At 72.6% G+C, this 57671-nt stretch carries 27 protein-coding genes and 1 pseudogene (2 of these 28 cut by a window edge); 17 read left to right on the top strand and 11 right to left on the bottom strand.

Annotated elements, in window-relative coordinates:
* Window positions 1–754 carry the 3' portion of an IS110 family transposase gene (locus ACFQ79_RS05160; RefSeq protein ID WP_383579462.1) on the top strand. It extends 281 nt beyond the left edge of the window, so the window shows 754 of its 1035 coding nt (coding positions 282–1035); the start codon falls outside the window, past its left edge; the stop codon is at window positions 752–754.
* A 147-nt stretch (window positions 755–901) separates the two neighbouring features.
* On the opposite strand, the pseudogene ACFQ79_RS05155 reads toward ACFQ79_RS05160, so the two are convergent.
* The 4 genes and pseudogenes from ACFQ79_RS05155 to ACFQ79_RS05140 form a co-directional block, all read right to left on the bottom strand.
* Window positions 902–1620 (bottom strand): annotated as a pseudogene (locus ACFQ79_RS05155) (IS3 family transposase); the annotation flags it as partial.
* Window positions 1541–2329 (bottom strand): MFS transporter, encoded by a 789-nt coding sequence (locus ACFQ79_RS05150; RefSeq protein WP_383579512.1) that lies wholly within the window; start codon window positions 2327–2329, stop codon window positions 1541–1543. The pseudogene ACFQ79_RS05155 and the gene ACFQ79_RS05150, both read right to left, overlap by 80 nt.
* A gap of 296 nt (window positions 2330–2625) precedes the next feature.
* The gene (locus tag ACFQ79_RS05145) at window positions 2626–3033 is read right to left on the bottom strand and encodes a VOC family protein (protein WP_383579461.1); all 408 of its coding nucleotides are present in this window, start codon (window positions 3031–3033) and stop codon (window positions 2626–2628) included.
* Window positions 3034–3257: 224 nt separating this feature from the next.
* Window positions 3258–3836: a fasciclin domain-containing protein gene (locus ACFQ79_RS05140; protein WP_383579460.1), complete on the bottom strand. Its 579-nt coding sequence runs from the start codon at window positions 3834–3836 to the stop codon at window positions 3258–3260.
* Window positions 3837–4223: 387 nt separating this feature from the next.
* On the opposite strand from ACFQ79_RS05140, the gene ACFQ79_RS05135 reads away from it, so the two are divergent.
* From ACFQ79_RS05135 to ACFQ79_RS05065, 15 genes are all read left to right on the top strand, one after another.
* Complete coding sequence (locus ACFQ79_RS05135; protein ID WP_383579459.1) at window positions 4224–5285, top strand: MerR family transcriptional regulator; 1062 nt, start codon at window positions 4224–4226, stop codon at window positions 5283–5285.
* Between the two features lie 224 nt (window positions 5286–5509).
* Entirely contained in the window at window positions 5510–6091 is a 582-nt protein-coding gene (locus ACFQ79_RS05130) for a DUF4383 domain-containing protein (RefSeq protein ID WP_383579458.1), read from the top strand.
* Window positions 6092–6163: 72 nt separating this feature from the next.
* Window positions 6164–7081, top strand: a complete 918-nt coding sequence (locus ACFQ79_RS05125) for an SDR family oxidoreductase (protein ID WP_383579457.1) — start codon at window positions 6164–6166, stop codon at window positions 7079–7081.
* 382 nt (window positions 7082–7463) lie between these two features.
* Window positions 7464–9980, top strand: a complete 2517-nt coding sequence (locus ACFQ79_RS05120; protein WP_383579456.1) for a discoidin domain-containing protein — start codon at window positions 7464–7466, stop codon at window positions 9978–9980.
* A 484-nt stretch (window positions 9981–10464) separates the two neighbouring features.
* Window positions 10465–11709: an NAD(P)/FAD-dependent oxidoreductase gene (locus ACFQ79_RS05115; RefSeq protein ID WP_383579455.1), complete on the top strand. Its 1245-nt coding sequence runs from the start codon at window positions 10465–10467 to the stop codon at window positions 11707–11709.
* A gap of 586 nt (window positions 11710–12295) precedes the next feature.
* Window positions 12296–13606 (top strand): SRPBCC family protein, encoded by a 1311-nt coding sequence (locus ACFQ79_RS05110; protein WP_383579454.1) that lies wholly within the window; start codon window positions 12296–12298, stop codon window positions 13604–13606.
* Window positions 13603–23289, top strand: a complete 9687-nt coding sequence (locus ACFQ79_RS05105; protein WP_383579453.1) for an amino acid adenylation domain-containing protein — start codon at window positions 13603–13605, stop codon at window positions 23287–23289. The genes ACFQ79_RS05110 and ACFQ79_RS05105 overlap by 4 nt, the downstream gene beginning before the upstream one ends.
* Entirely contained in the window at window positions 23286–32966 is a 9681-nt protein-coding gene (locus ACFQ79_RS05100) for an SDR family NAD(P)-dependent oxidoreductase (protein WP_383579452.1), read from the top strand. Before ACFQ79_RS05105 ends, ACFQ79_RS05100 begins: the two co-directional genes overlap by 4 nt.
* A 26-nt stretch (window positions 32967–32992) precedes the next feature.
* Window positions 32993–39529, top strand: a complete 6537-nt coding sequence (locus ACFQ79_RS05095) for a beta-ketoacyl synthase N-terminal-like domain-containing protein (RefSeq protein WP_383579451.1) — start codon at window positions 32993–32995, stop codon at window positions 39527–39529.
* Window positions 39522–40643: a DNA alkylation repair protein gene (locus ACFQ79_RS05090; protein WP_383579450.1), complete on the top strand. Its 1122-nt coding sequence runs from the start codon at window positions 39522–39524 to the stop codon at window positions 40641–40643. Before ACFQ79_RS05095 ends, ACFQ79_RS05090 begins: the two co-directional genes overlap by 8 nt.
* Window positions 40640–44752: a bifunctional SDR family oxidoreductase/pyridoxal phosphate-dependent aminotransferase family protein gene (locus tag ACFQ79_RS05085; RefSeq protein ID WP_383579449.1), complete on the top strand. Its 4113-nt coding sequence runs from the start codon at window positions 40640–40642 to the stop codon at window positions 44750–44752. The genes ACFQ79_RS05090 and ACFQ79_RS05085 overlap by 4 nt, the downstream gene beginning before the upstream one ends.
* A 255-nt stretch (window positions 44753–45007) precedes the next feature.
* Window positions 45008–45310 carry a hypothetical protein gene (locus tag ACFQ79_RS05080; protein WP_383579448.1) on the top strand — a complete coding sequence of 101 codons (303 nt, stop codon included), beginning with the start codon at window positions 45008–45010 and terminating at the stop codon, window positions 45308–45310.
* A complete protein-coding gene (locus ACFQ79_RS05075) occupies window positions 45307–46476 on the top strand; it encodes a class II histone deacetylase (protein ID WP_383579447.1) in 1170 nt (389 codons plus the stop codon). Before ACFQ79_RS05080 ends, ACFQ79_RS05075 begins: the two co-directional genes overlap by 4 nt.
* Complete coding sequence (locus tag ACFQ79_RS05070) at window positions 46473–47303, top strand: thioesterase II family protein (protein WP_383579446.1); 831 nt, start codon at window positions 46473–46475, stop codon at window positions 47301–47303. The genes ACFQ79_RS05075 and ACFQ79_RS05070 overlap by 4 nt, the downstream gene beginning before the upstream one ends.
* A 23-nt stretch (window positions 47304–47326) precedes the next feature.
* Window positions 47327–48892 (top strand): MFS transporter, encoded by a 1566-nt coding sequence (locus tag ACFQ79_RS05065; protein WP_383579445.1) that lies wholly within the window; start codon window positions 47327–47329, stop codon window positions 48890–48892.
* 70 nt (window positions 48893–48962) lie between these two features.
* Here the strand turns inward: ACFQ79_RS05065 and ACFQ79_RS05060 are convergent, their stop codons facing one another.
* Window positions 48963–49403, bottom strand: a complete 441-nt coding sequence (locus ACFQ79_RS05060) for a VOC family protein (RefSeq protein ID WP_383579444.1) — start codon at window positions 49401–49403, stop codon at window positions 48963–48965.
* A gap of 169 nt (window positions 49404–49572) precedes the next feature.
* On the opposite strand from ACFQ79_RS05060, the gene ACFQ79_RS05055 reads away from it, so the two are divergent.
* A complete protein-coding gene (locus ACFQ79_RS05055) occupies window positions 49573–49950 on the top strand; it encodes a VOC family protein (RefSeq protein WP_383579443.1) in 378 nt (125 codons plus the stop codon).
* A gap of 7 nt (window positions 49951–49957) precedes the next feature.
* On the opposite strand, the gene ACFQ79_RS05050 is transcribed toward ACFQ79_RS05055, so the two are convergent.
* From ACFQ79_RS05050 to ACFQ79_RS05025, 6 genes are all read right to left on the bottom strand, one after another.
* Complete coding sequence (locus ACFQ79_RS05050) at window positions 49958–50548, bottom strand: TetR/AcrR family transcriptional regulator (protein WP_383579442.1); 591 nt, start codon at window positions 50546–50548, stop codon at window positions 49958–49960.
* Window positions 50549–50674: 126 nt separating this feature from the next.
* The gene (locus ACFQ79_RS05045; protein ID WP_383579441.1) at window positions 50675–52012 is read right to left on the bottom strand and encodes a sulfatase; all 1338 of its coding nucleotides are present in this window, start codon (window positions 52010–52012) and stop codon (window positions 50675–50677) included.
* Between the two features lie 838 nt (window positions 52013–52850).
* Window positions 52851–53798 (bottom strand): helix-turn-helix transcriptional regulator, encoded by a 948-nt coding sequence (locus ACFQ79_RS05040; RefSeq protein WP_383579440.1) that lies wholly within the window; start codon window positions 53796–53798, stop codon window positions 52851–52853.
* A gap of 152 nt (window positions 53799–53950) precedes the next feature.
* On the bottom strand, window positions 53951–56575 hold the full coding sequence (locus ACFQ79_RS05035) for a S8 family serine peptidase (protein ID WP_383579439.1): 2625 nt from the start codon (window positions 56573–56575) through the stop codon (window positions 53951–53953).
* Window positions 56576–56919: 344 nt separating this feature from the next.
* A complete protein-coding gene (locus ACFQ79_RS05030; RefSeq protein WP_383579438.1) occupies window positions 56920–57318 on the bottom strand; it encodes a hypothetical protein in 399 nt (132 codons plus the stop codon).
* Between the two features lie 152 nt (window positions 57319–57470).
* Window positions 57471–57671 carry the 3' portion of a hypothetical protein gene (locus ACFQ79_RS05025; protein WP_383579437.1) on the bottom strand. It continues 318 nt past the right edge of the window, so the window shows 201 of its 519 coding nt (coding positions 319–519); its start codon lies beyond the right edge, outside the window; the stop codon is at window positions 57471–57473.

Genomic DNA, 57671 nt, shown 5'->3' with positions numbered 1-57671 from the left:
CCGCAAGACCGATGCCAAGGACGCCCTGCACGTCGCCCAGGTCGCCCTCTTCCGCCATGACCTGCGACCCGTGGTCCAGGAAGACCAGACCACGATCCTGCGGCTGCTCACCGAGCGGCGCGACGACCTGGTCCACGAGCGCACCCGCGTCCTCAACCGGCTCCACGCCGTCCTGCGCGATCTCCTGCCCGGCGGAGCACCCACCGGCCTGTCGGCCGATAAGGCTGCCGCCCTGATGAAGGGCATCCGGCCGGTCACGGCCACCGACAACTGCCGCCGTGACATAGCCCGTGACCTGCTGGCCGACCTGCGCAGACTGGACCGGCAGGTCAAGGACAACGAAGCCGAAATGCGCGAGGCCGTCGCCGCCACCCGCACCACGCTGACCACGCTGCCGGGCCTAGGGACCGTGCTGGCCGCGAAGGTCATCGGCCACATCGGGGACGTCAGCCGGTTCCCCACCGAGCACCACTTCGCCAGCTACACCGGCAGTGCACCCCTTGACGCCTCCAGCGGCAACAACGTCCGCCACCGGCTCAACACCGGCGGCAACCGCGCGCTGAACTCGGTCCTGCACACCATCGCCGTCTGCCAGATCCGCGACGGCGGGCGCGGGCAGGACTACTACCTCCGCAAGATCAGCGAGGGAAAGACGCCTTCGGAAGCCCGCAGGGCCCTCAAGCGACGCCTGTCCAACGTGGTCTACCGGATCATGAAACGAGACCAACGAACCCACCTCGCCCAAGCCGCTTGACACACAGAGGCGCTATGAAGTCACAGAAGCCCGACCGGCCACGCGCCAGGCGGCACCGCCCGGCGAGCCGACGGTTCGCCGCAAGGACAGCCGAAGCGACGGCCGGGTGACGAGTCAGACTCGCGGGCGGTGCCACAGCAATCATCACTGTCGGGTGTTGTAGCGGTGGAGCCACCGGAATGCGTCGAGGCGGGCTTCGCGCTCGCTGGGCCAGGCTTTTCTGCCTTGGAGTGTTTCGCGTTTGAAAGTGGCGTTGAAGGACTCGGCGAGTGCGTTGTCCGCGCTGGACCCGACCGTGCCCATGCTCTGGACCACCCCTGCTGACCTGCAGGCTTGTGTGAATGCCCGGCTCACGTATTGCGCGCCGCGGCCGGTGTGCATGATCGCTCCGGCGAGGCTGCCACGGGTCCGCTGGGCGGCGGCCAGGGCGTCGGTGACGAGCTCGGTTCGCATGTGCTCCGCGAGTGCCTAGCCGGCCAGACGCCGTGAGGCGAGGTCGATGACGGTGGCCAGATGCAAGAACGTCCCTCCTTCCAAAGGGAGATACGTGATGTCACCCGACGTACTTGCTGTTCACCGTGTCGGCCGTGAAGTCCCGTTTGATCAGGTCGGGGGTCTTCGCGGCCGCTGCGTCCGGGATCGTGGTGCGGTTGTCTGCGACGCAGCCGCACTCCTTGCGGACTGATGCTTCGCATCACGCGGGCGGTCCGCTTGTGGCTGACACGCTCGCCGTCCGCGCGGAGCTCGGCGGTGATCCTGGGAACGCCGCAGGTGCCATCCGACTCCTCATGCACGGCCCGTATCCGGGCTGCGAGGCGGGCGTCGGCCGCCTGGCGGGCGGCCCGGTCGGGGGCTGTCGCGCGCCAGCAGGGGTTCGGTGGTACGCCGCTCCAGGCGGCCGAACGCGGCCAGGAGGGCCGCGCCGCCCACCAGACAGGCCAGGGTGCCGGCCGAGCCCCAGCCCCAGTTCTCACCCTGGTCGATCCCGATCATGACCGCGCTCACCCCGGCCGCGAGTACCAGGACTCCTGGGATGTCCAGGCCCCGGCCGGCGTCCTCGTCCCGGGTCTCGGTGACGCAGCGCAGGGTGAGGACGGCGGCGGCGAGGCAGAAGGGGACGTTGAGCAAGAACACCGCGCGCCAGCTGACGTGTTCGGCGAAGGCGCCTCCGACGAAGGGACCCAAGGCGGTGCCGATGGCGCTGAAGGCGAGGACGGTGGCCACGGCACGGCCTTGGCGGGCATCGCGGAAGTAGGCGGTGACCACCGCGACGGCCACGGGGAAGATCAGGGCTGCCGTGCCTCCCTGGACGACACGGCCGATGGTGAGCCAAGCGGTGTTCTGGGCGGCGGCGCACACGACGGACACGACGCCGAAGCCCAGTAGCCCCGTGACGAGAACGCGCCGCCGACCGAACAGGTCCGCGGCGCGTCCCCCTGTGATCATGAGGGCGCCGAGCGCCAGCATGTAGCCGCTGACCAGCCATTGGAGGTCAGTGGTGGGCGTGGCGAAGTCGTCGGCGATGACGGGGAGCATGAGGTTCAGTGCGAACCAGTCCATCTGGACGAGGAGCATGGAGATGGCGGCGGCCGCGATCACGGCGCGGTCACGTGAGGAGAAGAGCCCCCGGTCCGGATGCGTCCGTGCGGACGCGGTCATGCGACCACCCGCCTTAGGTCTCTCCGCCCCATCGTCTCATCGCCGGGTACCGGGCGCGCGACCGGTCGTGGCGGAGTGCGGTGGGGCCGGTAGCGGGACGCCGAGTGGTCCGCTCGGCATCCCGGGGCCGGAGTCGGTCTGATCCACGGCATCGGCAGACGGGCGCGGCCTTCAGTGAGCGGACGCGGTCACGCGGTCTCCACGGAAGGCCGTCAGTCGGATCCGTCGCCCCCTGGCCTGTGGGTGCCGAAGCTCCACTCCCGCCCCTCGGGGTCGAGTACCCGGGCTCGTCGGCTTCCCCAGGCGGTGTCCTCGGGAGCGATGACGGATGTTCCGCCGGACCGTACTGCCCGGTCGTGGAGTTCGTCCACGGAAGGGGTCGCGAGATAGAGTCCGCTTCCGGTGGAGACACCCGCCAAGGGCGGCACGGCGTACGGTTCATCGGCACTGGCCAGCATGATGACGGCTTGTCCGAAGCGGAGTTCGGCATGGATGACACGTCCCGCGTCGTCGTCCTGCCGAACCGTGGTGACGAAGCCGACCGACTCGAGCCAGTCGATGGCGGCGGCGGCGTCCGTGTAGCTGAGGTAGGCGTGAAGGCTGGTTTCGTCGGACCGCACAGGGACCCCTCGTCTCGTCCTCGTCGTCTCGTCCTCGCTGACCCGCGGGGTGTTCGCGGGCTTGTGCCCTCGGGACACCTCGCGTTCTTCCGCGACTCCATGGACGGAGCCGTTCCGGGGATGCCCCGGTGCGACCGCGGGCGCGGAATCCGCGGTCGCAGCAGGGGCGAGAACCCTCCATGCCGGACCCGCCCGTGGGCTGGGTCGCGGCCTGGCGTTCTCCCTCACTTCGGCATCAGCACGGTGTCGATGATGTGCACGGTCGCGTTCGAGGTCCGCACGTCACCGCAGACGATGGCCGCGGTGTCGTTCACCTTGTACGCGTCGCCGGAACCTGTGGTGGTCAGCGTGCCGCCCTCCAAGGTCTTGAAGGACCCGTCCGCCAGGTCGGCCTTGTCCACCGGTTCGTCCACCACGTGATACGTGAGGATCTCGGTGAGTGCGGCCTTGTCCGCGAGTACCTTGTCGAGGTCTGCCTTCGGGATCTTCGCGAAGGCCTCGTTGGTCGGTGCGAAGACCGTGATGTCCTTCGCGTTGTTCAGGGTGTCGACGAGGCCGGCCTGCTTCACCGCGGTGACCAGTGTCGACAGGGCGGGATTGCTTGCGGCCGCAGTCGCGACCGGGTCTCGTGCCATGTCCTCGAACGATCCGGGACCTTCCTTCGGGACCGACGCGCAGCCTGGGCCGAACCGGCCGTCGCCTTCGTCAGCCCAGGCCTGGGGCGTCAGCGCCCCGAGCGAGACCGCGAGGGCGGCGGCAGCAAGTGCGGCGGACGCTTGGTGCCGGATGAGCAGCACGTTCATGGAACTCTCCTCCCACTGGGCGGCCGCCGAGCGGGCCACACCGTGGATCGGTTGTCCTCTCACCTGACTCTTCGCCTCGGACCCTGCCGACGGATGGGGTGAACGGTGATTTTCCCAAGAACAGGATGACTGGACTCCGGCTCGGGCCATCCGTCCGCACCTCCGTGCATCCGACTGCGCCGCCTTCTCGGAAGCATCGATGTCGCCTCCGTCAGGTGCTGCGTGGCCTTTGACCGGATGATGCGCCGTCTGCCGGGCGGAAGCGGGTACGGCCGACGGCCACGGAGCGGACGTGACCGGGTCGGACGCGCTCTCGCGCGCCTTCCCGGGCCGGCATGACGACCCCGCTCATCATTCCTGCTGTTCCGAGTCGAGACGGTGAATGGAATGTCCGGTACGACCCAGCGGATCACCACGGGTGCCGTGGCACGTCTCCTCGGAGTCTCGCCGGCGACGGTGCGTTCCTGGGATCATCGCTACGGAATCGGACCTGCCCAGCGTGCGGACGGACGTCATCGGCGGTGGAGCCAGGCGGACGTGGCCATGCTCCAGGAGATGTGCCGCCTGACGGCCACGGGCGTCCCTCCCGCCGAGGCGGCGCACGCCGCACTGCTCGTGCGCTCCGAGGCGGCCGCGGTCTCCGCTCGGGAGCCCGCGGAGTTCCTGGACCTTCAGACGTCGGATCCGACGGCATCGGGGATGCACCTGGCGGAGTCCGAGACCCGCCGCGGGAGGGCGGGGAGCGGGATGCCGCTGGATGCCGTCGGACAGGAGCGTCGAGGCCTGGCCCGGGCTGCGATGCGCCTGGACGCCCTGGCCATGGAGGTTTCGCTGCAGCGGATCCTGGCCGAGCACGGGCTGGTCGACGCATGGGAAGGAGCCATCGCTCCTACGCTGCGGGCCCTGGGTCGTAAGTGGGCCTCCTCCGACGATCGCTTCGTGGAGGTGGAGCACCTGTTCTCCTGGCAGGTGTCCGCCGCGCTGCGGCGGGCGGCCGTGAGGAGAGTGGCCACGAGCGGCTCGGCTTCCCCCGTCGTACTGGCCTGTGTTCCCGGGGAGCGCCACACGCTGCCCCTGGAGGCGCTTGCCGCCGGCTTGACCGAGAGGGGACAGCTCGTCCGGATGCTCGGTGCGGCTGTTCCATCGGATGCACTCGACGCCGCGGTGAGGCGGATCGGCCCGGCGGCTGTCGTTCTCTGGTCGCAGACCGGCTGCGCCGCGGACGCGTCGCTCGCCGGTCGGGTCGCCGACACGGCGTTCGGCGTCCGGGGTGCCCGGACGGCTCCTCATGTCCTTCTGGCAGGGCCCGGCTGGCTCGGCAAGACGGTCTCCCCGGCGGTGTCGTCGAGTCCGTCCGGGCTGAGGGATGCCCTCGACGTGGTGTGCCGGCTGGCGGATGAACAACCTCACCAGGCGGTGGGCCGATGGCCTCCCGCACGACCGGTGTGAAGGCGGGCCGAGTCCTCGCATTCCACCGCGCCCCGCCTCCGAGTCAGAGGGCGGTCCACCGACGAGGGCGATGCCGTGCGTACCTCGCCCCCGGCACCTCCAGCGGCCTCAGAGGCCGAACGAGACGAGCTCCTGGCCGCGCCTCGTGCATCCGGATCCCGCTGCGGCCGGAAGAACTCGTGAGGCGTGTAGCAAGCCACCCGCGACGACTCTGGAGGAAGGCCGTGAAACTCCAGGACGAACTTCCGATGGATCACCACCTGGCCACGGTGTACAGAGCGGGCGCCGCTCTGTGCGGCTGCATCCTGCTCGTCTTCGGTGGGCTGGGCTTCGCGAGCGCCCTGAGCTCGTTCGACACCTCGGGCGACCGCATCGCGGGCATGACGAGCAACACCTCGCTCAGCGTGATCTCGGTCGTGGCGGGTCTCAGCCTTCTGGCAGGCGCGGTGGTGGGCGGCAACTTCGCCTCGACCTTGAACATGCTGGTGGGCGGCCTCTTCCTGCTCAGCGGCTTCTACCACCTGTTCGTACTCGACCGCGCGGCGAACTTCCTCGACTTCGGCATGACCAACGTGGTCTTCAGCTTCGTGATGGGCCTGCTCATCATCACGTTCGGCATGTACGGACGGGTGTCCAGCAAGCTGTCACACGACAACCCGTACTGGCGCACGCGCCATCCACGGGAGGCGGCCGAAGAAGCACGCGTCCGAGACGGTGACCCGCGGGACTCGACGCCTCCGGCCACGGCCTCCCTGCCGGCGCACGATGAGGCACGCGCTCGGCGCGGCGGCCCCGACCGCGGCTGACGGTCGACGACCGGGGGGCTTCCCCCTCACCGAAGTACTGCGACTTCACGCCTGTTCACAAGGGAGGTTGTCATGAAGGGCTCCTGGAACCTGGAGGGACGCGTCGCCGTGGTGACGGGGGCGGCCCGCGGCCTCGGCGCCGGCCTGGCCCGTCAGCTCTCCGATCGCGGGATGTCCGTCGCCCTTCTGGGAAGAGAGGCGTCGGCCCTGGAATCAGTGGCCGAAACGCTCCGAACGCCGGCCCACGTCGTCGAGGTCGATGTGACCGACGATCCCGCGATGGGCTTCGCCGCCGAGAACGTGCGGCGGCACCTGGGTGCTCCATCGGTCGTCATCGCCAACGCCGGGGTCGCCGAAGGAGGACCCTTCGAGACATCCGACCCGCAGACCTGGCGCCGCGTCGTGGAAGTCAACCTCGTCGGAAGCGCGGTCACCGCGCGTTCCTTCCTGTCCGGCCTGCGCGCCACCCGCGGCTACTTCCTGCAGATCGCCTCGACGGCGGCCTTCGGGGCGGCCCCGATGATGAGTGCCTACTGCGCGTCCAAGGCAGGCGCAGAGGCCTTCGCTCGGTCGCTTCGCGCCGAAGTGGCACACGTGGGCGTGGGCGTCGGCGTCGCCTACCTCCACTGGACCGATACCGACATGATCCGCGACGTCGAACACCACGCGGTGCTCCGGGAACTGCGTGGTCACATGCCCGCACCTGCCCGCCGCGTCTATCCGGTCGCCCAGGTGTCCGCCCGGATCGCCCGCGGGGTGGAACGGCGTTCCGCAGCCGTCTACGCCCCGCCATGGCTCCGACTCGCCCAGTTGGGACGCCCCGTCTTCCCCATGGCAGTCGACCTCCTCTCCCGGCGCGAGCTACCGCGCCTCATGGCGGAGCACGGTTTCGAGCAGACCGGTCTGCTCGGCACGGGGGGCCGCGTCGAGGAGGCGTCACTCGGCCGGCGCGCCGCCGCCGACACGAGGGACCGGCGTCAGGAGGGGTGAGTCTCTTCCGCTCCCGGGACGGTCCGGTCGCGCAGCAGTCGGTGGGCCGCTTGAGGCGTCGGAGAAGCACGTCGGGGTCGCGGACGTCGTGCACCGTCACCTCTCGGATGCCCGACACCCCGGGGTCACCCAGGGGACGGCCGGGGCACTGCTCGCACGCGGGGACGCCCGTCTCGCTGTTCGGGGGTCTTGCCGCGCCCGCGCCCGCGCCCACGTACGCGATCGCCTCCTCGCGTCGGTTCGGAACAGTTCGCATGGAGCAACTCCTGGTTTTCATAGTCGAGTTGTGCTGTTCTGCCCTATGTTCTGAAGGCCGCAGCGTTCACAGTTCGCCCAGGAGGCCCGATTGCAGCCCAGTCGTGTCAGAGCCCTTGTCGGAGCATTGCGCCGTTCCCCCCTCCTCATCGCCCTCGCCCTCGGATCGCTGCTCGTCGGGTTCACCCCCTGGCTTGGAGTGGCGACCGCCGGGCCGGGCGGCCGCACACCCCCGCCACGGCCGACGCCGGGTCCCTTCGAGCAGCAGCCGGCGAAGCAGTCGCCGCACCATGGCGTGGCACCGGCGAACGCCATGGAGCCGACGGCTCCCGTGCTCGACCGGACCGGATGGACCGCCGTCGCGAGCGACGAGGAGACGGCCAAGGAGAACGGCCGCGCGGCCAACGTCCTCGACAACGACGCCGCCACGCTCTGGCACAGCAGGTGGTCCGGTACAGCGGCCCCACTGCCGCACAGCATCACCGTCGACATGCACCGCACCACGGTGGTCTCGGCGCTCGTCTACCAGCCCCGTAACGTCGGGATCAACGGGCGGGTCGGCGAGTACAGCATCAGCGTGAGCACCGACGGCCGGAACTGGGGGAGTCCGGTCGCCACCGGCACCCTCGCCGACGACGGCAGCGCCAAGACCCTCGCCTTCGCCCCGCAGGGCGCCCGGTTCGTCCGACTCACCGCCGTCACCGAGGCCGGTCGGCGCGGCCCGTGGACCTCCGCTGCGGAGCTCAACCTGCTCGGCGACCCCGGTACCCCGGCCGCCACGGTCGACCTGCCCCGCACCGGATGGACCGCCGTCGCGAGCGACGAGGAGACCGCCAAGGAGAACGGCCGCGCGGCCAACGTCCTCGACAACGACGCCGCCACCCTCTGGCACAGCAGGTGGTCCGGAACCGCGGCCCCGCTGCCCCACAGCATCACCGTCGACATGCACCGCACCGCCGCCGTCTCCGCCCTGATCTACCAACCCCGCAAGGACGGCGTCAACGGGCGCGCGGGCGCGTACACCATCACCACCAGCACCGACGGCACCGCCTTCGGGACACCGGTCGCCACGGGCACCTGGCCCGACGACGACACCGTCAAGACCGCCACCTTCACCCGCAACGTGAACGCTCGCTACATACGCCTGACCGTGACCGGCGAGGCCGGGAAGCGCGGTCCCTGGACCTCGGCCGCCGAGATACGCCTGAGCGGACCGGCCAACCCCGCCGCCCACGGATCCTGGGGCCGGATCACGGGCTTTCCGCTGGTGCCGGTGGCCACCGCCGTCCTGCCCGGCGACAAGCTGCTGGCCTGGTCGGCGTACGCGCTCGACCGCTTCGGCGGCAGCAGCGGCTACACCCAGACCGCCATCCTGGACCTGAAGACGGGCAAGGTCACCCAGCGCCGCATCGACAACACCGGACACGACATGTTCTGTCCGGGCATAGCGATGCTCGCCGACGGCCGGGTGCTCGTCACCGGCGGCAGCAACGCGGACAAGGCCAGCATCTACGACCCCGCCACCGACTCCTGGTCGACGACCGCCCGCATGAACATCCCCCGCGGCTACCAGGCCATGACCCTGCTCTCCACCGGCGAGGCCTTCGTCCTCGGCGGGTCCTGGAGCGGGGCCTCGGGCGACAAGTCCGGCGAGGTCTGGTCCCCCGACACCGGCACCTGGCGCAGGCTCCCCGGCGTCCCCGCCGCGCCCGCGCTGACCGCCGACCCCGGCGGCCCCTACCGCGCGGACAACCACATGTGGCTGTACGCGACCTCGGGCGGAAGGGTGCTCCAGGCGGGCCCGAGCAAGCAGATGAACTGGATCACGACCGACGGGAACGGCAGCATCACCTCCGCCGGCAACCGGGCCGACAGCCAGGACGCCATGACCGGCAACGCCGTCGCGTACGACATCGGCAAGCTGCTCACCCTGGGCGGCTCGCCCGCGTACGAGAACACACCTGCCACCCGGCGCGCGTACACGGTGAGCGTCGACGGCGACCAGGTGCAGGCCGCGCGCACGGGCGACATGGGCCACGCCCGCGGCTTCGGCAACAGCGTCGTCCTGCCCGACGGCAAGGTCGCCGTGTTCGGCGGGCAGGCCTACCCCGTGCCGTTCAGCGACGCCACGTCCGTGCTGACCCCCGAGCTGTGGAACCCCGCGACGGGGACCTTCACCCCGCTCGCCAGCATGGCCATCCCGCGCAACTACCACAGCGTGGCGAACCTGCTGCCCGACGGGCGGATCTTCTCCGGCGGCGGCGGCCTCTGTGGAGACTGCGCCACCAACCACTCCGACGGGGCCGTGTTCACGCCGCCGTACCTGCTCAACGCGGACGGCTCGCCCAAGCCGCGTCCGGTCATCACCGGCGACGTGCCGCCCCGAGCCGCGGTCGGCAGCTCGCTCACCGTCTCCACCCAGGGGCCGGTGGCCTCCTTCGTCCTGATGCGGGCCGCGGCCGCGACCCACTCCACGGACAACGACCAGCGGCGGGTGCCGCTGGTCTCCACCGCCACGGGGACCGGCACGTACACGGTGTCCATCCCGGCCGACAGGGGCGTGGTCCTGCCGGGCACCTACATGCTCTTCGCCCTCGACGCGCAGGGAGTGCCGAGCATCGCCCGGTTCATCACCATCTCCTGACGGTACGGAACCGGCGTCGGCCGCGCCCTCATCTCCCGACCTCGGCGGTACTGACGGACAGCGGTCGGTACCGCCCTCGGGGGCGCGGCTCCCCTGGACCACGGATCGGTTCGATCGATCATGTGACCGGGCCGCCGGAGGTTTAGGACGCCGCTGACCGAAGCCTCGCCGCAATAGTTGTGCAGATTGAAACCATTGCAACGGACATCTTCTTATGGGCATAAGCGGAATGGCTTCTTCTTTACCCTTCCTTGGGGTGTTTTAGAGACTTGATTTTCGGCTCATTTGCTTCGGTCAAATCGCCCATGGTGGGCCATAATTGCGTGGAGCGTTGAATTCCGCCGACTGAATACCACCCCTCCTGCATTACCTTCCCGTGGTGCGTGCTTGACCTGGATCTACCCCTTGCATAGCCTCCGTTTCGCGCTCGCGTTCTGACCAGACCGAGCTTCGGGCCGTTAAGTCGACCAAGCAGGGGAAATCTATGTATGACGTCATCGTTGTGGGTGGCCGGTGCGCAGGATCGCCTCTCGCCATGCATCTGGCCCGCCAGGGCCACCGGGTCCTCGTAGTGGACCGGGCCTCCTTCCCCAGTGACACGGTGTCGACCCACTACATCCACCAGGCGGGCCTGCTGCGCCTCAAGGAGTGGGGTCTGCTCGACGAGATCATCGCCGCCAAGACGCCCGCGCTCCGCAAGATGCACTACTCCTACCGGGGCATCGAGCTCAACGGCTTCGCGGAGCCCGTCGACGGCGTCGACGCCGTCTACTGCCCGCGTCGCACCGTGCTGGACGAGATACTCGTCAACGCCGCCCGCCGGGCCGGCGCCGAGGTCGTCGAGGGATTCACCGTGACCGACGTGGTGGTCTCCGACGGACGCGTCACGGGCATCCGTGGCCGCGAAGGAGACGGCCCGGAACACGAGTTCAGCGCGACGATCGTCGTGGGTGCCGACGGCTTCCACTCCACCGTGGCCAAGAAGGTGGGGGCCGAGCTGTACAACGTGCGCCCCGCCGCCGGGTTCGTCTACTACTCGTACTACAGCGGCCTCGAGTCGTGGGGCCTGCACCACAAGAACGGCTTCAACGAGAAGTGGTTCGGCACCTGGCCGACCAACGGCGACGTCAACATGGTCGCCATCATCGGTGCCAAGCGCCACCTCAAGGAGTTCCGCCAGGACGTCGAGGCCAACTTCCAGGCCGTGATCGACGATGTCTCCCCGGAGATGGGCGAGCAGCTGCGCGACCAGGGCCGGCGCGTGGAGGACTTCCGCCCCATGCGCTACCCGGACAACTACTACCGCCGCGCGTACGGCCCGGGCTGGGCGCTGGTCGGTGACGCCGGCTACCACAAGGACCCCTACACCGGCTGGGGCATCACGGACTCCTTCCTGCACGGTGAGCTCCTCGCCGAGCGGATCCATCAGGGCCTTGCGGGCGAGCGCCCCATGGAGGAGGCGCTGGCCGAGTACAACAAGCTCCGCGACGAGGAGAGCGCCGGCGTCTACGACTTCACGACGACGCTGGGTGAACTCACCGAGCTGCCGCCGTTCTTCAAGGCGACGATGAGCGCGATGAGCAAGTCCCAGGAGTGGACCGACAAGATGCTGGGCCTGATCGGCGGCATCGTCCCGGACTACGAGATCTACGCGCCGGACGCCCTGGAGCGGCTCTACGACGCCGCCGGCGTGCCGGAGGCCGAGCGGATCTACGACCCCGCCGGCTGACCACGGCCCGCCGTCTGCCGCCGCGCCCTCCGGACGGCCCCCAAGGAATCCCGGATCCCGCTCCCCGGGAACCCTGGATCCCGCTCCCCGGGAATCCCGGATCCCGCTCCTTGGGGAACCTCCGATCGCGGATCGCGGATTCCGGATTCCGGATCAGCGCCTCTCCGTCGAGTGCCGGGTGCGCCTCTGCCTACACTCGCGGCGGTGGCTCACGTACCCATGCGCGCCAGCCTCGTCACTCACCGCGCATCCCTGTCCGCGACGGACACCCGTTCCGGTCGGTATCTCCCGGCCGCACGGACCCTCGGCGTTCCGTGACGGGTGACCGCTCGGGCATCGGTGTCCCCCGAAGACCACGGGGGACACCGATGCCCGGTGCGTCCTCTTGCGCCGGCGCGCCGGGCCCGCCCGGACGAGCAGTCCCGCCCGGACGATCACAGTTCTTTCCCCTTCTCCAGCAGCACCCCAGCCACCCGCCGTCCAGGCGCGCACGTGGCCCGGTGCGGCCTGTCCGAACAGGCCCCGGGCCACGGCAGCGCCGGCACGGCACCACTCCATGTGCTTCGCCTTCGAGGGAGTCCCGCAGATGACGCGCGCGTCCAGCATGTTCGACCTCATCAGTGAGCAGGATGAGGACAGGCCCTACTTCGAGACCGGCGGCATCGGCAGGTCGCACGAGTTCTACACGGGCGAGGAGCAGTTCCGCAGGGAGATGTCCCGCATCTACGGCCGGCGCTGGCTGCCGGTCGACCACGTCTCCCGCCTGAAGGAGAAGGGCGCCTACAGCACCCTCAACATCGGTTCCGGGTCCATTCTGCTCATCCACGGTGACAACGGGATCCAGGGCTACCACAACTACTGCCGGCACCGCGGCTACAAGCTCGTCGAGGAGGCCACCGGCAAGCGCCAGAGCCTCGTCTGCCTCTACCACTGCTGGGTCTACGACCGGAACGGAAAGCTCAAGAGCCTCAACGGCACCTACATGGACCACTTCTTCGACAAGGAGAAGAACGGTCTGCTGCCCGTGCGGACCGAGGTCCGCTTCGGTGTCGTCTTCGTGGCCCTCTCCGACGACGCTCCGGACCTCGACGAGTCGCTGGGCGAGTTCGGCGAGTTCGCCAAGGCCTACGACCTCACCGATCTGGAGTGCGTCGAGGCCAAGGACTACCCGGTCGCCTCGAACTGGAAGCTCGTCGCGCACAACGTCAACGAGAGCCTCCACTTCCCGACCGCCCACAAGGACCTGCACCGCATCACCGACTTCGACGACGCGGGCACCTACGGCCTCCGGGGCGACATCGTCGGCGCCTGGCAGTCGATCCGTACCGGCTACAACTCCGTCTCCGTGTCGGGGCGCAGCGCCCGCACGCCCATGCCGAACGTCCCGGAGGGCGACCTCCAGAAGATCAACTGGATCACCATCCTGCCCAACCTGCTCTTCGGGTTCACGGCCGACTACGTGATGATGCAGTGGGTCTGGCCGGAGAGTCCCGGCACCTGCTTCGTCCGCCACTTCTGGCTGTTCCACCCCAGCGAGACCGCCAAGAGCGACTTCTCGCACGAGGACGTCTTCGCGCTGTGGGACAAGGCCAACTACGAGGACTGGGAGATGTGCGAGCGGACCCACCGCGGCCTCTCCAACCCGCTGTGGACCCCGGGTCAGCTCTCCTACGACGAGGAGGTCGTCGCCCAGATCGACGCCTGGGTCGTGCGCGAAACCGCCGAGGCCCCCGAGGCCGAGAGCGCCGGGACCACCGCCGCCTCCGAAGCCGAGAGCGCCGGGACCACCGCCGCCTCCGAGGCCGAGAGCGCCGGGACCACCACCGCCTCCGAGGCCCCTGCCCCGTCCGCCGCCGTGAACGGCGAGGCCGCCGAACCCGGAAAGGCGGAGCGGTGAGCACGAAAGCCAACGCCAACTGCTACCTCATCGGCGGCACCCGCGTCCTCACCCAGTGCGCCACCCGGCTCCTCGACGCCGGTGTGACGATCGAGGGCGTCCTCAGCCACGACCCCGCCGTCGTCGCCTGGGCCGCTGCCCACGGCGTCCCCGTGCACGACCCGGCCGGCGACCTCATGGCGCTCCTGTCGGAGCGGCCGTTCGACTACCTGTTCAGCATGGTCAACTTCCGGATCCTGCCCGGAGCCGTCCTCGACCTGCCGAAGATCGCCGCGATCAACTTCCATGACGGCCCGCTGCCCCGCTACTCCGGCAGTCACGTCCCGGCCTGGGCCCTGTACGAGGGCGCCCCGCGGCACGCGGCCACCTGGCACCTGATGACCGAGGCCGTCGACGCCGGCGGCGTGCTCCTGGAGCGCTGGTTTCCGGTCCGCGACCACGCCACCGCGCTCTCCCTCACCTACGAGGCGGCCGAGACGGGCATCGAGCTGTTCGCCGACCTCGTCCCGCACGTCGCCGGGCGCACCCTTCCCGAGACCCTCGACACGAGCGGCCGCGAGCGCCGCTTCTACCGCAGGTCCGCGCGCATGGCGGGCGGCGGCGTCATCCACGCCGGCACCACCGCCGCCGAGGCCGTACGGCTCGTCAGGGCCCTGGACCACGGCTCCTTCCCCAACCCGCTCGGTGTGCCCGCCCTCGTCACCGAACAGGGCGCCGTCTACACCCGGCAGGCCCGGCTGATCCCGCGCGACGAGACCCGCACCACGACCACCGTGCTGTCCGTCACCACCACGGCCATCACCCTGGCCGCCCCCGACGCCGACCTCGTCCTCAGCGACTGGCGGGCCGTCGACGGAAGCACGCTCAGTGGCCAGGCAGCCGCCCAGCGGCTCGGCATCGCCCCGGGCGCCGCCCTCCCGGCCGTCTCGGAGGACCGCCTGGCCGACATCGCCGACGCCCAGAAGCACCTGCGCCCCCACGAGCCGTGGTGGCGCGCCCGTCTGGAGGACGTGCGGCCGGTCCCGCTGGCCGCCGACGACTTCTCCGCGGCCACCGCCCATTACGGACACTACGAGTTGGCGTACGTCCCCGCTTCACGCGAGGAGAGCGTCGACGTCTTCCGCGCCTTCCTCGCGGCCGTCGCCGAGCGCGCCGGCGACGAGGTCTTCGACTTCGCCTGGTCCCCGTCGGCCGCCCGCGTCCTCGCGGAGCGCACGCACGGGCTGACCGCCGCCCGCTTCCCCGTCCGCTACGACGGCGGGACCGCCCGCTCCCTGCGGGACAGGCTCGACGAGGCCGCCGCCCGCCACGGCTACACCGGCGACCTCGAGGTCCGCCTCGGCCTGGCCGGACGGCCGCTCGGCGCCGACGAGCCGAGCTTCACCCGCGTCATGGTGCTGGAACGCGATCCCGGTGAGGAGGCGTCAGCCGACCCCCACACCGAGATCGCCCTGCTGTGCCTGAGCGACGGCCCGCCCACGATCTTCGTGCGGGAGACCGCCATGGGCGAGGACGAGGCGCTGGACTTCGTCGAGCGCGTCGAGGACCTGGCGATGGCGACGCTGCTCCAGGGAGACGAGCCGCCGACGGAGTCCGCCGACTCCGCCGACTCCTCCGTCTCCGGCCGGTCCGCCGACTCCGCCGGGTCCGCCGCCTCCGGCTCCATCGAGTCCCCCTCCGCGAGGTCCTCCTCCGCCGAGGCCACCGCCCTCCCCGGGGAGCCCACCGAGGACTCCGCCGGGAAGTCCGGCGAGCGGACCGGCGGCCCGACCGCACTGGACCTCTTCGCCGCCGCGGTCGCGGAGCGGCCCGGAGCCGTCGCCGTCCGCGCCGGGAACCGCACGCTCGACTACGCCGCTCTCGACGGCTGGGCGGACGCCGTCGCGGCCCGCCTGCACGACGAGGGCATCGAGCCGGGCTCGGTGGTCGGCGTCCTGCTGGAGCGCGACACCGCGCTGCTCCCCGCCATGCTCGGCATCCTGCGGGCCGGCGCGTCCTTCCTGCCCCTGGACCCGGGCTACCCCGTGGACCGGCTGCGGCGGTACGTGGACGTCTCGCGCTGCGAACTCCTCCTCACCGACGCACGCACCCATGAACTGGGCGCGTCCCTGGGCTCCGCGCGGCAGGTGCCCGAGTCGGACGGAGCGGCCCAGGCCGTACCCCCGCGCGTGACCGCCGACGACCTGGCGTACACGCTCTTCACCAGCGGCTCGACCGGCGACCCCAAGGGCGTCGAGATCGGTCACGGGGCACTCGCCGACTTCCTCACCGGCATCGGCGACCGTCTGGGCGTCACCGCGGACGACACCGTCCTCGCCCACACCACGGTCGCCTTCGATATCTCCCTCCTGGAGCTGCTGCTGCCGCTCACCGTCGGCGCGACGGTCGTCCTCGCCTCCCGCGAGACCGCGGCCGACCCGTACCGGCTGGCCGAGGTGGCGAGCGGGGTCTCCGTGGCCCAGGCCACGCCGAGCCTCTGGCGCCTGCTGCTGGGGACCGGCTGGACCCCGCACCCCGGGCTGACCGTCCTCTCCGGCGGCGAGGCCCTGTCGCCCGCCACCGCCGAGCGGCTGCACGAGCACGCCCGCGCCCTGTGGAACCTGTACGGCCCGACCGAGGCGACGATCTGGGCCGCGGCCCACCGGGTCGAGTCGGTCGGCACCTTCCTGCCGCTCGGCGAACCCCTGCGGCACATGGAGCTGCACGTCCTGGACCAGGACCTGAACCCGTGCGAGCCCGGGAGCACCGGCGAGCTGTACCTCTCCGGTACCGGGCTGGCCCGCGGCTACGCCGGACGGCCGGACCTGACGCGGGAGGTCTTCGTCGACCACCCCGTCACTGGAACGCGGCTCTACCGCACCGGCGACGAGGTCCGCCTGCACGCGGCCGGCGCGGTCGAGTGGCTCGGCCGGTCCGACGCCCAGGTCAAGGTGCGGGGCCACCGCATCGAGCCCGCCGAGATCGAGCGGATGCTGGAGAGGATCGACGGCATCACGGCCGCCGTCGTCGTCGCGGCGCGGTTCGAGGGTCGCGGTGAACTGAGGCTCACCGCCTATCTGGTGGGCGACGCCATGCCGGGCAAGTCGCGGCTCGACGCCCTGGTCGGCGCCGCCCTGCCCGCCTACATGGTGCCGGACGCCTATGTGAACCTCGACGCTCTGCCGCTCACGGACAACGGCAAGGTGGCCCGCGCCAAGCTCCCGCTGCCCACGCGCGACACCATCCTGCGCTCCGGCGAAGAGCCGGAGCCCGCCGCGGCGCCGACGACGAGCCCCGAAACGGCGCCCCTGGCGGCGGCGGAACCGGAGCCGGCGGCGGCCGCGCGGCCGACCGCCGCGACGACGGCCGAGGACACCGCCGGGTCCGGCGCGACCGCCGACCCCGCCATGACGGAAGAGGAGCTGGCGCGGTCCGTCGCACGGGTCTTCGCGGCCACGCTGGACCACTCCGGCTTCGACGTCCACGCCAACTTCTTCGACCTGGGCGGCGACTCGGTGAACGTCACCGTCGCCGCCGCCCGCCTCAGCAGCGAGCTGGGCACCTCCGTCACCGCCCCCTCGATCTTCGCCTCGGGGACCCCGGTGAAGCTGGCCCGTCTCCTGGGTGCCGAGGGCGTCGTGCCCCTGCGCGACCAGGAGACGGGGACGGCGACGGCGGTCGGGACGGCACCGATGGCGGCGTACGTGACGGCCCGGCCCGCTGCCGAGCTCGCCCAGCCCGTTGCCGAGCTCGCCCAGCCCGTTGCCGTGCTCGCCCAGCCCGTTGCCGAGCCCGCCGCGTCCGCGCCGGTCACGCCCGTCGCTGCGGGCACGTCGGCCACGCTCGTGCCCGCCGCCACCCCGTCCTCGACCGTGGCCACTGCCATTGCCACCCCGTCCGCCACTCTGCCCGCCGCCACTTCGTCCGCCGCCGCGTCCGCGCGGCCGGCCGATGACGGCGCCCTCGCCGTCATCGGCATGGCGTGCCGGTTCCCCGGCGCCGGCACCCCGGACGAGTTCTGGCAGAACCTCGTCGCCGGCGTGTCCAGCATCGGTGCCGCTCCCGAGGGCAAGCGCGGTTGGGCCCACCTGTGGTCCGAGGCGGGCGCCGACGACGTGCGGATGGGCTGGGTCGAAGGCGTCGAGTACTTCGACGCCGCCCGCTTCGGGCTCACCGAACGCGAGGCGCGCCGCATGGACCCGCTCCAGCGGATGCTGCTCAGCGTCACCTCCGAGGCCCTGGAGAGCTCCGGCCGGGACCACACCTCCCTCGGAGCCTCCACCGGCGTCTTCGTCGGCGCCATCGCCAGCGACTTCCCGGAGATCGTCGCCGGGAGCATCGGCCACTCCGACCCGCACGTGGCCACCGGCACGGCCCCCTCCATGGTGGCCAACCGCCTGTCCCACGTCTTCGACTGGTCCGGCCCGAGCTTCGCCGTCGACACGGCCTGCTCGTCGTCGCTCGTCGCCCTCCACGAGGCCGCGATGCACCTGCGGGCCGGTGAGGTCGACGCAGCCGTGGTGGCCGCCGCCAACCTGGTGCTCACCCCGGCCAAGACCCGCTCCTTCACCCGCAACGGCATGCTCTCCCCACAGGGCGCCTGCCGGGCCTTCGACGACGCCGCCGACGGCTACGTGCGCGGTGAGGGCGCCGGCGCCCTGATCCTCAAGCGGCTCTCCGACGCCGAACGCGACGGGGATCCGGTCCTCGCCGTCATCCGCGGAACGGCCGTCAACCACACCGGCGGCAGCGCGGGCTTCCTCACCGCGCCCAGCAGGCCGGCCCAGGAAGCCGTACTGCGCCGGGCGCTGGCCCGCTCCGGACGCACCGCAGCCGACATCGGCTACGTCGAGGCGCACGGCACCGGAACCCAGCTCGGCGACCTCATCGAGCTGGAGGCCCTCCACGCGGTCCTCGGCGAGCCCGCCGGCCGCACCCCGGTCGCGTTGGGCTCCGTCAAGACCAACCTCGGCCACCTGGAGCCCGCCGCGGGCATCGCCGGCCTCATCAAGACGGTGCTGGCCCTCCAGGCGGCCCACATCCCGCCGTCCCTGAACTACGAGACTCCGAACAGGTCGTTCGACTTCGACGGCTCACCGCTGTACGTGGCCGACCGGCTCCTCCCGTGGGGCCCAGGCCCACGCGTCGCGGGCGTCAGCAGCTTCGGCTTCGGCGGCGCGAACGCCCACGTCGTGGTCGAAGCCGCACCGGGCGCGGAACAGGGCGACACGGACTCCGGTCCCCAGCTGCTGGTCCTCTCGGCCGGATCCGACGACGCGCTGCGCACCCTCGCACGCCGGCTCGTGCTCATGCTGCGTTCCGCCTACTGCCCCTCCCTGGAGGCACTGGCCGAGGCGAGCCGACTGCGGCCGGCCGGCGTGCACCGGCTGGCATGCGTGGCCGACAGCGCCGAGCAGCTCCAGGACAAGCTCCAGTTGTTCCTGGCCGGCGTCGAGGAGGTGCGTTCGCTCCACGTGGGAGTCGCGTCCGCGGCGGCGCGCCCGCACGACCTGCCCACCGGAACGCCCGTGAGCCGCGGCGAACTCGCCGCTGCCGCACAGGCGTTCGTCGCGGGCACCGGCCTCGCCACCGGGCCGCGCCGCCGGCCGGGGGTGCGCTTCCCGACCGCGCCGCACGCCGAGAAGTACCTGTGGCTCGAACCCACGCAGCAGCAGGCGGCCCCGCCCGCTCACGCCCGTACACGCAGCTCGTGGACGGAGCACCCGGAGGCGGCGGAGCACCTCGTCCTCGGCCGGCCCACCCTGCCGGGCGCCGGATACCCGGCCAAGGTCGCCGACTTCCTCGGCCGGGACCGCTTCGGTCTGCGCGACCTCACCTTCCGGGCGGCCGTCGAGGCCCCCGCGACCCTCACGGCCGCACGCGACGGCGACGCCCTCGCCTTCCGCGACGGCTCCGGCGCCCTGGTGTGCACCGCCACGCTGACCGAGCCCGAGCAGCCGACGCTCGCCGTCCCGCCCGCCGCGAACCGTTTCACCGAGGTCGGACTGGACGCGATGTACGCCGCGTTCACCCGCGCCGGACTGGACTACGGCACCGGCTTCCGCACCGTGGCGTCCCTGTCGGTCGCTCCAGGGGAGGCCGTGGGCGTGCTGCGCGGCCACGCCGACCGGACCGTGGACGCCCGGCTCCTGGACGGCGCCTTCCAGATCGCACTCGCCGCCTGCGGCGCGCAGGGGCTGTACGTCCCCTTCACCGTCGAGCGGCTCACCGTCCTCGGCCGGCTTCCCGCCACCGCCCGCGTGTACGCCCGGCGCGACCGGGACTCAGGGCCGGACTCCGGGCTGCTGACCGCCAGCCTGGTCGTCCTCGACGGCGACGAGACCGTGCTGGAGGCCCGGGGCATCACCTGGAAGCGGCTGTCCCCGGCGCCGTCCGGGCCGGGCGGGGCCGGTGACACCGGCCACGACCACCGCCCGGCCCCGGCCGCGCCCCCCGCTCAGGCCCCGGCGCCGGTGCGCGCCCCGGCCCCGGCCGCGGTACCCACCGCCAACGGGCACCTGCCCGGCGGCCGTCCGGGCCGCGGGCTCGAGGCGGTCCTGGCCGACTGGGTGGCCGAAGCCCTGGAGCTGGACGCCGCCGAACTGGAAACCGACCGCCCGCTCCAGGAGCAGGGCCTCGACTCGATGCTCGCCGTCTCGCTGGCCCAGGACATCCGGGCCCGGCTCGGCGTCGACATCCCGGTGACGCTCGTCCTGGAGGTCGGCACGGTCGACCGCCTCGCGGAGGAACTGCGGGACGAGTACGGCGTCACCGCCCCACCCGCCGAGGCGACCGGCCTCCCGCCCGCCGAGGCGACCGGCTTCCCGCCCGCCGACGAGACGGGCCTCCCGGCCGGCGTCGGCGCGGGCGGGCCGGAAGGCCCGGTCGGACCGGGCGAGGAGCCGGCGCGCTCACAGGCCCCGGCCCCCGTGCCGAGCGGGATCGCCACTTCGGCCCCCGCCGTGCCCGCGGCAGCGGACGCCGTGCCCGCCGCCGCGGACGCCGACACGCACGACATCGCCGTCATCGGCATCGACGGAGTGTTCCCCAACGCCGGGAACACGGAGGAGCTGTGGCGGGTCCTGGTGGAGGGCGAGGACTGCCTGACGGAGGTCCCTGCCTCCCGCTGGGACATCGACGCCCACTACGGCACGGACGGCGCCCCTGGCACGGTCTATCTGCGGCGCGCGGGCTTCGTCGAGGGCCTCACCGACTTCGACCCCGGCTTCTTCCGGCTCTCGCCCGCCGAAGCCGAGTGGATCGACCCGCAGCAGCGTCACCTCGTCCAGTCCGCCTGGCGGGCCATGGAGGACGCGGGGCTTGCGGGCAGGCCCCAGCCGGCCACCGGCGTCTTCGTCGGCGCCAGCTACCAGCACTACCGCGACACCGTCGTCGGCGACGTCGTCCAGACCCCCGCCGGCCTGGGCAACCACAACGCGATCCTGGCGAACCGGGTGAGTTTCTTCCTGGATCTGCACGGGCCGAGCATGACGATCGACACGTTGTGCTCGTCGTCGCTGGTGGCACTGCACACCGCGGTGCGGAGCATCCGCGCGGGGGAGTGCGAGCAGGCCGTCGTCGCCGGCGTGCACCTGGGCATGTCCCCCCAGTACTTCCAGCTCGGCTCCCGTCTCCGCTCGTTCTCCCCGTCCAACGCCCTGCGGCCGTTCGATGCGGGTGCGGATGGGTTCGTGCCGGGTGAGGGGGTGGTGACGGTGGTGTTGAAGCCGTTGCGTGCGGCTTTGCGTGATGGGGATCGGATCCGGGGTGTGGTGAAGGGTTCGGCGGTGAATCACGGGGGTCGTACGAGTGGGTTGACGGTGCCGAGCAGTGCGGCGCAGGAGTCGGTGATCTCTGCGGCGTTGGTGGATGCGGGTGTGTCGGTGGAGTCGATCGGTCTGGTGGAGGCGCATGGGACGGGGACGAGTCTGGGTGATCCGATCGAGGTGGAGGGTTTGACGCGTGCGTGGCGGGGGTTGACGTCTCGTTCGCAGTTCTGTGCGTTGGGTTCGTTGAAGGGGAATGTGGGTCATCTGGAGCCGGCGGCGGGTCTTGCTGGTCTGGTGAAGGTGTTGTTGTCGATGGAGCGGGGTGTGGTTCCTCCGTCGTTGCATGTGGTGCGGCCGAATGATCACATTCGTTTCGAGGGGACGCCGTTCTTTCTTGCGGATCGGGTGTCGGAGTGGCCGCGTCCGGTCGATGGGCCGCGTCGTGGTGCGGTGAGCGCGTTCGGGATGGGCGGGGTCAACGCCCACGTGATCCTGGAGGAGGCGCCTGCGGTTCCTGCTCGTGAGGTGGTGGCGCAGGAGTCGTATCTGGTGCGGGTGGACGCGGCCGACGAGACCTCCGTCCGCGCCCTCGCCGATGCCTATGCCGACCGGCTGGCCGAGGTGGACGACGACCGCCTGGGCGACTTCGCCTACACCGCCAACACGGGCCGCGCAGCGCACCGCTTCGGCACCGTCGTCTCCGGCGGCGACGCGGGTGAACTCGCGGTCGCACTGCGGGACGTCGCCTCGGGCGCGTCCCCGGTGACCCGCCGAAGCGGCCGCACGTCGGCCCCCGTGGTGTTCATGTTCACCGGCCAGGGCTCACAGTACGCAGGCATGGGCCAGGGCCTGTACAGGACCGAGCCCGCGTTCCGGGCGGCACTCGACGAGTGTGCCGACCTGCTCGCCGGCCACCTCGACGTACCGCTGACGGACCTGCTCTTCGGCACCTCGGCACACCTCCTCGACTCCACGCGGTTCGCTCAGGTGGGGATCGTGTCGGTGCAGGTGGCGTTGGTGCGGTGGTTGGAGTCGTTGGGGGTGCGTCCGGATGTGGTGGTGGGTCACAGTCTGGGTGAGTTGAGTGCGGGGTGGGCTGCGGGTGTGGTGGGTCTGGAGGATCTGCTGCGTCTGGCGGTGGTGCGTGGTGGGTTGATGGAGTCGCAGCCTGGTGTGGGTGCGATGGCGGCGGTGCATGGTGATGCGGCTGCGGTGGTGGAGGCGCTGGGGGCGTTCCCCGGGGTTGAGGTTGCTGCGTTCAATTCGCCTCGTGTGACGACGGTTTCGGGTCCGGCCGATGCGGTGGCGCGGTTCCGTGCCGAGTCGGGTCTGCGGTCGCAGCCGTTGGTGGTGAGTCATGCGTTCCACTCGGTGTTGATGGAGGGCGCGGTGGCTCCGTTCGCCGAGGTGGTGGCGGGTGTCGAATGGTCGGCTCCGCGGGCGGCGTTCGCTTCGACGGTGTCGGGTGGCTGGCATTCGCCGGAGTCGGTGAGGGACGCGGCTCTCTGGGCGCGGGGGATCCGTGAGCCGGTGAGGTTCGCGGAGGCTGTGGGGCTGGTGTCGGGTGTGGGTGCGGGTGCGGTGTGGGAGATCGGTGCGCAGCCGCAGTTGACGTCGTTGGCGCGTGCGTCGTGGTCGGGGGACGAGCCGTCGTTGTGGTTGTCGACGCTTCGTCGTGACCGGGTGGATCAGGCGGAGGTGTACGCGGCTGTGGCGGCGTATGCGGGGAGTCCGTCCGGGGCGGTGGACTGGACGGGTCTGCATGCCGGCAAGGGCCACCGCACGATGACCCTGCCCACCTACCCCTTCCACCGACAGGACCTGGTGGCGCCCCCGGCCCGCGGCGAACGCGCCGCGCCCACCGCGCCTGCCGCGCCCACCGCGGGACACCCGCTGTTCGACCGTCACTACGAGCACCGGAGCGAGGGACAGTGACGCACACCCCAGAGACGTACGAGAAGACGTTCACGGGCCAGGAGCCCCTGATCGCCCAGCACCGCTCCGCGGGGACCGGACTGCTCCCCGCGGCCGTGCAGCTGGAGATGGCCCTCGTCGGTGTCGCACGCCGCCGACCGTTCGCTCCCCTGGAACTCACCGGGGTGTCGTTCCTCCGCCCCCTCACGGTCGCCGACCAGGGCAGCGCGCCGGTCCGGCTCGACGTGACCCCCGGCCCCGACCGGACCCGCTTCGAGCTGACCACCCTCGTGGCCGGCACCCGCAAGCAGCTGTCCACCGGCGCCGGACGGTTCCTCCCGGCGGACGCGGCGCGGCCTGCCCGCACCGCGACGGACCACGAGCCCGCCGGTGCACGTGACATCGCCCCGGAGCGCCTCTACACCGGATGGGAGCGCGAGGGACTCCAGTACGGCCCCGACTTCCGCACCGTCCGCGCGCTCTCCGTCGCCGACGCCGGAACGGCTCGTGCCACCCTGCGGTCCGACGCCGAGCCGATGCCCTGGTACGCCCACCCGCTGCTGGTGGACGGCGTCTTCCAGGTCGTCAGCTGCGCCCTTCAGGACCTGACGGGTGCGGACGGCCCGTACCCCATGCTGCCGATCGGCGTCGAGCGGCTCGCCCTCTTCGCCGACCTGTCGACGGCGACGGACGGGGTCGCCGTCCACGTCCGCCGCACCGGCGAGGACGGTGCCTACGCCACCGCCGACGCCCTGCTGCTGGGACCCTCCGGCGACGTCCTCGCCGAGTTCCAGGGCGTACGGATGCGGCGTACGACCACCGTGACCCGCCCGCCCGCAGCGGCGACCGGCGCCACGGCCTCGGCACGGACGTCCGACAGCGCCGCGGAACGGCGGGACCCGCTGCCCGTCTCCCGCATCGACTGGCACCCCGAGGAGGGCGACCCCGCCCGCCGCGAACCGGCGTCCGGAACCTGGGTGGTCCTCCACCACGGCCCGGGCGACCGGCTCGGCACGGGCGCCGCCGAGGCGCTGCGCGCCGACGGCGCCCGCGTCGTGGAGGTCGCCGTCGGCCCGGCCGCGCCCGCGAACGCCGCCGCCGACCCGGCCGCGAACGCCGCCGCCGGCCCGGCCGCGAACGCCGCCGCCGACCCCGACCGGCTGACGCTGGACCGGCCCGACCAGGAGGCGTTCCGCCGGCTCTGGGAGGAGATCGGCGACCCCGTCGCGGGCGTGGTCCACCTGTGGAACGCCGACGCCCCGACCGACGACCACCGGGGCGAGGAGGAGGAGCTGCGCCTCGGCCTGTACGCCTGCCTCGCCGCCCTGCGGACCCTCGGCGAGCGGCAGCGCAAGTCCCGCTTCCTCGTCGTGACCCGCGACGGCCAGCCCGTCGCCGACGGCGACCGGCCGGTGCCGGCCCGCGCCGCCCTGTGGGGCCTCGTGCGCACCGCCGCCATCGAGTACCCGGGCCTGCGCCCGCGCATCGTCGACCTCGGCGGCGACCCCGGCACGCTGCTCCCCGCCCTCGTCGCGGAACTCGGCGACGCACGGGGGCCCGTCGAGACCGGCTACCGCGGCGACGTCAGACACGTGCCCGTCCGAGTGCGCGACCGCTCGGCGTACACCCTGCCGCGACCCGCCGGGCAGGGCCCCGTCCGGCCCGGCGGACGCTACCTCGTCCTCGGCGGCCACGGCGGCCTGGGCCTCGAGGTGGCCGAACGGTTCGCCCGCGAGGGCGCCGGCGTCGTCGCGCTGGTCTCCCGCTCCGGCGGGAACCCCGCCTCCGACGAGCGGGCCGCCGCCATCGCCGCCCACGGCTGCCTGGCCGTCTCGTACAGCGCTGACATCACCGCCCCCGGCGCCCTGACGTCCCTGGTGGAGAGGATGCGGCGGGAGCACGGCGACGTGCACGGCGTCATCCACGCTGCGGGCACCCTCAAGGACGGGCTGATCCGCAGCGCCACCGCCGAGGACGTCGCGGCCGTGATGCGGCCCAAGGCCGACGGGGTCCGCGAGCTGGCCGCCGCCGTCACCGGGAGCGACCTCGACTTCGCGGTGCTGTTCGCCTCCGTCTCCGGCACGTTCGGCAATCTCGGGCAGGGCGGCTACGCCGCAGCCAACGCCTACCTCGACGGCTACGCCCACGCGCAGGGTGCGCCGTGGCTCAGCGTCGACTGGGGCCTGTGGGGCGAGGTCGGCATGGGCACCGCCGTCGCGGACCAGCTCCGGGCGCGCGGCGTCCGGCCGCTGACCACCGAGGAGGGCCTGGACGCCCTCGTCGCCGTCCTGGGGGCGGAGCAGCCCGTCCGGCAGCTCGTCATCGCCCACCCGGACGCGGGCACCGAGATCGTCGAGCCGGAGGACCAGCAGATCCGCGCCGGCTCCGCCGTCTCCACCGCGACCGCGGGCGCCGCCTCCGCCGCCACCGGCGGGGCGGGGGGCACCGACAGCTCCGGTGGGACGACGGGGGACGCCGTGGTGCGTGTCGCCGACGCGCTGGCGGAGTTCCTCGTGGAACGGCTGGGAATCGCGTCCCTCGACCGCGAGGCGCTCCTGTCGGACTACGGCATGAGCTCGATCATGAGCGTCGAACTGTCCGAGGAGTTGTCGCGCCGCTGGGGCGTCAGCCTCCCGGCCACGCTCTTCCTGGAGTACGGGGCCTTCGACGAACTGGCGGAGGCGCTCACCGAGCGCTACGGCGCGGCGGCGGCGCTGCCTGAGCCCGCCGGGGGCGACGCGGCCGGGGCGGCCGCCGGGGCCACCGACGCCAAGGCCGCCGCTGTCGAGTCCGCCCGGCCTGTCGAGCCCGCGCGGCCTGTCGAGCCCGACCTCTCTCAGGGCGCGGCAGATACCGCGAGCCCTTCCGCTGCGACCGTCTCCGCCCCCGCCCCCGCCACCGCGCCTCAGCGCCCCCGGCGTTCGGCGGCGCGCGGACGCGACCTGGACGTCGCCGTCGTCGCCGTGTCCGGCGACCTCCCCGGCGCGCCCGGCGGCGTGGCGGACCTGTGGCCGCTGGTGCGCGCGGGAGGCCACGCCTTCACCGACGTACCCGCCGAACGCTGGGACGTCGACGCCCACTTCGAGCAGCGCGGGCCGCGTATGACCGGCACGTACTGCCGCAAGGGCGCCTTCCTCTCCGGCGTCGACCGGTTCGACCCGGCCTTCTTCGGCATCTCGGTGCGCGAGGCCGAGGAGATGGACGTCCAGCAGAAGCTGCTCCTTGAGCACGCCTGGGCGGTCAGGGACGACGCCGGCCTCGCCGGCCGCCGCGACATCGGCGTCTTCGTGGGCGCCACCTACACCCACCACCGCGACGCGCAGGGGCTGGAGACCGTGGGCCCGCACACCGCGCTCGGCTCCATGAACGCGGTGCTCGCCAACCGGATCTCGTACGCCCTCGACCTCACCGGCCCCTCGCAGACCGTCGACACCCTCTGCTCGTCCTCGCTCGTCGCGATCCAGCAGGCGGTCGCCGCGCTCCGCGCCGGCCACTGCGGCGCCGCGATCGTGGCGGCCTGCCAGGTCGGCCTGACGCCCTGGTACTACCGCAGTCTCAGCCAGCTCGGAGCCCTGTCGGAGAGCCATCCGAAACCGTTCGACGAGCACGCGGACGGCTTCCTCCCTGGCGAGGGAGCCCTCGCCGTCCTGCTGAAGCCGCTCGCGGACGCGGAGCGCGACGGCGACCTCATCTGGGGCGTCGTCCGGGGCACGGCCGTCAACCACGGCGGCCGCGGCAGCGCCCTGCCCGTGCCCCGCAGCGAGGCGCAGGCCGCCGTCGTCCGCGCGGCGCTTGACGACGCCGGGCTTGCCCCGGCCGACATCTCCCTCATCGAGACCCACGGCACCGCGACCCGGCTCGGCGACCCCATCGAGCTCGCCGCCCTCACCGAGGTGTTCGGCGGCGACCCCGACCGCGAAGGACCGTGCCACCTCGGCGCCGTCAAGGGCAACATCGGGCACCTCGAGCCCGCCGCCGGGCTCGCCGGACTCGTCAAGGCCCTGCTGTGCCTGCGGCACGGGGAGATCCCCCCGGTCGCCGGCTTCGAGAAGCCCAGCAGCCACCTCGACCTGTCCTCCGGGCCGTTCGAGATCCCGACCGAGCCCCGCCCGTGGACCTCCGCGGGGCCGCGGCGCTTCGGCGTCAGCTCCTTCGGCATGGGCGGCACCAACGCCCATGTCGTCGTCGAGGAGTACGTCGGGGACCACCGCGCCGGCGTGACCGGCGGCGGACCGGCCGCCGAGGCCGCCCACGAGGACGGCGCCACCGGCGAGCATCTGCTGGTCCTCTCCGGCCATACCCCGGAGGCCCTGCTACGGCGCATCGCGGCCACGCGGGCGGCGCTACGCGGGGAGACCGCCTCCGGCTTACGGGAACTGTGCCGTTCCAGCGCCGTCGGACGCGACCACCGGGCACACCGGATCGCCGTGCTCGGCGGCACCGCCTGGGAGATCGGCACCGGACTGGACCACGCCCTGCGACTCGCGGACTGGGCACCCGGCACCGTCGTGCGCGGCTCCGTCGTGGTGGAGACCGCCTCGGCCGGGCTCGGCGTCCACGCCCTCCGCCACGTCGGAGGCGCGAGTGTCGACTGGGCGTCCGTGTACCCGGACCCGGCGGTACGTCGCCGACCGCTGCCGCCGTACCCGTTCGGCCCGGCACCCGCAGCCACCGTCCCCGTCGTCCCTGTCGCCCCCACGGACGCGTCGGCCGGGCCTCGGGCCGCTGCCCAGGGGCAGGACGGGGCCGAGGACGTGGCCGAGGCCGTGCGCAGGCTCTCGCGTGCGCACCGCGTGCTCGGCGAGGAGACCGTGCCCGGTGCCGTGCCCCTCGCCCTGGGGCTGCGGGCGGCCGGTGAACTGCGTGCCGTCGCCTTCACCGGCCGGGGGAGCGGCCCGCACGCGCTGACCACCGACCTCGACGAGCCCGGCCGCACGGGTCCGGCTGCCTTCCGGCACGCCGGCCGCACCATCGCCCGGCTCACCACCGGCGCCGCCCAGGCGGGGCCCGCGCCCGCCGCGCGGGACCTGGACGCCCTGCGCGCGGAGCTGGGCCGCGGCCTGGAACCCGCGGGCCTCTACGCCTGGTTCTCCGCCAAGGGCATGGAACTGACCGCCCCGCTGCGGTCGATCACCGAGGTCCACTACGGACCCCGCCGGGTCCTGGCCCGCGTCGACATCCCGGCCGGCAGCCCCCTGGAGGCCGAGACGGCTGCGCTCGACGCCGCCCTCCAGGCCATGGCCGTGCTCACGCTCGCCGACCCCGAGGCGCCGACCGGCACCTTCCTGCCGGTCGCCATCGAAGGCGCAGCACGCTGGGGCGACCCCGCGCGCACCGCGTTCGTGCTGCTCGACGGTGCCGAGGCGGGCGCCGACGGCGTACGGCGCGGCGCCGTCGACCTGCTGGCGGACGACGGCCGGGTCCTGGTCCGCCTCGAAGGCATCGAGTACCGGACGGTGGCCGGGAACGGCACGGGTACCGGCAGCGCTGCCGGTACCACCGTCGGCAGCGCGGGCACGGCAGGTACCACCGCCGGCAGCGCGAGTACGGCAGGGGGCGCGGGCGGGGGCGCGGGCGCGTCCGGCCCCGTGCCCCGCTCGGCACGGCTGGCGGCGGCCGAGGCGGCCGTCGTCGAGGTGGTGCGGGCGGCCCTGCACGACCCCCGGATCACCGCGACCACGTCGCTGTCCGCCGTCGGCATCGACTCGATGCTCGCGACGGCCGTCGCCGCCGACCTGGACGAGAGGTACGGGGTGCCGCTCAGCCCGACGGACGTCCTGGACGCCGCCGACTGCCGCATCCTCGCCGCCCACGTCGCCGAACTGGCCCCTGAGCACGCCTTCGCGGCCGAACCGGCCCCGGAGAACGCCTTCGCGCAGCCCGGGGCCGAGGCGGCACCCGCCGCCGAAGCGGCGCCGCAGGCCACCGGCGAGGCCACCGGTCCGGCCACCGGCGAGGCCACCGGTCCGGCCACCGGCGAGGCCACAGGTCCGGCCACCGGCCAAGTCCCTCACCGGGCCTCCGGCCGAGCCGCCGACCCGGCCGCGCTCTACGGCGCGGACCCCGGCGAGGCGGTCTCCGCCGACGACGTGGCCGTGATCGGGCTGGCCGTGGCCCTGCCCGGCGCCACGGACCCGGAGGAACTGTGGGACCTGATGGCCGAGTCCGGCGACCGGGTCGGCCCCGCGCCCGCGCGCCGCTGGGGCCGGTACGCCGACGGGCGGGAGCCGGACGTGGGCGGGTTCCTCGACGGCGTCGAGGAGTTCGACGCACGGTTCTTCGACTTCTTCCCCAAGCAGGCCGAGGCGCTCGACCCGCAGGCCCGCTGGCTGCTCCGCACCACCTGGGAGGCGCTGGAGTCGGCAGGCCTGCCGCCGCGCGGACTGTCGCCCGCCACGGGCGTGTTCGTCGGGGCCAGCTACCAGCACTACAAGGACTACAACATCTCCCCGGAGCTGGACGCCCCCGCCGGCCTGGGCAATCACAACGCCTTCCTGGCGAACCGGGTGAGTTTCTTCCTGGATCTGCACGGGCCGAGCATGACGATCGACACGTTGTGCTCGTCGTCGCTGGTGGCGCTGCACACGGCGGTGCGGAGCATCCGCGCGGGGGAGTGCGAGCAGGCCGTCGTCGCCGGTGTCCGGGTCGCCATGTCCCCGCTGCACTACGTCGCCATGCGCAACCTGCGCGCCCTGTCGCCCTCCGGCCACTCACGGCCGTTCGATGCGGGTGCGGATGGGTTCGTGCCGGGTGAGGGGGTGGTGACGGTGGTGTTGAAGCCGTTGCGTGCGGCTTTGCGTGATGGGGATCGGATCCGGGGTGTGGTGAAGGGTTCGGCGGTGAATCACGGGGGTCGTACGAGTGGGTTGACGGTGCCGAGCAGTGCGGCGCAGGAGTCGGTGATCTCTGCGGCGTTGGTGAATGCGGGTGTGTCGGTGGAGTCGATCGGTTTGGTGGAGGCGCATGGGACGGGGACGAGTCTGGGTGATCCGATCGAGGTGGAGGGTTTGACGCGTGCGTGGCGGGGGTTGACGTCTCGTTCGCAGTTCTGTGCGTTGGGTTCGTTGAAGGGGAATGTGGGTCATCTGGAGCCGGCGGCGGGTCTTGCTGGTCTGGTGAAGGTGTTGTTGTCGATGGAGCGGGGTGTGGTTCCTCCGTCGTTGCATGTGGTGCGGCCGAATGATCACATTCGTTTCGAGGGGACGCCGTTCTTTCTTGCGGATCGGGTGTCGGAGTGGCCGCGTCCGGTCGATGGGCCGCGTCGTGGTGCGGTGAGCGCGTTCGGGATGGGCGGGGTGAACGCCCACGTGATCCTGGAAGAGGCACCCGCTGTCCCGGTCCGGGACGTACACCTCCCGGAGCCGTTCGTGGTCCGCGTCACCGGTGCGGACGAGACGGCCGTACGGAAGCTGGCCGCCGCGTACGCCGCTCGCTTCGACACGGCGCGCGACTCCGCCGAGACAGCCGACCTGTGCCACACGGCCAACACCGGCCGCTCCCCTCTGGAGTACCAGACCGCCGTGCACGGACGCTCGGCGGCGGACCTCGCGGCGGCGCTCCGCTCGGTCGCGGACGGGACGCACCCCGTCGCCCCCGTCGACATCGACCTCACCGCCGACGCGGCGGCGGCCCTGAGCGGGACGACCGCCGCCCCCGGCCACCCCGCCCACGCGGCGGAGCTGGCCACCGCCGGATACGCGCACATCGACTGGTCCGGTCTGTCCCCCGCGGAAGCCCGCGTCACGGATCTGCCCACCTACCCGTTCGCCGGATCCCCGTTCTGGCGCGGCCCCGAGGAGGCCGACCGCACCGGGCATGCCGGGACGCCGGCGGGGGACGGGCAGCCCGGCACACCGGCCGTACGCGTCCAGTGGCGCGCCCGCGACCTGCCCCAGGCCCCCTCGGCCGGACCGGCGACGGTGAGCGTGGCCGCAGCAGACCCCGCCCTCGGGCAGGCTCTGACCGGGCTCCTGCGGGACCGGGGCCTCACCGTCGTCGCGCCCGGCGTGTCGGCAGACGCCGCCGTCGTGGTCGGAACCCGAGCCACCCGGCACGCGGACCCTGCCGAACTCAGCTCCCTCTGGGGCGAGTTGGGCGACCTTATGAGAGCGCTGCCGCAGCGGGCCGGTGTCCTCTGGGCCTCGTTCGGTGGAACGGACCTGCACTCCGCCGCCCGGACCGGTCACGGCGCGCAGGGCGGAGACGCCGGTCCGGACCCGGTCCGGGCCGCGGCCGCCATGGCCGTCCGGGCCGCGGGCGCTGAAGGGCGCCGGCCCACCGCCGTCGTCCACCTGGACCCCGCCGATCCGGCCGCCGACCAGGCCGCCCACCTGGCCGCCGAGCTCGCCGCACTGCTGTCCGGCGCCCAGGAGGCCGACACCGCCGACGCGGGGACCACCGTCGCCGCCTACCGGCAGGGCGCCCGGTACGTACCGGAGACCGCGCCCGCCCGGCCCGGCCCTCCGTACTTCCTCCCGGCCGAGGGCTACTGCCTGGTCACCGGGGGACTCGGAGCCGTCGGACTGCGACTGACCGAACGCCTCATCGCGCGGGGCGCCCGGCGCGTGGCCGTCATCGGCCGGTCGGCCCTCGACGCCACCCGCGCGCAGACCCTGCGGGAACTGGCGGTCGGCGGCGCCGAGGTCGAGTACGCGCCCTGCGACGTCTCCGACCCGACGGCCCTCGCCGCCGTCGCGGACCGGCTCGGCCGGCGCTGGGGCAGGCTGGTCGGCGTCGTGCACGCCTCCGGCGGGGTCAACTCCTTCGGCGCGATGCACCGCCGCCCCTGGAGCGACGCCGAGAAGGTGCTCACGCCCAAGGTGGCCGGCTCGCTGCACGTCGTCCGCCTGGCCAAGGAGCAGCGCGCCGACTTCGCCGTCCTCGTCTCCTCGATCGCCGGCACCCAGGCCCTGGCAGGCCGCGGACTGGTCGACTACAGCCTCGCCAACGCCTTCCAACTGGCGCTCGCCGAACGGGAGGACGACGAGGTCACCGCGGTCACCGCGCACGCCTGGCCCAACTGGACGGGCATCGGGATGAAGGCCGACGACGCCTTCTCCGCCGCGCACTCGGTCGGCGCCGAGGAAGCGCTCGACGCCTTCTTCGACCACCTGCGGTCGGGCGGCGCCGTCGTCTTCCCCGGCACCGCCTCCGCCCCGGCGGGGACGGTGGGCACCGCCGCACCCGCCACCACCACCGCGTCCGCCCCGGCGGGGACGGTGGACACGACCACAGCCGCACCCGCCCCCATCACCCCGGCCGCTCCGGTGGTACCGGCCTCGCCGGTCACCCCGGCCGCCCGTGCCGAGGGCCCCGCCGGGGCCCGGCCGGAGGCGGCGCGCACGCGCCAGGACACCACCGCGATGCGTGGCCGCGTCCGGGAGGCCTTCCTCCAGGTACTGGGGGAGGACCCCGGCGACCGGCCCCTCCAGGGCCTCGGCCTGGACTCCCTGATGATCGCGGAACTGAGCACCGCCCTCGAACGGGGCGGCCGGACCGTCGACCCGTCGCTCCTGATGCGGGCCCGTACGGCCGACGACATCGCGGCCGAACTCACCGCCCTGGCCGCACCCGCCGGCATCCCGGCGCCCCCGGCCGCCGCCGTGCCCGACCGCACCGGGGCCGTCGACTCCACCCTCAGCGCGCTGCTGCGCCCCCTGCTCGACCACGACGGCGGGCGCGGGGTGGTCCAGGCATGACCGGCGAGCCGAACGAAAGGACAACTGTGAGCGAGCTCGACACCCGCATCGCCGTCATCGGCCTCGCGGCGCGGCTCCCGGGCGCCGAGGACATGGCCGACCTGACGGCCATGCTGGGCGGCGAAGGGGTCGAGGTCGGCGAGGTCCCGCCGAGCCGGTGGGCCCGCCACCTGTACCTCGGCGAGGCGCCGCACCGCGGCACCCACCACCGGGGCGCGTTCCTGGTCGACCCGTTCTCCTTCGACCACGAGGCCTTCGGCATGACCGCCGAGGACGCCGTTCTCCTCGACCCGCAGCAGCGGGTCATGCTGGAGGTCGGCGCCCGGGCCCTGGAGGACTCCGGCTACCTGGGCGCGCGCCGCAGGCTCGACGCGGGCGTGTTCATCGGCGCCCGGATGAACGCCTACGGCTTCGACCGGGGCCGCGGCACGGTCGCTCCCGGCCTTCCGGACCCCGCGGTGCCCACCCCGGCGGGCGCCGCCGGTCCCGGCCCGGCCGCCCTGTGGGGGCGGTCGCAGAACTTCATGGCGGCCTGGCTGTCCGACCGCTTCGACCTCGCGGGCCCCAGCCTCGTCGTCGACACGGCCTGCTCCTCGTCGCTCTCGGCGGTCTGGCTCGCCTGCCAGAGCCTCGCCTCCGGAAGCTGCGAACTCGCCCTCGTCGGCGCGGTGGACCTCCTGATCGACCCGCTGACCTTCGTCCTCCTCTCCCGCACCGGGGCGCTGTCACCGGACGGGCTCTGCCACACCTTCGACCGCCGGGCCAACGGCTACGTCCCCGGCGAAGGAGCCGCAGCCCTGGTGCTGAAGCCGATGGCGGCGGCGCTGCGCGACGGCGACCTGGTCCTCGGCGCGATCAGCGGGGTCGCGGTCAACAACGACGGCCGCACCATGGGCGTCACCACACCCAACCTGGAAGCCCAGATCGACCTGCTCGACAAGGTCTACCGGACCGTCGACCCGGCGACCGTGCAGTACGTCGAGGCGCACGGCACCGGCACCGCCATCGGCGACCCCATCGAGGTACGGGCGCTCACCGAGGTGTTCGGACGCCACGGCGTCCCGCGCAACTCGGTCGCGCTCGGCTCGGTCAAGCGCCGGATCGGCCACCTCCATTCGGCCTCCGGGCTCGCCGGCCTCGCGAAGATCATCGTCTCGCTGCGGGAGGGCACCGTTCCGGCCGTGGCCGTCGAGTCCCCCAACCCCCGCCTCAACCTGGACGACAGCCCCTTCCACCTGCCCGAGGCCACCCGGCCCTGGCCCGACGTGCCGGTCCGCCGGGCCGCGGTGAGCGGCTTCGGCTTCGGCGGCACCAACGCGCACGTCGTGGCCGAGGCGGTCCCCGCCCCGGCCCGCCGGACCGGGACGGCTCCGGCCGGGGCCAGCCAGCCCGCCCACGTCCTGACGCTCTCGGCCGACACCGCCTACGGCCTGCGCGAACTGTGTGCCCAGTGGGTGGAGTTCCTGCCCGCCCTCCGGGGCCGGCCCGAGGAACTTGCTGACGTGTGCGCCACCGCCCGGCTCGCCCGGCCGCACCGCGCCGCGCGGCTGGCCGTCGTCGGCGAGGACGCGGACGAGCTGACGGCCGCCCTGCGCGCCAGGCTCCTCACCCCCGGCTTCGCAGGAGCCCCAGGGGCCACCGGTGTCATCGGCGCGGGCACGTCCCGCGCGACCGCGACGCCGTCTGTGGTCCCGCCCGGCGTCCCGGTACGTCCCGAGGCCGCCGCAGCGCCGTCCGCGTGGCTCACGGCCCTCGACCGCTCCACCCCCGCCGTGCACGATGTCGTACGCCGTTTCGAGACGGCCACCGGCACCCCGCTCGCCGCGTTCTCCGGCGAACTGCTCCGCATCCTCTCCGGGATCGCCCTCGCCATCGCGCTGCGCGACCTGGGGCTGCCCGGCGGCGCCGTCGACCTCCCGCCCGGTTGGGGGGCGGTCGCCGACTTCGTACGGGGGAGCATGCCGCTGGAGCAGGCGCTCGGCGACGTTCTGCGGCGCGACGGCGACCCGGCCGGCGACGCCGGTCACCAGGGCACCGCCGGTCGCGACGTCGGCGCGCGCCTGGCCGGGGCTCACGACGAGCGGACCGCCGCAGCCGTACTGGCGGCCGTCGCGGCCGAACTGTTCGAGGCTGGACACGCCATCGACTGGGCCGCGTTCCAGAAGACCGCCGGCGCCGCGTGGAGCAAGCGCCTGCTGCCGGTCGCCCAGCCGCGCGGACGCGCCCTGAACCTCGCCGAGCCGCTCCGGTCCGCCGAACCCGGCTCGCCCGCCGTGCTGGTGGCCGACGGCGGGCCCGCCGGATACACGTACGCCCGGGTGTTCGGCCCGGGCGAGGTGCCCATCGCGCAGCACTCCGTGTACCGCACGCTGATGCTCCCGGGTGTGGCCTGGTTCGACTTCCTGCGCGAGGGAGCCGCCCTGCGCGGCGAACCGTTCCACGGAGCCCTGGACGTCCTCTTCCACCGCCCCCTCATTCCCGCGGGGGCCCGGCGCGTGGTCGGCCGGGTCGACGGGGACGGGAGGTTCCGGGTCGAGGACGGGGAGACCGGCGACGTCTTCGTCACCGGCCGTCTCGCCACCCGTGCCGAGCCGGCGCCCCGCCTCCCGGTCGGCTCCCTGCTGGCCGACTGCGCCGGCTCCGCCGTCCACGCGGGCTCCGGCCTGTACCGGTGGCTGCGGCGGATCGGCTACCACCACGGGCGCTACTACCGGAACATCTCCTGGGTGGCGAGCCTGCCGGACGGCGGCACCCTCGCCCGGATCGAGGGCCCCCGCCAGCGGGAGCTGAACCCGCCCGGCGTCCAGCTCTTCCCGGGCCTCCTGGACAGCGTGACCGTGGCGGCCATCGACCCTGCCAACCCGGTCTTCGGCACCGCGGACGCCTCCGCCTTCATCCCGCTGTCGGTGGGCCGGCTCGACGTCCTGGGCCCGCTGGACGACGCCGCGTACGTCCGTACCGAGATCGCCTTCTGGAACGACGAGGCGTGCCGCGTCACCCAGACCGTCACCGACGAGTCGGGCACGCCGCTGCTGGTCTTCGGCGACATGTCATCCAAGCGCGTCCCGGCGCTGGCGTTCCGCGAGGACACCGCGGCCGGGCCCGCCCCGGTCCCGCCCGCCGCTCCGGACCCGGCCGCCGTGCGGGCGGTCCCGGCCACCCCGGCATCCCCGGCGGCCGAGCCCGCACCCGCTGCCGCCGCACCGCGTCCGGTCGAGCCCGCCCCTGTGGCCGACGCCGTCTCCGTCCCTGTCTCCGCTTCCGCCCCCTCCGCCGTCGGTTCGCCGTCTGCGCGGGCGCTGGCCTGGTTCCTGGCACTGACGGGCACGTCCGAGGAACACGCCGACACCGAGTTCCTCTCCGCCGGTTTCGACTCCGTCGGCCTGGTGGCGCTGAGCGAGCGGATCTCCCGGGAACACGATCTGTCCCTGTACCCGACGGTCTTCTTCGAGTACGCGACGCCCCGGCAGTTCGCGGACTTCCTGACGGAGGAGGCACCGGAACTCGTCGACCGGCTCCCGAGCCCGTCGGCCTCGGATGCCCCGTCGACGACGGATGCCGTGGCTGCCCCGGCGGCTCTCGAGGTACCGCCAGCCCACGCCCTCCCGTTGGCACCTGTGGCACCTGTGGCACCTGTGGCACCTGTGGCGCCTGCGGTCCCGTCGGCCCCGGTGCCCCCGGTCGCCGAGGCGCCTCCAGTGGTCCCGCCGGCGCCTCGGTCGCCGGAGCCGCCGCAGCGGCCCGCCCCTGCGGCGCGCGTCACCGCCGTCGCCAGACCCCGCGCAGCCGACGAGGCCGCGTCCGGCGGCGACGCCCACGCGACCCGGCCGCGCGACATCGCGGTCGTGGGCGCCGCGGTCAGGCTGCCCACGGCCAGTACGCTGACGGCCTTCGCCGAGCTGCTCGTCGAGGGCCGCGACACGGTCGGCCCGCTGCCCGAAAGCCGTCGAGGCGACGCCGCCGGTCCCGTTCAGTACGCCTCGTTCCTCGACCGGGTCGACGAGTTCGACCCGGCGCCCTTCCGGATATCCGCCCGCGAGGCGCCGCTGATCGACCCGCAGGCCCGCATCGTCTACGAGACGATCTGGGAGGCCCTGGAGGACGGCGGACGCGGCGGCGCCCGCGGCCGCGAGGACCGCACCGGGCTGTGGATCGCCTACAGCCACGACCACTACCACGAGGAGCGCTTCCGCCACGGTGTGCCCGAGGGACGGGGCCTGGGCCTGGAGGCGATGATCGCCAACCGGCTCTCCTACCTGATGGACTGGCGCGGTCCCAGCACCGTCGTCAACACCCTCTGCTCGTCCTCGCTGGTCGCCCTGCACTCCGCGCTCCAGCACCTGCGCTCCGGCGACATCGACACGGCGGTCATCGGGGCCGTGCACGCCGGCATCAGCCCGGAGTACTTCCGGTCGATGGGCGACATGATGGCCCTCTCCCCGCGCCACCGCAGCCGTGCCTTCGACAGCACCGCCGACGGTTTCGTGCCCGGCGAGGGCGCCGTGGCCGTGGTGCTGCGGCGTTGCGACGACGCGCTGCGCGACGGCGACCGGATCCGGGGCGTCGTCAAGGGCGCCGCCGTGAACCACGGCGGCCGTACCACCCGCTACTCGGCGCCGAGCCCGCGCGCCCAGGCCGAGGTCATTTCGGCGGCGTTGGTGGATGCGGGTGTGTCGGTGGAGTCGATCGGTTTGGTGGAGGCGCATGGGACGGGGACGAGTCTGGGTGATCCGATCGAGGTGGAGGGTTTGACGCGTGCGTGGCGGGGGTTGACGTCTCGTTCGCAGTTCTGTGCGTTGGGTTCGTTGAAGGGGAATGTGGGTCATCTGGAGCCGGCGGCGGGTCTTGCCGGTCTGGTGAAGGTGTTGTTGTCGATGGAGCGGGGTGTGGTTCCTCCGTCGTTGCATGTGGTGCGGCCGAATGATCACATTCGTTTCGAGGGGACGCCGTTTTTCCTGGCGGATCGGGTGTCGGAGTGGCCGCGTCCGGTCGATGGGCCGCGTCGTGGTGCGGTGAGTGCGTTCGGGATGGGCGGGGTGAACGCCCACGTGATCCTGGAGGAGGCGCCCGCGGTTCCTGCTCGTGAGGTGGTGGCGCAGGAGTCGTATCTGGTGCGGGTGGACGCGGCCGACGAGACCTCCGTCCGCGCGCTGGCCGGCTCGTACGCGGACGCTCTGGCCACCGCGGACGAGAACCACGTGGGCGACTTCGCGTTCACGGCGAACACCGGACGCGCGGAAGGCAGGTTCGGCGCGGTCGTCTCGGGTGGCGACGCGGGTGAACTCGCGGTCGCGCTGCGAGACGTCGCCTCGGGCACGTCCGCGGTCACCCGCCGGGGCGGTGGGAAGCCGGCACCGGTGGTGTTCATGTTCACCGGTCAGGGCTCGCAGTACGCGGGCATGGGCCAAGGGCTCTACCGCACGGAGCCGGCGTTCCGTGCCGCACTCGACGAGTGCGCCGACCTCCTCGTCGGCCGACTGGAAGTCCCCCTGCTGGAACTGCTGTTCACCGATGCCCACAACACCCTCGGCAGCACGCGGTTCGCTCAGGTGGGGATCGTGGCGGTGCAGGTGGCGTTGGTGCGGTGGTTGGAGTCGTTGGGGGTTCGTCCGGATGTGGTGGTGGGTCACAGTCTGGGCGAGTTGAGTGCGGGGTGGGCTGCGGGTGTGGTGGGTCTGGAGGATCTGCTGCGTCTGGCGGTGGTGCGTGGCCGGTTGATGGAGTCGCAGCCTGGTGTGGGTGCGATGGCTGCGGTGCATGGTGATGCGGCTGCGGTGGTGGAGGCGCTGGTGGCGTTTCCCGGGGTTGAGGTGGCTGCGTTCAATTCGCCTCGGGTGGTGACGGTTTCGGGTCCGGCCGATGCGGTGGCGCGGTTCCGTGCCGAGTCGGGTCTGCGGTCGCAGCCGTTGGTGGTGAGTCATGCGTTCCATTCGGCGTTGATGGAGGGTGCGGTGGCTCCGTTCGCCGAGGTGGTGGCGGGTGTCGAATGGTCGGCTCCGCGGGTGGCGTTCGCTTCGACGGTGTCGGGTGGGTGGCATTCGGCGGAGTCGGTGGTGGACGCGGGGTTGTGGGCGCGGGGGATCCGTGAGCCGGTGAGGTTCGCGGAGGCTGTCGGCCTGCTGGGCGGTGTGGGTGCGGGTGTGGTGTGGGAGATCGGTGCGCAGCCGCAGTTGACGTCCTTGGCGCGTGCGTCGTGGCAGGGGGGTGAGCCGTTGTGGTTGTCGACGTTGCGGCGTGATCGTGTGGATCAGGCGGAGGTGTACGCGGCTGTGGCGGCGTATGCGGGGAGTCCGTCCGGGGCGGTGGACTGGACGGGTCTGCATGCCGGCAAGGGCCACCGAACGATGACCCTGCCCACCTACCCCTTCCACCGACAGAGGTATTGGATCGCCCCGAACCCGAACCCGAACCCGAACCCGAACCGGAAGCCGACCCCGACCCTGAACCCTCATCCGGCCCCGGCCCCGACCCCGACCCAACCCGTCCCCGTCCCCGACCCCGCCCATCCGAACGACGTGCAACACCCGCACCACACGAACGAGAGGTACCAGCACCATGGCTAGCGAGTACGGACTGAAGCGTCACTTCAACGGTGACGCGGCGCGCCTCATCGGCGGCAAGATCCGAGCCGTCCACCCCGATTTCGAAGTGGAGGACTACGCGGCCGAGACCGAGAGGCGCATCCCCGGACTTGAGCTGAAGGACCGGGTCCTGGTCCTCGCGGAAGGGCTGCGGACGCGGCTCCCCGAGGACTACGCGAAGGCCGTGCCGATCCTCCTCGCCATCCTCGAGGACGAACTCGCCGAGGGCGAGGGCATGTTCAACAGCAGCTGGTTCCTCATGCCGGTGGCCCGCTTCGTCGAGGAGTACGGCCTCGACCACCCCGAACTGTCCCTCGAAGCCATCGAGGAGATCACCAAGCGACACACCGGCGAGTACGCCATCCGGCCCTACCTCGAACAGCACTACGAGCTGACGATGGCGAAGGTGGCCGGATGGGCGGTCAGCCCCAGCCACAACGTGCGCCGGCTGGCCACCGAGGGCGTCCGCCCCCGGCTTCCCTGGCACCGCACGCTGGCCTTCTTCGTCAACGACCCGCAGCCGGTCCTGGAGATCCTCGAACCGCTGCGCAGCGACCCGTCCGAGTACGTACGGAAGTCCGTCGCCAACAACCTCAACGACATCTCCAAGGATCACCCCGAGGTCGCGCTCGCCACGGCGCTGCGCTGGCTGGAGGAGAGCCCCACCCCCGAGACCCGGTGGATCGTCAAGCACGGTCTGCGCACCCTCGTGAAGAAGGGCGACCAGCAGGCCCTGGGCATGCTCGGGGCGACCGGCGGCGAGCACGTGCTCGTGCCCCGGCTGCGGATCACCCCGGACGCGGTGACCGTCGGCGACACCCTCGTCATCGACTTCGACATCGAGAACACCGACGACCGGCGGCACAGCATCGCCGTCGACTACGTGGTGCACCACGTCCGCAAGAACGGGCGCAGCATCCCCAAGGTCTTCAAGCTGACCACGCTCGAACTCGGCCCCGGCGAGAAGCGGACGCTGGAGAAGTCCCATCCCATCAGGGAGGTCCAGACGCGCACGTACTACCCCGGCGAGCATGCCGTCGACATCCAGGTGAACGGCCTCGTGCGGGCCACAGGCCGCTTCGGGTTGCGTACGTGAGCGCCCGCCGGATCACCCTCAGGGCCGCCGATCCGCTGGTCGCCGACCACCGGATCGGCGGTGTCCCGGTCGTCCCCGCCGCCGCCCAGGTCGACGCCCTGCTCTCCGCCTGCGCCGCCGACCTGCCCGACCGGGTCTGGCAGCTGGAGCAGATCGCGTTCAAGACGCCGCTGACCGTCCCCGGCCCCGAGGCCGGCATCGAGGTGGCGCCGGTGGGGGAGGGCCGGCACGCGGTCCGTTCCCTGCCGTCCGCGCCCGGTGCGGAGCCGGTCGAGCACAGCGTCGCCCGCGTGTCGGACACCCCCTTGCCCCCGCCTCGCTACCTCGACGTGGCCGCGCTCAGGGCGGGCTGCACGCAGCGTGTTCCGCTGACGGACATGGCCGCGTGGCGGGACGCGAGCGGCATCTCGTACGGGCCCGCCTACCGGGTCGTCCGGTCGGCGGACCGGGGCCCCGGACGCATGCTGCTGATGCTCCGGGTCGAGGACGGGGCGGACGGCAGCGCGGTGCCCCCCTTCGTACCGCCGCCGCTGCTCGACAGCGTCTTCCAGGCGCTCGGCATGCTCGACGACGGCTCGGCCGGCATGTGCCTGCCCTGGTACGTCGGTCGGCTGACGGCCCGCCGCAGGATCTCCGGCACGGTGATCGCGCTGGTCGAGAAGGACGAGACCGCCGACACCGGCGGCGGGGCCGTCCGCGGCCGGGCCGTGGTCTGCAGCCAGCAGGGGGAGATACTCCTGGAACTGGACCGGATCACCCTCAAGGCCGCAGGCCCGGCGCCCGCCCCGACCGGAGGCGCCACCACCGTGCCCGTCCCGGTGTCCCGGCCGGACGGCCTCGCCGTGGCGCCCGCAGTGCCCGGAGGGCCCGCGGCGCCCGCCGCACCCCCGGCGCCCGTCGAAGGGGTCCGGGCCGGGGCCGGGCGGGCACAGGTGGCGGTCCCGACGATCGAGGCCCTGGTCTGGCGCGAGACGGCCCCGGAACCCGCCCGCCCCGACCCGGCAGCAGGCCCGGGGGAATCCGCCGGTAGCGGCGGACCTGCGGCCGGCGCGGAGCGCACCGTCCTGCTGGTCGCGGCACACGCGCCCCGTGAGACCGGGGGCCACCGCATCCTGCACCTGACGCCGGAGCGGCTCGTCGACGAGGGCCTCGACGCCCTGCAGGACGGCGCCGCCCCACACGATGTCGTCTATGTGGCCCCCGACGGCCCGGCGGACGACGCGGCGGCGGCGACCAAGGCCCTCCAGGGCGTCTTCGCGCTGGTCCGCCGGCTCGCCGCCCGCGCGCCCATGCCCGACCTGCTGATCGTCACCGGCACCGCGCACGCGGTGACGGAGGGGGAGACGGTCGACCCCTTCATGACGGCCCTGTGGGGCCTCGGCCGCACCCTGCGCGTCGAGCACCCTCGCACCAGGGTCCGACTGGCCGACCTCGGCTCGGGCCAGGACCGGGCCGGGGGAGCGGGCGGCGTCGACGGGGCCGCCCTCTGGGAGGCGCTGCGCCGGGACGGCACGGAGCTCGCCCTCAGGAACGGCACCTGGTACGAGCCCTCGCTGCTGACGGCACCCCCGGCCCCCGCACGCGAGGTGCGGTACCGCGGCGGCCGTTTCCTGATCACCGGCGGCATGGGCGGCATCGGCCTGCGCGTGGCGGAGTTCCTCGCCGACGAGGGCTGTGCCCGGCTGACGCTGGTCGGGCGCACCGTACCCGCGCAGGGCGAGGCCCGAGAGCGCCTCGACCGGCTCGCCGGCCGCTGCGACCTCGATGTCGTCGCCGCGGACGTCCGCTCCCTCGGGGAGACGCTGTCCGGCCCCTTCGACGGGGTGTTCCACGCGGCCGGCGTGCTCCGCGACGGACTCGCACGCAGCCTCATGCCCGACCGGGTGGACGCCGTTCTCGGCCCCAAGGTGGGTGGTACGCACGTCCTCGCCGACCTCCTCTCGGGCGGTGAACACCCCGCCTTCGTCGTCCTGTTCTCCTCGATCGCGGCCGTCCGGGCCAACCTCGGCCAGAGCGCCTACGCCGCGGCCAACGGCTACCTGGACGGCTACGCCGCCCGTCGGAGGGCCGAGGGCCTCCCCTGGTACAGCCTCGGCTGGGGCCTGTGGACGGTCGGCATGGGCGAGACCATCGCGCCCAAGGCCGCCGCGCACGGCGTCGCCGCGCTCACCGAGGACGCCGGCATCGCATTGCTCCGCACGGCCCTTGGCCGCCCACCCGCGCACTACGTACTCTCCGCCGCGAATGCGAAGGACGCATCCATGACCGCTGTCACGCCCGACGCCGGCCTCTGGCCGGCACTCACCCTCGCCCTCGGGAAGGTCCTGCACGTCGACTCGGTCTCCGCCGAGGACGACCTGCTGGAGCTGGGCCTCGACTCCATGATGGCCGTCGAACTCGCGGCCTCGCTGGCCGCCGACGGGCTCGACGTGGACCCGATGGCGTTCTTCGAGCACACCCGGGTCGGCACGCTCCTCACACACCTGGAGTCCCTCCCTCGCGCCGCCGTCCAGGCGCCCTCCCCGCCCGTCCTCGCGCCCCGCGAGTCGCCCTACGAGGCCCCGGCGGTTCCCGCCGCCCCGGCCCCCGCGGTTCCCGCCTCCCCGGCCCCGGTGGCCCCGGCGACCGCCATGCGGGCGCCGCGTCAGCAGCCGGTACCGGTACCGGAGCCCGCTCCCGTCCGGGCCGACGACGGCTTCGTGCCCGACTGGGACCGCTTCCGCGACACGGAGCCCGCTCCTGCGGTCCCCGCGGCCAGGGCGACCCCCGACTTCACTCCCGCCCGGCCGCTGCCCCCGCGCCCGGGCCCCGACACGGCCTCCGCCCCCGCCGTCCTGCCCACCCCCGGAACGAAGCCCGCCGCCGGGGCCCGCACCCCCCGCCGCACCCTGCCCGGCCGGCTGGCCGACGCCCCGCACGGCACCTTCCTCGACCGCCGCATCGACGCGCTGTCGGGCGATGACCGCGGAATCGTCGCGAGGGGCGAGTACTTCTACGAGCCGGTGATCGAGGAGGCGTCGGGCTCCCGCATCAAGTTCGACGGCCGCTGGTTCCTGAACTTCGCCTCGTACAGCTACCTCGGGTTGATCGGGCACCCCTACATCGACGACCAGGCGCTGCGCGCCGTCGAGCGGCACGGGACCGGGGCCCACGGCGTACGACTGCTCGCCGGAACCCTGCACCTGCACCGGGAGCTGGAGCTGGCCCTCGCCCGCTTCCTCGGCGCCGAGGACGCCATCGTGTTCTCCAGCGGCTACATGGCGAACGTGGCCACGGTCGGCGCCCTCGTCGGCCCGGGCGACACCGTCATCGGCGACGTCTACAACCACGCCAGCATCCTGGACGGGTACCGGCTGTCCGGTGCCAAGGTCGTCACCTACGCCCACAACGACCTCGCCGACCTCGAACGCGCCCTGCGCAAGGCGGGAGACGGCGGGCGACTGGTGGTCACCGACGCCGTGTTCAGCATGGACGGCGACGTGGCCGACCTGCCCGGCATCCTGGAGCTGTGCGAGCGGTACGACGCCCCGCTGATGGTCGACGAGGCGCACAGCCTCGGTGTGCTGGGCGACACCGGGCGCGGCATCACCGAGCACTTCGGCATCGACCCGGACCGCGTCCACATCAAGATGGGCACGCTTTCCAAGACCGTCCCGAGCGCCGGCGGCTACGTCGCCGGCTCCCGTGACCTGATCTTCGCGCTGAAGAACAACGCGCGGGGCTGGATGTTCTCCGCGGCGGCCACGCCCGCCCAGGTGGCCGCCGCCAAGGCCGCCGTCGAGGTGATGGCCGCCGCGCCGAGCCTCCCCCGTGAACTGCGGGCAAGGACCACCCGGTACCGGGACCAGCTGCACGCCCTGGGGTTCGACACGCTCGCCAGTGAGACGCCCGTCGTGCCCCTCATCTGCGCCGGCGCCGACCAGGCCGTGGAGATGGCGCGGTTGTGCCAGCAGGACGGGCTCTTCGTCCAGCCGATCGTGTACCCGGCCGTGCCGCGGACCCTTCCCCGGCTGCGGACGATCGTCAACCTCAGCCACACCGAGGCCGACCTGGACGCGGCGGTCGTCACGCTCGAGAAGGCCGGCCGCGCCTGCGGCCTCATCCGCTGACCGACCGGTGCCGCGCGGCACCGTTCCCCGGCACGGGGGAGCACCGCGCACCCGCAACGACCGACGTACGGACCAGCGCAACGACCGACGTACGGACCAGCGCAACGGCCGGCGCACCGAGAGGTGCTCCGGCCGCACACCGGCCCGCCGGCCGCACACCGGGCCGCCGGCCGCACACCGGCCCGCCGGCCGCACAGCGGCCGACGAACCGGTTGACGTACCGACCGATGCACCGCGAGCAAGGGGGATTCGACCATGACCGACACCACGGCGTTCTTCGGAGCGGTTCTGAAGACCATCGCCTCGACCCGCAACCACGACAGTGACCCGGCCGCGTTCGCGTCCGGAGTGGCGGAGCCGGCGGCGCGCATCCGCGCCCTGGAGAGCGAGATCGGCGAGAGGGGACTGACCCCCGCCGAGGCCGAGGAGATCCTCCGTCTGTTGGAGACGACGCTGCGCACCAAGCGCACGCCCGACGAGGAGCGCGAGTACTACCTCCAGTACATCGAGAAGGTGTCCGGCGTCAGCCGCGCCTCGCTGGGAGTGTCCGGCTGGTGAGCGGCTCCCGACTCGCGTGGTTCAGCCACGAGATCTGCTACTGGCACGATCCCGGCGCCGGTTCGGGATACGTACCGGTCGGGCCCGGCATCGAACCGCTGCGGCAGTTCGCGGTCGACCCCGACCTGCGGCGTGCCGAGGGCCTGGTCAAGGCGACCGGGGTGATGGACCACTACATCGCCCACACCCCGGCGCCCGCCACCGACGAGGAACTGCTCCTCGTGCACGGCCCCGGCCACATCGACCGGATCGAGGCCGCCTCGGCGACAGGTGCCGGCGACGCCGGCGTGTACGCGCACGTCAACTACCACAGCGCGCGGGCGGCCAGGCTCGCCGCCGGTGCCTGTGTCCAGGCCGCGACGGGCGTCCTGGACGGCACGTTCGACCGCGCCTACTGCCTGGTGCGACCGCCCGGCCACCATGCCGAGCCCGACCGGGCGATGGCGCTGTGCCTCTACAACAACCTGGCGGTGGCGGCCCGCGCGGCACAGCGCCACGGGGCGCGGCGGGTGCTGATCCTCGACTGGGACGTACACCACGGCAACGGCATCCAGCGCACCTTCTACGAGGACCCCGACGTCCTGTACGTCTCCGTCCACCAGGACGGGCTGTTCCCTGCCGCGTCCGGTCTCGTCATGGAGACCGGCGCCGGCGAGGGTACGGGCAGCACGCTCAACGTGCCGCTGCCCGCCGGTTCCGGCCACGGCGCCTACCTCGCGGTCATGGAACGGATCGTGGAGCCGGCGGCCCGCGCCTTCGGCCCGGACCTGATCCTGGTGGCGGCGGGCGTGGACGCGGGCGGGCACGACCCGATGGGCCGGATGATGTGCACCAGCCGGACCTTCCACGCCATGGCCTCGGCCATGGTCCGGCTCGCCGACGAACTGACGGGCGGCCGGGTCGTGTTCGCCCACGAGGGCGGCTACTCGGCGTGGTACCAGCCGATGCTCGTGCTCGGCACGGCCACCGGGATCGCCGGGCTGCCGACGCCCGAGGACCCGTTCCTGCACTCCCTGGAGCACCTTCCGGGGCAGCGCCTCCAGCGCCACCAGGAGCGGGTGATCCTGCACCTGGAGAAGCACCACCCGCTCCTGGCCGGCGGCGCGCCGGCCGGTCCGCCCGTGACTGCCGGACACGCCGTGTCCGGGGACGCGGGGACCGGATGAGCGGCTGGTGGATGAAGGTGGGCGGCGGTGCCCGCCGTACCGCCGAGGGCGGCCCGGGGCACGCGCCCCGGGCCCGCCCGCGGTTCCGGCTGGTGGCGCTCCCGCACGCCGGCGGGTGGCCGTCCGCCTTCCGCTCCTGGTGGCAGGTGCTGTCGGAGGAGGTCGAGTGCGTCGTGGCCCAACTGCCGGGCCGTGGCGCGCGCATGAGCGAGCCGCCGGTGAACCGGGTGGAGCCGATGGTCGAGGCCCTGGCCCGCGAACTGGCCGAGATGGAACCGCTGCCGTACGCGGTCATCGGGCACAGCTTCGGCAGCGTGCTCGGCTTCGAGCTCACCCGCGCGATGGAGGCCAAGGGCCTGCCCCCGGCGCGTCTCGCGGTATCGGCGCGGCAGCCGCCGTGCTTCCCCAGCGAGTCGCCCTTCGCCCACCTCAGAACCGACGCGGAGCTGCTGGATCACCTGACGGACATAGGAGGGATGTCCCCGGGGGTGAGGGACCGCGCAGACCTGGTCGGTCCGTCGCTCCTGGCGATCCGCGCCGACCTGGAGGCGATGGAGACCTACCGACGCCCCCGGTCCGGGGTCGGTGTCCCGATTCTCGCACTCGGAGCCGTGGACGACCCGGTGGTGATCGGTGACCGGATGCACCTCTGGTCGCTGGAGACCTCCGGCACCTTCGAGTACCGCACCTTCACCGGAGGTCACTTCTACCTTTACACCCCTGTCAACGCGGCCGCCGTCACGGCGCTGCTGCTGCCCCCTTCCACCGCGCCGCTCCAGGCGGCGCCCCTCATGCCTCTGCCCGGCGTCCGCGCCGGGCGGCGATAAGTACGTCCCCGAAAGGAACACCGTTGACCACCGACGTCGACACCCCCGCACAGGCAACGCCACGTGAGTGGCTGGGCCTGGCAGTCCTGGCCCTGCCGACCCTGCTGCTCTCCATCGACGTGAGCGTGCTGCACCTCGCCGTGCCGCACATCAGCGCGGCGCTGGACCCCTCCGCCTCCCAGATGCTGTGGATCATCGACATCTACGGCTTCCTGATCGCCGGCTTCCTGGTGACCATGGGCACCCTCGGAGACCGCATCGGCCGCCGCAAGCTGCTGCTGATCGGCGCGGCCGCGTTCGGCCTCGCTTCGCTGGCAGCCGTCTTCGCCGACGGCCCGGTCGCCCTGATCGTGGCGCGGGCGGCGATGGGCCTCGCCGGAGCCACGCTGATGCCCTCCACCCTGGCCCTGATCATCAACATGTTCCAGGACGCCCGGCAGCGCGGTGTGGCCATCGCCGTCTGGGTCACGATGTTCTCCGTGGGCATCGCGCTCGGCCCGGTGGTGGGCGGCGCCATGCTGGAGTACTTCTGGTGGGGTTCCGTCTTCCTGCTCGGCGTGCCGATCATGGCGCTGCTCCTGGTGGCCGGTCCGCTGCTGCTGCCGGAGTACCGTGACGAGGAGGCCGGGGGCCTCGACCTGACGAGCGTGGCCCTGTCGCTCGCCGCCATTCTTCCGGTGATCTACGGCCTGAAGGAGATCGCCAACGACGGGTTCGGGGCGATTCCCGTCGCCGCCCTCGTCGTGGGCCTCGTCGTCGGCGTGCTCTTCGTCCGCCGCCAGCGGACTCTGGAGAGCCCCCTGATGGACCTGGCGCTCTTCCGTACCGCCACGTTCCGCACCGCGCTGGTGACGCTGCTGCTCAGCATGCTGGTGGCGGGCGGCACGTACCTGATGGTGACCCAGTTCCTCCAGCTCGTCGGCGACCTGAGCCCCATGAAGGCGGGCCTGTACCTGCTGCCGGCGGCGTTCGCGCTGATCGTCACGGCGGTGGTGTCCCCGATGGCGGCGAGCCGCTTCCGTCCCGCGTACGTGGTCGCGGCCGGCCTGCTCGTCTCGGCGGTGGGCCACCTGATGCTGAGCATGGCCGACAGCACCTCGGGCATCGCCCAGGTGGTGACCGGATTCGCCTTCGTGTACGCCGGTGGCGGCCCGCTGATCGCGCTGGGCACGGACATCGTGGTCGGGGCCGCCCCGCCGGAGCGCGCCGGCGGGGCGGCGGCGCTCTCGGAGACGAGCACCGAACTCGGCATGGCGCTGGGCGTGGCGATCCTCGGCAGCCTCGGCGCCGCCCTCTATCACGCAGGCGTCAAGGTGCCGGAGGGTGCTCCGGACTACGCCGGTGACACGCTGGCCGGGGCCGTCGACGCCGCGGGGAGCCTGCCGGCGGAAGCGGCGGCCGGGCTGCTTGCCTCCGCGCGCGAGGCGTTCACCGACGGCCTGAACGTCATCGGCGGCATCGGGGCCGCCGTCGCGGTCGCCTCCGCCGTGCTGGTGGCCGTCGTCGTGAAGCTGCCCGCCACGGGTGGTCAGGCCGACGAGCCGGACGGTGCGGCCGAAGCGGCGCCGGTCGTCGGCGCGGAGAAGTAGAGGCACGACCCGCCCCCGGAAGGGCGGCCCGCGTTCGGCCCGCGTCCCTGCTGGACGCGGGCCGAACCCGTCATGCCCCCGTGCTGGAGCCGTCCGCGTACGCGTCGGCGTACTCGGCCGTGGGAGGGATCGGCGTGATGACGTCCACCAGGACGCCATCGGGGGCGGCCACGATGAAGTGGCGCTGTCCGAAGGCCTCGCTCCGCAGTTCCAGGGCGACCCGGAGCCCCGCGCGCCGCACGAGCCGCTCGTACTCGGCGTCGACGTCCGTCACCTCGAAGTTGAGGAGGAGACCGCCGGCCGGGCGGCGGTGGCCCTCGGGGATCGTGGGGTGGTCGGCGGAGACCAGGGCCAGTTCGTGATACGGCGGTTCGGGCCGGCGCAGGCTGACGTACCAGTCACTCGCGTACGTCGTCTCGAACCCGAAGTGCGTGCGGTAGAAGGCCACGGCCTCGTCGAGGAGTTCGGTGCAGATCACCGGATAGAAGCTGGTCAGGGTCGAGGAGGTCATCGTGGCACCGTTCCGATCGCGAGATACGTCCGTTCGGTTCCTCAACGACCCTCGCGCCCCGGCGTCACGCCAAGGCGTGTCCTGGGCGCCGCCCGCTCGTTGCCCTTCTCAAGGGCGCGTTGACATACCTGAGGTACGCCCTTAGCGTCATTTGACCTACCGTTGGTATGTGAGCGGAGCCGTCTCGATGATATCCAGCTTCTGTCCGGTGATCTGCACGTCGCGCATGGACCAGACCCGCAGCTTCTACGGAAGACTCTTCGGACTCACCGTCGCGCACGCGACCCCGTGGTACACCGCGCTGGCCAGGTCGGGAGAGCGGCGCCCCGCGCTCGCCCTCCTCGACCACACCCACCCCGCTCTGCCCGAGGCGTTCCGCACGCCGATGCGTGCGGTCCGGATCACCCTCGACGTCGAGGACCGCCCTGGGCTGTGGGAGAGACTCGCCGCCGACGGAGCCGTACGGGACGGGGCCCCTGGACATGCTTCCCTCGTCGACCCCAACGGGGTCCGCGTCGACGTCCTGGTGGCCCGACCCGCAAGCTGAGCGGTCGTCACCTCGTCCGCAGCGCCTCTAGGAGTCGCGTCAGCGCCTGCCGGGTGGCCTCCAGATCGGCGGAGTCCTCCGACGAGGCCAGCCACAAAGCGGCCTCGTTCATCGCCCCGGAGAGCAGATGCGTCAGCGGTGCCGCGGGCTGCGCCGGGATGACGCCCTCGACGATCAGGGTCTCCAGGGCATCGGCGAGGTGCCGGCCCGAGGTGGCCGCGGTCATCGCGCGCCAGCTCGGCCAGCCGAGCACCGCCGGTCCGTCCACCAGCATGACGCGCTGGACCGAAGGATTCGTGGTGGCCTCGAGGAACGCCTGGCAGCCCGAGGCGAGTTGGCTCCAGGAGTCCTCCTGGGCGTCCGCCGTCGCCGCGACGTACGCGGCCACCTCCTCCTGTACCTCTTCCAGTACGGCCCGGAAGAGTGCGCTCTTGCTCTCGAAGTGGTGGTAGAGCGCACCCTTGGTGACTCCGGCCGCCTGGACGACCTCCGACAGGTTGACGGCGGCGTACCCGTGAGTCGAGAAGAGCCGACGGCTCTCGCTCAACAGGGTCTGCCGCGTCTGTTCGCGCTGCAGCGCCCGGACCCCACTGCTCATCGTGCCCCCCCGATTCCCGCCTGGCTAGCTGAAAGCTAGCCCATACGGTACTTCGTGACCCCGCGAGCGGGCAGGTCGGCGCACTCGTCGCTCCCTCGGCTCGCGGGGCCCTTCCCGGAGGCGTCGTCAGGCGGTGCGGTCGGCGGCCAGTGCGGCGGCGAGGCCCGGGATCCCGAGGGCCTGCTCGTCCGCGGGTGTGGCCTGGTGGAGGCTGTTCCGCAGCTGGTACGGGTCGGCCCGGAGGTCGTAGTACTCGCGGAACCTCACCTGTCCGGTGCCGCTCACCGTACCGGCGGCGTCGGTGTGCAGGTCGTAGTACTCCGTGTACTGGCGGTCCTTGGCGACGTAGGACGACCAGGTGTTCTTCGGGTCCGTCCCGGTGCCCTGCTTCCACCACTCGATGAGCAGGTGGTCGCGGGAGTCGGGGCCGAGGAGCGAGCGGCCGTCGTGCGGAGTGTTCGGGGTGATCCCGGCGGCGTCCAGGATGGTGGGCGCGATGTCGATGTTCGCGACGAGGCGGTCGTCGGTGGTGCCGCGGCCGAGCCCGCCGGCGGGCCAGGAGAGGTAGAACGGCACTTCGTGGGCCGGACGGTAGGGGACGGCCTTTCCGGTCAGGCCGTGGTCGGCCCAGTTGAACCCGTTGTCGCCGATGTAGACGACCAGGGTGTTGTCGAGTTGCCCCAAGGCCGCCAGCTTGTCGCGGAGGGCCTGCACGGCGTCGTCCACCGAGCGGAGGGTGCGCAGTTGCTTGGCCCGGACCTGACGGCCGTCCTCAAGCGTATGGGTGGCCTCGCGTACGTACGCGGGCTTGTCGCTGCGGTCGCCCTCGGGCACGGAGGGGCGGCCGTCCCAGGCGGGTACGGCGGTTCCGGCGTACTTGGGTTCCGGGGTGAAGGGGCCGTGGGAGGCGTACGGGGTGACGTAGGCGAACCAGGGGCGGCTGTCGGTGCGGGACTTGTCGAGGAAGGCGAGGGCGCGGTTCTTGATGACGGTGGTGGTGTAGCCGGGGATGGCCTGCACGGTGCCGTTCACGTTGAACGTGCCGTCCGTGTACGAGGGCCGCAGCAGTGCGAACTCCTCGAAGTGCGGCGGGTTGTCGGCGATGTCCCAGGCGTTGAGGTACTTGCCGAACAGCCCCGTCCGGTAGCCGGCCTGCTTCAGGTACCGCTGCAGGGTGGTGTGCTGGTCAAGCGTGTGCGAGGCGCTGTTGTTCCGCACGCCGTGGTTGTGCGCGAACCGGCCGGAGAAGACCGAGGAGCGCGACGGGGCGCACAGCGGTGTGGTGACGTGCCCGTTGGTGAAGCGCACGCCCTGGTCGGCCAGCCACGCGACGGTCTTGGGCGTGGCCCACTCGGTGTGTTTGGGCTGGTCGTCGGTGACGATCAGCAGCACGTTGGGCCGGGCGGCGCCAGCCGCCCCGGCGGGTGCGGCGGCGAGCGCGGGCAGGGCGGCACCGGCGGCCACGGCCGCGGCGGTGCCCAGGACTCCACGGCGACTGGGACCGGACAATCTAGACGTGCCCATGACAGTGAGGACCTCTCGTCCATGTGCGGGGTCGGCGGGAATGGCGCCGATGAGAGGCTATGGGCGTGCCGCGCCCCATTCCATGCACGGAGCGCTAAGGCTTCGTTGCCGGGGTGTTGCGGCCCCTTCCCGCATCCGTCCGCGCGAAGCGCCCCTGGGCAGCAGCCCCTTGGGAGCAACTGCCGCACCCGCCCAGCCGAGTCAGGAAGGACCGCACCAAGGCAGGCGAGTTGTCACTCGAGGGCATCTGTCGGCGGCTGCGGGGGATGGGGCCGGAGTCCGCCTGCACAGGCCAGCACTTCTGTCGCTGAGGAGTTGAGGAAGAGGGTGAACACGGACGACCTGTCCACGGAGTCGATGAGACCGGTACGCACAAGCTCTTCCCCGGCCTGCCGGAGGATGTCGACGGAGGCGGCAAGGCCCCCGACGGTGTGGCCACGCCGAGCAGCTGAGCGGATGCGGTTCGCGAACACACCCGCGTGCCGGCTGGCGGGGACCAGACCGTCCGAGATGGCGAAGGTGTCTCCGGCGACCAAGACGTCACGGGCAGGTCCGCATGCCGGGGTCTGTTCACGAAGCATGGCGATGAGGTCCTCGCGAGGAATCCTGGGCACCGGTTTCCGTATGACCCAGGCGTCGCCCATGTGCGACAACTGCAGCGCCTCTCTGGTGACGGGTCGACTGCTTCGACCTGCTCTTCTCGCAGGCTATCCGGTGCCGACGGAGACACCTGCCTGCCTGGCAGGCGAACCGTGGAGCCGTGAGGTGGGGGAGAAGGTCACACCCAGCGGTGGTCGCGGGCATGCCAGCCCAGTTGCAGCCGGGTGGACACTCCGGCGCGGACCATGAGGGCCTGGATCCGCCGCTGCACGGTACGCGTCGACAGGCCGAGCTGGGCGGCGGCGGTGGCGTCGGTGAGGCCGGCCAGCAGCAACCGCATCAGGCGCGCGTCGACCGCCTCGATCTCCCAAGTCCGTTCGGTGTACGGGCGAGCCCGTTCCCAGACGGCCTCGAAGAGAGCACGTGCCACGTTCACCGGGCCCCCGCGCAGCACCAGACTCGGGCTCACCTCCGTGCCCCGGCCATGCAGCGGCAACATGGCGACTTCACCGTCGCAGATGATCAGCTTGAGCGGTATCGCACGCACCGTCCGGACGCACGTTCCCTCAATGAGCGAGGCGTCCAGGTTGTCGCTGCCCGACGGCTGGCTGAGGAACTCTTCGTCGATCACGCCCCGCAGCCGCACCCCACGCCGAAGGGCGCGCGCCTCCTGAGTCGTCTCCGGGCCGACCGCCTGATGCCCGCCCGTGGAGAAGAAGTCGATGGTGTTGCGCGCGGTGAGCTGCATCTGAACGTACCGGCGGCGAACGGCCTCGGTTCCCTCGACGATCTCCATGAGCTCCCGCTGCGCGCGGCCCATGCTGCCGACCCGGTACGTCTCGACCAGCCCCGCGAGCGCCAGTTCTGCACGGTGCAGGCGCTCGCGCCGTTCCACGAGCTCCGCACCCAGCGTCTCGGCTGGGGACGTCGCCACGAAGCGTGCCCCGTCCGGCGTCCGGGTCACCAGCCCCCGCGCTTCCAGCGCCTCAAGCGCGACCACGACACGGGGAGATTCATCCGTCGCCCCGCCCGCCGCCGCGACCTCTTCGACGCTCGCATCCGGTCGGCCGATCAGCACCCGGTAGACGCTCTCCTCCAAGGGATTGAGCCCGAGGTCTTCCCACAACTCTGATCGCCTTCCTTCCGTTCGCCGAGGATTCTCGCAGGTAGAACGCCCGCCACGTGCAGGCGGTCGTGCGAGGACCACGGTCGGCAGTCGGCCCCCGCTCCTCCGCGCGGCACGGCGCGGAAGAACGGGGACCGGGAAAGGGGCGGCGGTCAGCGCAGAACGGTGACCTCGGGAGACGTCCAGGTCTCCGTGCCGGGGGCGTGGTCACGGTCTCCCAGGGCCTTGTCGAAGACCAGACGCAGCCGGTACGTGCCCGCCGGCGCCGGACTGCCGTCGTCCAGGGTGGCGTCCCAGACGTGGAAACCCACACCCGTGCCCGCGCCCGAGATACGGGTGAGCCATGACTGGTCGAACGGTGTGGCCACCACGCGCCCACGCGCGTCGGTCACGTGCATCCGCAGGCGCTCGAGGAGCGGGAAGCCGTGCGACAGCATGACGGCTGCCGTGTCGTCGGACGTGTCCTCGTTCCCCAGGTCGATCGTGGCGGGCAGGTTCCTGCCGAAGTCGCCCACGGAGGGCCGGAGCGCGGGGTTGTCGAGAGTGGTGTTGATCGCGGAGAACGTCGGGTTGATCGCGGAGACGGCATCGAAGTCCCCCGAAACGCCCTGGTAGGGCACCCGCAGCACCGGCTGCTCCACGTCGTCGGGAACGAACTCGATCCAGCCTCCGAAGACGGTGCCGTCGACGGCACCGACGGGCTGACGGACGGTCACGGGCACGGTCCGGCTGCCGTTGGCACGGATGGTGAGTCGCTCGGCGCCCAGTACGTCGACCCGGGCGGCCGCGTCATCGGCCTTCCACTCGGACGTGTAAGGCGGCGCGGCGGAGACGGCTGCCCGATGGCGGACGCGATAGGTGACCGGTCGGTCGGAGTCGTTGTGGACGGTGACGGCCCGCACCGCAGGGCGCCCTTCCAGATCGCGCAGCGGGAGTTCGGACGGTGCGAGCCGGACGGCCGCCCGGCCGGCGGCGGCGATCGCCGCGACGGCGTTGACCCGGCCGGCGCCCTGCTGAGCGACGGGCTGAGCCCCTCGCGCGGGCTCTCCGGTCATGGCCAGCGGAGTCGCCGTGTTCTGCAGGATGGACTGGATCTCGCGGGGCGAGAGACCGGGGTCGCGCTGGAGAAGGAGCGCCGCCACGCCGGCGACGTGCGGGGATGCCATGGACGTACCCGACGAAACCCCGTACCAGTCCAGGGCCTTCGGCATCGCGGACAGGATGAATCCGCCCGGCGCGGCGATGTCCGGCTTGAACTCCAGTTCGTTGCCCGGCCCCCAGGCGGAGCCGTGGTCCATGAGCCCGGCCGCGTCCTCGGGCAGCGGGATCGCGGCGTACGCGCCCCAGGCGAGTCGGGTGTCCGGAGCGGACGTCAGGACGCGGCGTGCGTCCTTCTCACTGATGCCGAGGACCGGGATGCCTGCCGTCCCGCAGCAAGGCGATCCGGGGACGGTGCTCTCCGGCAGGGCGGGGTCGTGCTGGACGGCGGCCACCGCACCCGCCACCTCCAGGACGCGAGCGATGTCCATCGGCCGGCAGACGGGACCGGTGCCGTTCCACTTGAAGCCGAACAGCGCGATCCTGCCGCTGAGGCTGCCGGAGGGCAGCGGCTCGCACCCCGTGCGGACTTCCGCCCACGGCGCCGACCCGCTGGAGGGAGTGCGCGCTCCGCGACCCGACAGCGTGTACGCCACGGGTGTCTCGTCACCCCCCAGGGTGAGTGCGAGATACGGGCTCCGGTTGCTGTACGTGCTGCCCACGGCGATCGCCTGGTTCGCGGCGGCCGGTTCGGAGGTACGGAAAGGGCCCGCGTATCCGTTGCCGACGGCCACGGCGACCGTCGTACCGGAGGCGACGAGGCGGTCCACGGCAGTGGACAGGACACTGCTGCTACGTGCGCCGATCGGGGTACCGAGGCTCATGTTGACCACGTCGGTGCCGTCGGCCGCCGCCTTGTCCAGTGCCGCGAGGATGACGTCCTCTCCGGCGCCGTTCCCGGATCCGAAGACGCGGTAGGCGCGGAGTCGGGCGTCGGGTGCGACGCCGAGGATGTGCTCGTCGTCGCCCGCGACGATGCCCGCCACGTGCGTGCCATGGCCGGCCGCTGAGCCCGATGCGTCGTCGTAGGGGTCCGCGTCACCGTCCGCGAAGTCGTATCCACCGACGACCTTGGCATTGGGGAACCCTCCGCCACCGAGGGCGGGGTGATCGTAGGCGATGCCGCTGTCGATGATTCCGACGGTGACTCCGCGGCCCGTCACACCACTGCGCCGGACCTCTGCGACACCGGTCAGGTCGGTCACCGTCACGATCTCGCGACCTGAGGGGGCATCGCCGCGGCGTGCGGCGGTGCCGGCCTCCGCCACTGCCCGACGCACGGTCTCCGCCGAGACCGGAGCGGGGGACTCGGGTGCCTCGTAGACGACGGGGGCGGCCACGGAAGCGACGCCCGGCAGTGCACCCAGCAGATCTGCCTGGGACTGCGGGACCTTGACCGCGAGGCCGTTGACCACCTGGCGGTAATGACGGGTGGCGACGAGACGGATCCCTGCCCGCTGGGCCGAGGACATCAGTTCCTGTTGTGAGACGTCCACCTCGTCGGCGGCCGTGCGGCGTGACGCAGCGGGGGCCTCGCGGACGGCCGGCGCGCTGTCGAGGGTGACGATGCGCGTCACCAGCGGCTCGTCGCGGGCTACGGGGAGTCGGGGTGTGGCCGATGCCGGTGTCACGGGCAGCAGAAGAAGTGCGGCCAGCAGGGCCGCGCGGGAAGCGTGCATGGCCCACATCACAGCCGGGGGCACTGACCTGGGGCAATACCGCGCGGTGGCGAGGAAGTGACACGTCCGGATTCCGCCACCACAGGCTCGTGGAACGGAGGGACTCCCGACCTGACGATCGTGGTGTCGCCTCGCGACGACGAGCCTGCGGCTCCGGGGCGCGAGCAGGCGGGTGTCGGGCACGGCGACCCAGGAGGCGAGGACCGACGCGTCCGGCCGTCCCGGCCGCGGGTGCGGACGCGTTGTCACACCCGACACGTGCCCGGCCATGGGAAGAGCCCTTCAGCGCACGGGGCGCCGCGGCGTGGTCCTGGTCATGGCGGACCTCAACCCCACGACCTCGGCTAGCGGGTTGTGTCTGCGCTGAGCCTGGAACGCCGCGTGCGATTCCGTAGGCCGACGACAAGCGGCAGGCCGGCTCCGATCAGTGCCATGACGGCGGCAGCGATCCAGTGCCGCGTCTGCTGGCCCATGAGCAGGCACGAGACGGCACCGAAGCAGGCACCTGCGGCCGGAACCAGGGCCGCGTGCCTTGCGGCGGTCGTATCCGTGAGGGAGGCCACGCTGAAGTAGGCGGCGACGAATCCGGCGAACAGGCCGAAGGTGTACTGCTCTCCGCCGTCCGGGAGGGCGTAGCCCTTGCGGGTTCGTTCCAGTCCCAGGTCGACGGCCCCGGCGACTGCCCAGAAGAACGCGCTGGAAGCCACCACGCCGAGAGCGACGCGCCACGCCGTATTCGTCATACCGGGATCGTATGAGCGACGACTGAAGCTCGGCCAGGGCGTTTCCTCCGGCTCTTCCGCCGCGTACGGCCAGGGCGCAACGGTGTCGCTCGGTGCGCTGGCTGTGCCTGCGGTTGAGTCCGGCTGATCGCCGACGAGACGGCTCGGTGCCGTCAGGGGTGTCGACGTCCGCTGGGCGAGTTCTGGATGCCCGGCGTGGCCGGCGTGTGGCGGGCTCTCGCGGAGACGTGGTCGCGCGAAGCCCACGCGGTCCCTGCCAGCAAGGCAGCGGCGGCCACCGACGCGGCAGCTGTGACCCGAACTCCCTGCGGCACGTCCTCTACGGCCCGTCGCTCTCCGTCCGCCATGACGCA

The organism is Streptomyces sp. NPDC056480 (assembly GCF_042795405.1).
In the GTDB taxonomy this organism is placed as follows: Bacteria; Actinomycetota; Actinomycetes; order Streptomycetales; family Streptomycetaceae; genus Streptomyces.
This window is presented reverse-complemented; position numbering and strand designations above follow the sequence as displayed.

Coding starts and splice junctions, on each gene's coding strand:
- ACFQ79_RS05125 (WP_383579457.1), top strand. CDS start 6,164: ATGAAGGGCTCCTGGAACCTGGAGGGACGCGTCGCCGTGGTGACGGGG.
- ACFQ79_RS05090 (WP_383579450.1), top strand. CDS start 39,522: ATGGCTAGCGAGTACGGACTGAAGCGTCACTTCAACGGTGACGCGGCG.
- ACFQ79_RS05140 (WP_383579460.1), bottom strand. CDS start 3,836: ATGAACGTGCTGCTCATCCGGCACCAAGCGTCCGCCGCACTTGCTGCC.
- ACFQ79_RS05030 (WP_383579438.1), bottom strand. CDS start 57,318: ATGACGAATACGGCGTGGCGCGTCGCTCTCGGCGTGGTGGCTTCCAGC.
- ACFQ79_RS05070 (WP_383579446.1), top strand. CDS start 46,473: ATGAGCGGCTGGTGGATGAAGGTGGGCGGCGGTGCCCGCCGTACCGCC.
- ACFQ79_RS05150 (WP_383579512.1), bottom strand. CDS start 2,329: ATGCTCCTCGTCCAGATGGACTGGTTCGCACTGAACCTCATGCTCCCC.
- ACFQ79_RS05115 (WP_383579455.1), top strand. CDS start 10,465: ATGTATGACGTCATCGTTGTGGGTGGCCGGTGCGCAGGATCGCCTCTC.
- ACFQ79_RS05110 (WP_383579454.1), top strand. CDS start 12,296: ATGACGCGCGCGTCCAGCATGTTCGACCTCATCAGTGAGCAGGATGAG.
- ACFQ79_RS05060 (WP_383579444.1), bottom strand. CDS start 49,403: ATGACCTCCTCGACCCTGACCAGCTTCTATCCGGTGATCTGCACCGAA.
- ACFQ79_RS05050 (WP_383579442.1), bottom strand. CDS start 50,548: ATGAGCAGTGGGGTCCGGGCGCTGCAGCGCGAACAGACGCGGCAGACC.
- ACFQ79_RS05080 (WP_383579448.1), top strand. CDS start 45,008: ATGACCGACACCACGGCGTTCTTCGGAGCGGTTCTGAAGACCATCGCC.
- ACFQ79_RS05135 (WP_383579459.1), top strand. CDS start 4,224: ATGTCCGGTACGACCCAGCGGATCACCACGGGTGCCGTGGCACGTCTC.
- ACFQ79_RS05035 (WP_383579439.1), bottom strand. CDS start 56,575: ATGCACGCTTCCCGCGCGGCCCTGCTGGCCGCACTTCTTCTGCTGCCC.